This is a genomic window from Erwinia sp. S38, from assembly GCF_016624545.1.
Classification (GTDB): Bacteria; Pseudomonadota; Gammaproteobacteria; order Enterobacterales; family Enterobacteriaceae; genus Erwinia; species Erwinia coffeiphila.
On the sequence record NZ_JACVTS010000004.1, the window covers coordinates 56,627 to 114,297 of the forward strand.

Consider the following 57,671-nt stretch of genomic DNA (forward strand, 5'->3'; position numbering starts at 1 on the left):
GAGAGTAATAACGCCACGGTGCTGTCGGGGGATTGTAAGGCCAGCAGCCCCTTTTCAATTCCCGTCAGAAATACCAGCCCCTGTAGCTTTGCGTAAAGCCATGACGTGCCGACCAGAACCGTACCGATCCAGAAGCTTATCCAGCAAAGCGCTGAAGTAAAACTAACCGCTGTTTGTCGCATTAACATCCTCTCCCTCCCTTTTTAGCTATTTTACAACAGGATGCTGTGACAGTGCTCCGGGTACTTCAGTATTTGAGAAAACCCTCAGGCGAATGCTGGCGGTTTGAAGTCCCGCCTGAAACAACGTCAGGCTGAACGGGATCTCCGGTTAATTAATTCAGGTTCGGGGCAAAAAAAAGCGCGCCGTGGCGCGCTTGATTATCATGCCATATCGTTATTTTTTCTCAGGTAAGGCATAGGCCAGAACATAGTCGCCTGCGGGGGTTTCCATAAAGTGATGCCCCGCGGCAACGATGACCAGATACTCACGCCCGTTCTGGGTATAGATCATTGGATTCGCCTGTCCTCCCGCCGGTAACGGCGTGCTCCAGACTGTTTTACCCGTTGTAATATCGATAGCACGGATTAGATCATCGGTCGCCGCAGCCACAAAGATCAGACCGCTCGACGTGACGACTGAACCGCCGTTATTCGGGGTTCCGATGTTGATGGGTAAACCGGTCGGCAGGCCAAATGGACCATTGCGGCGGGCCGTTCCCAGAGGCCGATCCCAAATCGTACGGCCATCGCGCACGTCAATCGCCCGGATACCGCCGTAAGGAGGTTCTTTACACAGCATACCGGTGAACGGCAGACGCCAGCCCGCGTTAACATTCACCGCATACGGTACGCCGATTTGCGGGTCGCCGGCGCCTTCGGCATGGCCGGTATCGTGTGGATTGTGCGGGATCTGATCCCGGGGTTTCCAGCCAAGCTCATCGGCCTTCTTGCGGGGCACTAAAATATTCAGGTTCGGCATATCATTGTAGTTGGCGATGATAATGCCACGGCCGGGATCGAATGAAACGCTGCCCCAGTCTGAACCCCCGTTGTAGCCCGGATACTCAATGGTATGACGATCGGCCTCTGGCGGCGTGTACTGTCCCTGATAGCCCGCTTTCTGGAACTGAATGCGGCACACCATCTGATCGAACGGCGTGAGTCCCCACATATCCTGAGGGGTCAGGTCCGGCTTGCTCAGATGGTGGAACAGAGAATACGGTTGCGTCGGGGAGCGATCTTTTGGCTCAACGCCACCCCCCGGCACCGGACGCTCCTCAACGCCAAACAGGGACTGACCCGTGCGGCGATCGAGAACATAAATTTCTCCCTGCTTGGTGGGGACAATAATGGCAGGTATTTTCTGACCGTTTTTATCCGGGTAGTCAATCAGTGTTGGCTGTGAACCCTGATCGTAGTCCCAGACGTCTTTGTGCGCGGTCTGGAACGACCACACCGGAAGACCGGTTTCCACGTTGATGGCGGTCAGTGAAACCGCGTATTTGTTCTCCGCGGCGGTACGGGAACTGCTCCAGTAATCTCCTGAGGAGTTGGCGACGGGAAGATAGACCAGGCCCAGCTTATCGTCACCGGTAAATGAGGTCCAGACGTCGGGCGAACCCCGCTTGTAGGCATCGGGACCGGTTTTAGGCGTGCTGGTTTCCGGCGCGGCAGCATCCCACGCCCATTTCAGCTTCCCGGTAAGGACATCGTAGGCTTTGATAACGCCCGGCGGGCCGAAAGCGCGCTGGCCATCGATAGTCTGGTGAGCCACGACCAGCGTGTTACGGATCACCACCGGTGCGGAGTTAATCGCCACGTAGCCTTCGTAAATTTCGCCCATATCCTCAGCTAAATTCACGGTACCGCCGTTGCCGAAATCTTTACAGACTTCACCCGTTTTCGCATTCAGCTGGATAATGCGGGCATCGAGCGTGCCCAGGATGATGCGCTGGTCACAGTCATTATCTCCGCCTGAACCGGCGGGAACGGCAGCGACAGCATTATCCGCAGCGGTGACATGGCTGTTGGTCGTGGCATCGTACCAGGTCAGTCCGCGGCACGCCGCGGTGTAAGGGATAGACTTGTCGCTCACTTTCGGATCGAAGTGCCACTTTTCTTTGCCGGTAGCGGCATCCAGAGCAAACACCTGGTTGTGTGGCGTACAGGTATAGAGCGTATCTCCGACCTTAATCGGGGTGTTTTCTGCGCCCCAGCGCGTTTTCGGCAGGTCTCCGGTTCTGAATTGCCAGGCCAGCTTGAGGTCTTTTACATTCTCAGGGGTGATTTCGGTTGATTCCGCAAAGCGCTGTGAGGCGAGCGATCCGCCATAGGTATACCAGTCGCCAGAAGAGGGCGATGACGCCTTACCGGAGCCGGTATCGGTCGCGAAAGTATCCTTACCCGCAGCAGGCACATCGGATGCCGGCGTCACGTTCAGGGCAGTAAACGGAATAATCACCGCCGCGATAAACCCGACAGCAAATATCCCCGTCAGGGTCAGCGACAGTTTTTTGCTAAATCCGGGAGCCAGGGACGGCAGTTGAAAAGCAAACACGATCCCCAGTATCAGCATCAGGTCAAAACGAGGTACCCAGCCCCAGTAGTCCAGCCCTGACTCATAAATCGTCCAGAACAGGGTGCCGATAAACACCAGAGCAAACCAGTACACCGCACTGGATCGGCGCATGAAAATCAGGACGGCAGAAATAACCGATCCTATCCCTGCTAACAGGTAATACCAGGTTCCGCCTGCAGCAACCAACCAGCCTCCGCCATAAACCATGCCCGCGCCAAATAACAGCAGGGCGATAGCGAAAAGCTTATTCCAGACGGAAAGTCTGGGTAAACGCTTTGAAATTTTCAAAATGTTTTCCTTTGCCAATAAATATAAAGAAGGGCGTTTACACGCCTTTACAATGGTAGCACAAGGGGTGAAGTCCGTGATTTGGCTACGGATTTTAGGGGGTTAGAGTGGGTTAAATGCGTTATCCATGATAAATAAAGGGATTTATAAGGCGCTGTTCAGACACCGGAAACAGTCTCTGAAATAATGAAATTTAATTTCCGCAGGTCATGGGAATTTTTATTTCCTGTTTAAATCGGACCGTAAAACGCCTTGATTACGGGCGATGAAATTTATTTCAGCTTTTCTACTGCTGTCCACGCAAGGGTACCCGGCGCGATGGCATAGCCCTTAAACTGAAGGCCCGGGTGACAGGCATTTTCGCCTTCCATGAAAACACGGGCAACGACTGTATTCGCTGCTCCGTTATGGTGCGAAAGGCTGCACCCTGCACACTTTCATGACAATTGACGGCGCGTTAGTGGTGTTTTATGTGCAAAGTGCCCACTTTGCTATGTAGTCTCTGCCCGGAAAATTTTGGCATATCTCTTGCTGTTACTGGCATAGCCATTCAGACAGCCACTCAGGGGTTCACTATGTCAAACAGCAATGATTTTCCGCTCGTCGAAGCGCCCGCCTCGGGGCGCAAGGGTGTATTTTCGATTTCCATGGTCCTGTTCAGCTTCACGTTCTTTACCGGCACGATGTTCGCGGGAGGAAAACTGGGCGTCTCGTTTTCCATTGTTAACCTGCTGTGGATTGCCGTGATTGGTAACCTGCTGCTGGCGCTCTATGCCGCGTCGCTCGGCTGGATCGCGGCCCGCAGCGGGTTGAATACCGTGCTGATGGGGCGTTTCTGCTTCGGAGAAATCGGCAGCAAGCTGGCGGATTTTATCCTGGGCTTCGCTGAACTGGGCTGGTACGCCTGGGGGACGGCGACCGTGGCTATTTCACTGGTCAAAATCCTCGGCATACCCGAGGTGATGACCGTTCCGCTGATGATCCTGTTCGGTATTCTGTTTTGCGTCACCGCGCTGGTGGGCTACAAGGGGCTGGATGCGCTGTCCCGCGTGTCTGTGCCGCTGATGTTTATTCTGCTGGTGATATCGATGTACATCGCTGCTCATCACGCCGGTGGCTGGCAGGCGATGACGCTGATCGAGCCTAACGCCAGCCAAACCATGACCTGGTCGGCGGCAATTACCATGGTATTCGGCACCTTCGCCAGCGGCGCGACCCAGGCGACAAACTGGACGCGCCTGGCCCGCTCCAGCCGTACCGCCATCGTGGCCAGTATGAGCAGCTTCCTGATTGGTAACGGGCTGATGATTGTGGCCGGAGCCTGGTGTGCGATCGTTTACCAGCAGGCCGATATTGTCGAGGTACTGATTTTGCAGGGGCTGTCCGCCGCTGCGGTGGTGATGCTGTGCCTGAACCTGCTGACGATCCAGGGGCCGACGATTTATAACGTCTCGGCGGCCGCCTGCCATCTGCTGCGCAGCGAACGCCGCCGTACGCTGACGGTTGTTTCCGCCGGGGTCGGTATTCTGCTGGCGATTGGCGGTATGTATGAAATGCTGATCCCATTCCTGGTTCTGTTGGGCAGCATTATCCCGCCGATCGGCGGCGTTATCCTCGCCGACTACTGGTTCTATCGCGGTGGCCGCTATCCTTTACTGCACACGGCCCGCTTACCGCGCTTTAACTGGTCGGGGCTTTGCGCCTACGCGGTGGGGGCGGTGGTGGCTTATCTGTCGCCGTGGATCGCACCGCTGGTGGGGATTACTGTTTCCGCGCTGGTCTATATTGCCCTGACCCGCCTCGGCAAACGCCAGCCCGCCGCCGATTCGGTCGCGGAGCAGTAACCATGAGCCTGACGCTGAGCGATATCCTTGCTCTGGACGGGCTTTCCGCCCTGCGGCTGCGCGCGGGCGGGCAGGGGTTGCAGCTGGCGGTGCGCTGGTACTATGTGGCGGAAAACGAAACTATCGCGGACTGGATCATGGGGGGTGAGCTGGTGTTTATCACCGGCATCAATCATCCCCGCGATGAGGACAATCTGATCCAACTGCTGATGGAGGGCAAACAGCGCGGGATCGCCGGCATGGTGATCCTCACCGGTGACGCCTATATTCAGTCAATCCCGCCGCGCCTTATCGCACTGGCCGACGAGCTGGGTATCCCGCTGATCGAGCAGCCCTATTTGCTGAAGATGGTGATCGTGACCGAACGGATTGGAACCGCCCTGGTGCGCAGTGAAAATGCCCTGCAGTCGCAGCGCGATATTCTGATGCAGCTGTTAACCGGCGATTATCCCGATTTGCAGATGCTACAGCAGCGCGCAATCCATCAGCAGCTGGATTTCACCCGCCCGCTGCGGGTGGCCGCACTGCGCCTGGAGGGGATACAAAACCTGTTTCGCCAGTTTCCCCCCGAGCACGCCGAAGCCTGGCTACAGCAGGCGCGCCGTACTCTACGCCAGCGCCTGCAGCAGCAGCTGAACCAGCAGGGCAACAGCTTTCCGCTGGTCGAGCGCGGCAATATGTTTATCTTCCTGCTGCCGGACGAGCAAGATGATTTTTATCAGCAGAAAACGTGGTTGCAGCAGTGGCTGCGTGAACTGGCGGAAGGCAATGAGGGGCTGTCGCTGCTGTGCGGCCTGTCGGCGAAGGTGCAGCAGCTGCAGGACTATCAGCGCGCGCTGTCGCAGGCGCGTCAGGCGCTGGATCTGAGTGAGAATCTGCGCCCGGCGCAGCGCATCAGCGACTATCAGCAGCTGGGGTTTATTAAGCTGCTCTCTGCCATCAACGACCCGGCGCTGCTGAGTGATTTTATGCATGACCACCTCGGCTGCCTGATAGAGCGCGACCGCAAAAGCCCCTGGCTGCTGATGGAGACGCTGGAAACGCTGTTCCAGGAGAACGGCAACGTGGTCAGGGCCGCCGAGCGGTTGGGCATCCACCGCAACACCCTGCATCAACGCATTCAACGTATTGAAAAGCTGACCGGCTATGCGATCGGTCATCCACAGTTCCATCTCAACGCCTCGGTCGCGCTGACGATCTGGCGTATGTCACAAAACCATTTACGGGAACATCTATGAAACTGATCAACGCGCGCCTGCGCCATAAAGCATCACTCTATACCCTTGAATTAATTGACGGCGTGATTAACCGCATCACCGAGCAGTCCTCTGTGCAGGTGGCCGGGACCGACGATCTCGACGCGCAGCAAAAGCTGGTTATCCCGCCGTTTGTTGAGCCACACATCCATCTTGATGCCACGCTGACGGCGGGCGAACCGGAGTGGAACCGGAGCGGCACGCTGTTCGAAGGGATCGCCCGCTGGAGCCAGCGCAAACAGACCGTTACGATTGAAGACACGCGCCAGCGCGCGCTGAAAACCATTGGTATGCTGCGCGATAATGGCGTGCAGCACGTTCGTACGCATATTGATGTTACCGACCCCTCCCTGACGGCGCTTGAGGCGATGCTGGCCGTGAAAAAAGAGGCGGCTCATCTTATTGACCTGCAAATCGTGGCGTTCCCGCAGGAGGGCATCGAATCCTTCCCCGACGGCCGCGCGCTGATGACCCGCGCCATTGAGATGGGTGCTGACGTGGTGGGCGGCATTCCGCACTACGAATTCACCCGCGAGAAAGGCATCAGTTCGCTGGCTTTCCTGATGGACCTGGCCGAGCGCCACAACTGCCTGGTGGATGTACACTGCGATGAAATCGACGATCCGCAGTCGCGCTTCCTGGAAGTGCTGGCGGAAGAAGCGCGGGTACGCGGGATAGGGGCGAAGGTAACCGCCAGCCATACCTGCGCTATGGGATCTTACGACAACGCTTACTGTTCCAAGCTGTTCCGCTTGCTCAAGGCGTCGGGCATTAACTTTATCTCCTGCCCAACGGAGAGCATTCATTTACAGGGCCGCTTCGACACCTGGCCGAAACGTCGCGGCGTCACGCGCGTGGCGGAGCTGGACCGGGCCGGGATCAACGTCTGCTTTGCGCAGGACTCCATCCAGGACCCGTGGTATCCGCTGGGGAACGGCAACATCATGCGCATCCTTGATGCCGGTCTGCATATCTGCCACATGCTGGGGTATGACGATTTGCAGCGCTGCCTCGACCTGATTACCGATAACAGCGCGCGGGCGATGTGCCTCGGGGATAACTACGGCATTGCCGAAGGACGCCCGGCGAACTTGCTGATCCTGGATGCCGAAAATGACTACGATGCGCTGTGCCGTCAGGCCCGGGTGCTGACCTCGATTCGACACGGTAAAATCATTATGCAGCGCCAGCCGGAACGGATTGGCTATCCCGAGTAACCGATAAGTTCGCCCGGCGGTTAGCTGCCGGGCGAAAGACACCGCTAAACATACAGAACTGAGTTAATGGCAAGCCGATCGTCGCAGGCAGTTCGGCTCTCTCCGCGATTCTCCGGGCGTGCGGATAGCGAATCTGGTCGTACGCCCACAATTGCTGATTAAGATCCCTTTATAACCCGTAGCTAAGTGAGAAATCATTAATGAGTCTTTTTGCATCATTTTGTGAAAAAACCAATGGCTGGCATAAGTTGATGTCCGGCCAGCTTTATTTTTGCACTTATTCAGACTGTATGATTCATTTTTAAGCATTTCTGAAATAAAAATTCGATTTGCGTCTCATTTCTGATCTTCTTTCATTGTCTCAATTGTCTCTTTAGATCTACTTTGTGTCTAATTTGACTCTTTATGTGTCAATAAGAGGCGATTTAAATATCGATTTATGCCTCACAGATAACAATGGCAAGTAAGCGGAAGAAGACAAAATGACAAAATCTGTTTGGCTACTGGGCGCTATCGGTGCACTGGTGATTATCCTGGGGGCAGCACTGGCGGCAGGCGGTGCGTATCTCGCGGTATTAGGGGGAGTCTGGTTCTATTTGTTCGCAGGGGTTCTGTTGTGCATCACCGGCTACGGGCTACTGCGCAGGCGTTTCTTCGCCTGGCCGGTAGCTCTCGGGCTGGCGCTGTACAGCGTGATCTGGGCCTGCTGGGAAATTGGCGATGATTTCTGGCAGTTCCTGCCGCGCGTAACGGTGTTCCTCGGTATCGGTATGCTGGCATCGCTGTGCGCGCCGTGGCTGACCCGGAAAAATGGTCTGCCGGCCCCCGGCAAAAAGTCGGCGTTTACCACGGCCGGTGCCTTCTTTATTGCCCTGGTCGCGCTGGTTAGCGGCATTTTCGTTCCCCATGCGGAAGTCACCGCATCGGGTGAAGCCGCACCGGTGATTAATCCTCAGGCCGGTCACGAAGGCGGCAACGACTGGTCGGCCTGGGGGCGTAACACCCTCGGTGAAAAATACGTCCAGTTTGACCAGATTAACAAAAGCAACGTCAAGGATCTGAAGGTCGCCTGGACCTATCGCACCGGAGACATGGCGGTGGACGGTGCCGAATATCAGGTTACCCCGCTGAAAGTCGCCGACACCGTTTATCTGTGTACGCCGCTGAGCAAGGTGATTGCGGTTGACGCGACAACCGGTAAAGAGAAGTGGCGTTTCGACCCGCAGCCGAAGATCTTCGAAAGCAACCAGGGCTGGAAGCGATGCCGCGGGGTGGGCTATGCCGATCTCGACGCGTTGTCGGCGACCAGCCCGACCACCGGCGAGGTTACCGAAGCGGGAGCTTCCGCTGCTGCCACCTGCCGCAAACGCATCATTGAAACGACCATCGATGCCCGCATTGTGGCGCTGGATGCCGAAACGGGAAAACCGTGTGAAGATTTTGGCAACGGCGGCTACGTCGATCTGACCGTGGGCCTGCCCGCTGACGCCAAAGGGGGCCAGCAGGGCAGTTATAACGTGACCTCCGCGCCGCTGGTGGCCGACGGGGTGATCATGGTGGGGGGCCGTCTGAACGATAACCTGACCGTTGGCGAGCCCGGCGGCGTGGTGCGTGGCTATGATGTGGCAAGCGGCAAGATCCTGTGGGCCTGGGATGCGAAACGCGGTGCCAGCGACAGCAGCCCGCTGCCGGCCGGGCAGACCTACCCGATTGAAACACCGAACTTCTGGGGAACCGCCGCCTACGATCCTAAGCTGGGTCTGGCCTATTTCCCGACGGGCAACCAGACGCCTGACTTCTGGACCGGCGATCGTCATCCGTATTCGAACGAATATAACGATGCCATCGTGGCCGTCGACCTGAAAACCGGCAAGGAGCGCTGGCATTTCCGCACCGCCAACATTGACCAGTTTGACTACGACGTCTCCACTCAGCCGATTCTGTACGATATGCCGCAGAAGGATGGCACCACCATTCCGGTGATTATCCAGGGCACTAAACGCAGCCAGATCTTTGTGCTGGATCGCCGTACCGGCAAGCCGGTCTACCCGGTGGAGCAGCGTAAAGTACCGACCGATGTCATGCCGGGGATGCAGGTTGCTGACACCCAGCCTTACTCCGCGCTCTCCGTGGGCGTCGACCGGCTGAAAGAGTCTGATATGTGGGGAGCCACGATTTTCGATCAGCTCTACTGCCGCGTTCAGTTCAAGAAGCTGCGCTACGAAGGGGAGTGGACGCCGCTGTCGGATAAGCAGGACACGCTGATCTGGCCGGGTTATTACGGCGGCCAGAACTGGGGCAGCATGGCGATCAACCCGGCGACCGGTGTGCTCTACGTCAATGACATTCGCATGGCGATGGTGGGGCGCTTCCTGTCTCGTGAAGAGGCCGCGAAGGGCGGGCTGAAACCGTCAACCGAAGGCGAATATTCCGAGCAGAAGGGCACGCCGTGGGGCGTGGAACGCGGGATGTTCCTGTCACCGCTGGGTACGCCGTGCTTCAAACCGCCGTTCGGCTCGCTGACCGCCATCGATCTGGCGAACAATCAGGTGAAGTGGCAGGTGCCGCTTGGCGGCATCCAGGATGCACCGATCCACAACAGCTTCCTGCCGAAGGAGGGCATTGTGCCAAACCTGTATATTCCGCTGGGCATGCCAAATCTGGGTGGCCCACTGGTGACGGCGGGTGGACTGAGCTTCTTCCACGGCACGCTGGACTACTACCTGCGCGCGTTCGACAACGATACCGGTAAGGAAGTCTGGCGCACCCGTCTGCCGGTCGGCGGTCAGGGCACGCCAATGAGCTATATCGGCAAGGACGGCAAGCAGTACATCGTGGTGGTGGACGGCGGCGCGACCCGCACCGGCACCAATAAAAATCGCGGCGATTACGTGATTGCCTACGCCTTACCCTGATTCAATTTTACCCTGAATAGTCTGTTAAACGGCGCTCTGCATAATCAGAGCGCCTGCCGGGCGGCGCGATTAAAAAATCGGTTGCCGGAATAACGATCTTATTATCTGCATATTAAGGTGATTATAATGCTGACCTCATTACATGGTATTTCGACCAGCCACGGGAATTTAATAACGGATGTGCGCCTTGCGAAAGAGGCGGGTTTCGACGCGCTGGAAATATTTTACCCTAAACTGGTGCGCTATTTAGACAATGGCGGAACCACGCAGGAAATTAAACAGGTAATTGCCGATGCGGGGCTTTCGGTTTCATTTCTCAGCGCGCTCGACAGAATTGAACGACATGAGGGAAGCGAGAAGCAGCAGCTGCTGACCGAAGCGGAAAAAATCACCCGTGAGGCCGTTGAGCTGGGTACCGAAACCGTCATGATATTACCGCGTACCGGCATCGACCATTATGCCGACGACAAGATCATGGACATCATGAGCGAAAATATTTCTGCTATCGCCGCCATCGGTGAACAGCACGGCATTCGCTATATGATCGAGCTGCCGGCCTTCACCAAATTCCGCACGCTAAGCCAGGCGCAGGAGGTGATCCGCCGGATTGATAAGAAGAATGTCGGTGTGGTGGTCGACTTCTGGCACTTCTACGCCTCCGGCGCCACGCCGCAGGATGTCGCTACGATGGATAAAGAGATGATTTTTGGCGTGCACTTCGGTGACGGCCGCGTGCCGCACAGCCCGCAGGAACCCTGGGATGAAACGGTATTACGCGACTGCATACCGGGAGAAGGGGAAATCGATCTCCGCGCCTGGTCCGAAGCCGTTAAATCCACCGGCTATAACGGAGCCTGGTCAATTGAATTAATCAGCCCGCGCCTGTGGGAACGCGATCCTGCTTTATTAACAAAGGAGCTGTTGGCCTCCATTAAAAAATACGCGAATTAATTTAACCATTATCGAACTTCCGGTGTTGACGATCTTTATTAATAAATGAATTCGATCGTTATCACCTTAATCCCTCCCTGTATTAATGCGTGACGTAGAGAATAATATGAAAACAAATAATGCTCCCCGTTTACCGGTGAGAGTGGCAATCAGTCCGCTCTCCTGGGCCAATGAAGTCATAGAAGAGTTTGGTCAGGATGCCACGGCAGAATTATGCCTGACGGGCGCGCAGGCAGCGGGTTATGAAGGCGTTGAGATGAGCCGCTTATTTCCCCGCCATCCTGACGAACTGAATACGCTGCTGTCCGGTTATCGCCTTTCACTGGCATCCGGCTGGCACAGCGGTTTTCTCGCCGAGCGCAGCGTGGATGAGGAACTGAACGCGGTTGATGAGTTTGCCACGCTGCTGCAAAAAACCGGGGCGCGGGTGATGGTGTACGGCGAGTGTGCCGCGATGGCGGAGAACGCGCTGGATGTGCCCATGTCCCGCCGTAAGAAGTTAACCCCGGCGCAGATGGCGGCGTATGGCGCGCGGCTGACCGAGTTCGCCAGGGCGCTGGCGGAACGCTACGGTCTGGCAATGGCGTATCACCACCACCTGATGATGGTGGTGGAAACGCGGGATGAAGTTCGCCAGCTGATGGCGGCAACTGGCGATGAAGTCGGCCTGCTGCTGGACACCGGACATGCGCTGACGGGCGGGTTCAGCTACGTCGATCTGATTTCGGAGTTTGGCCCACGCATTAAGCATATTCACCTGAAAGACGTGCGTCCGCAGGTACTGGAAACCGTGCACAGCGGCGATCTCTCGTTCAACGATGCGGTGCGGGCCGGTATGTTTACCATCCCCGGTGACGGCGCGATCGATTTCCAGCCGCTGTTCGAGTTTATCCGCCGTTCTGGTTATGAGGGCTGGGTGGTGGTTGAAGCCGAGCAGGACCCTTCGCTGGAGTGCCCGGACATCACCGTTGCCAGAGCGCGTAACTGGCTCAGCACCATCCTGCCTGCCCAGGCATAACGGAGAGCAACGACATGTCTTATCAACACAGGTTTAATGCCCGTTACGTGTATATGCTCTGCCTGGCGGCTTCCGCCGGTGGATTTATGTTTGGTTATTCCGAAGGGGTGATCGCCGCCACGCTGGAGTCGATCCAGCACACCTTCGGCCTGAATTCGGTTCAAACCGGCTGGGCGGTTTCCAGCGTGATCTTTGGCGGCGTGATCGGTGCGCTGACCGCCGGGAAAATGGCGAATAAAACCGGCCGCAAACCGGTGATGCTGCTCAGCGCCATCCTGTTTGTGATTACCTCTTATTTTTCGGCCGTCGCGGACTCGTTTACGCTGTTTACCGGCTCGCGGCTGATCTGCGGTATCGCCGTTGGGCTGGCGGCAACGGTGGCCCCGATGTATATCTCTGAAATGTCGCCTGCCAAAATGCGCGGTAAAGCCACCGGTACTTACGATCTGTCGATGGTGGTCGGCGTGCTGGCGGTGTTTACCGTCAACTACCTGATTGCACGCGGCATGCCGCAGGCCTGGATGGTGGAAACCGGCTGGCGGATTATGATGGCCGTGCAGCTGGTGCCGTCGCTGGCGATGCTGGTGTTGATCATTTGCTTACCGGAGTCGCCGCACTGGTGCATTCGGCATAACCGCAGCGAGCAGGCGATTAAAGTGCTGTCGCGTATCTATCCGGAGCTTAATCAGGAAGAGGCCCGTCAGCTGTTTCAGCTACCATCGTCACCCGCCAGAAGCTCAAACACGGCGAGCAAAGGCGCGTTGGCGGACAACCCGGCGCTGCGCTATATCCTGGTGGTCGGGGTGGCGATTGCGGTTCTGCAGCAGTTCACCGGCATCAACGTCATCAACTACTACACCCCGATGATGCTGGAAGGCACCACCAGTGATAAAGACATCATCTTCTTCGAAACGATTTTTGTCGCCCTGCTCAATGGTATTGGCGCATTTATCGGCATGCACCTGTTCGACCACTACGGCCGTCTGCCGATCATGAAGATTGGCACCGTCGGTGCCATCGTCGGGCTGCTGATCGCCTCCTGGGGTCTGTACACCAATGATGTCGGCTATATCGCCATCAGCGGCATCCTGATCTTCACGCTGTTCTTTGGTATGGGCTGGGGTGCGGGTGCCTGGGTGATGATCTCGGAAATCTTCCCGGACAGAATCCGTGAATTCAGTATGGGACTGGCCGTGGGCCTGATGTGGATCAGCAATTTCCTGATCACCCTGGTGTTCCCGATCGTCAACGACAATGCCTGGCTACAGGAGCAGTTCCACGGCGCGTTCTCCATGTGGATCTTCGTGGTGTTTAACGTCGTCTGTTACTGGTTCCTGTCGCGTTACGTTCCGGAAACCCGAGGCGTGGCGCTGGAAGATATCGAAAAGGTTGCGGCAGCGAAGATGCTGAAAAATTCGCTGTCTGTGCAGACGGAGAAAGGCTGATTTTTCTGCTGCTGAAGGTAATAATCCGTCAGCGTGTTTCCCGGCACATAAAGGAAAGCGGGCCAGATGACAGGCCCGTTTGACCGTGCAGCCCCGTTCAAATCATCTGCAGGGTGCGACGTTTTTCCGTTTGTACCAGCGCCTGCGGCAGCAGCGCCAGCACCCGCCGGTTCTCTTCTGGCGTGCCAATGGTGACGCGTAGCCAACCCGGCAGGCCGAATCCTTCGCCCGCACGAATCAATATTCCCTGTTGGTAATAGACGTCGACCACCGGCTGGCTGTTCGGCAGCCCGGTATGAAATAGCACGAAATTGCCGTGTGAGCGGATGTAGCGCAGCCCCAGCGTGTCCAGCGTCCGGTAGTACAGTTCCCGTCCCGCCTTAACGCCATCGACGACCCGCTGGTAATAGTCCCGATCCGCCAGACTTGCGGCGGCGGCGAGCTGCGACGGGGTGCTGATGTTGACCGGCAGGTGCAGGCGGCTCATCAGGTCGATCAGTTCCGGGCGGGCGATGCCGTAGCCGATGCGGAACGACGCCAGCCCGTAGGCCTTGGAGAAGGTGCGCAGGATGACCAGATTGCCGAACTCGCGCAGCAGGCGCGGGCTGTCCGGGAAATCCGGGTCGTCGACAAAATCCACATAGGCCTCATCCAGCACCACCACGATATCGCGTGGGATCGACTGAAGAAACTGGCGCAGAGTCGGCTCGGTCACGATGCCGCCCGCCGGGTTGTTGGGGTTGCACAGCCAGATGACGCGGGTCTTGTCGTTAATTGCCTGTTTGAGCGGCTCCAGATCGATGGTGAAATCGCGCAGCGGCACGGAAACGAAACGGGCTTCCATCTGACGGGTGGCGTTGTAGTAGTAGGGGAAGGACGGCGTCAGCGCGATAGCTTCATCACCCGGCGACAGAAACGTCTGGGCGACCAGCTCAATCAACTGGAAAGAGCCGGTGCCGAAAATCAACTGTTCGGGCGGCAGTTGATGATAGTCGGCCACTTGCCGCCGCAGCGCGGCGGCGGTGGAGTCCGGGTAGTAGCTGAGATCGTTCCAGTGGTCGAGCAGCGCCTGCTTCACCCGCGGCGACAGGCCGAAGGTGTTCTCGTTAGCCGACAGATTGAGGATCTGCTGCGTGCCCAGCTCCTGCCGGGTGGCTTCCAACGTTCTCGCCGGTATGAACGGGCTGAGATCGTCAAGGATTTTACGATGGGTCGGGATCATTTAAGGCTCCTGTCAGGCGGCGGTGTGATGGGGAACGGCGGCACGGATCTGCCGCACCCAGCGGTCGGTCTGGCGGATGGCGGTTTCAATCTGCTGCGGGCCGGAGGCGAAGGGCAGGCGCGTCAGGCGTTGCAGCTCGCTGAAGGTTTCCTGCGCCAGCAGGGCGATATCGGCGTCGATGTCGTCGCTGATGCCGATCTCTTCCAGCGTCAGTGCCAGGTTGAACTGTTCGAACAGCTGCACGCGATCGCGGAAGCTGTCGTAGTCGATGCCGCTGATGACGAACTGCGTCAGTAGCCCCAGCGCCACCTTGTCGCCGTGCAGGCGGTAGCGGGTATGGGCCAGTCGGGTGGAGGCCTGATAATACGGGTGGGCGAAGCCGCCGAAGTGCCGACCGTCGTGCAGGGTGCCGACCTGTCCGGCCAGATAGATGATGGCGTCGACCGTGTCCAGCCCGGCCTGCGTCACCACGCCGCGTTGCCCCTCTTCAATGGCCTGCCTTGCCTGACGCGAAAGCACGTCGAACGCCAGGCGCGCGGTGTGGATCATTTGCGGCAGAGTGAGCGAATGGACGTCCGGCGTATGGTTCGGCTCCGTTTCGTACCATTTGGCAAGCGTGTCGAGCACCCCTGCGTGGGTGTAGTTCGCCGGGGCGGCCAGAATCACCCTGGTGTCGGCCAGCACCAGCACCGGGGAACGGCGGTTGAGGTGTACGGCGTCGAAGTCGCCCTCTTCGTCGTAGAGGATCGACACCGCCGCCCAGGCGGCGCAGGTGGCGGCGATAGTGGGCACGGCCACTACCGGCAGGCCGAGCCGATCGCCCACCACTTTGGCGGTGTCGCACACCCGGCCGCCGCCAATGGCGATAATCACGTCGGCGGTAAAGTCTTTAGCCTGCTGGCTGAACCGCTCGATGACGCGCCGCGTCGGGTAGCCGGTGAGCGTCACCGTCTGGTGGGCGATACGCTGCTCGTCCAGACTGGCGGTCAGCGTGCCGCCGACCTGTTCGAACGCGGTCTGCCCGGTGATGATAAAGGCGCGTTTGCCGTAGCGCGAGATGTGCTCGCCCGCCTGCGACAGCAGATCGGGCTGGTTGAGATACTGTTCCGGTGCCTTGATAGTGAGCATGATGATTCCTCTCAGATGGTGAATTCTGCCTGTGGGCTCTGATGTTCCGGCAGGTGCAGGATCTTGCTGAGGATCAGTTTCTTGTAGTGCAACTGGTCCTCTTCGGCGGTATGTGGACGGCTGAGTTCGATACGGACATCCAACGCGATGTGCTGGTGCGCCATAACGATCACCCGGTCCGCCAGCCGCACGGCTTCGTCCACGTCATGGGTAACCAAAATGCCGGTGAAGCGCTGCTCCAGCCAGACATTCTCGATCAGCGCCTGCATGTCGAGGCGGGTGAGCGCGTCCAGCGCACCGAGCGGTTCGTCCAGCAGCAGCACGCGCGGTTCGGCCACCAGTGCGCGCGCCAGTGCCACTCTCTGCTTCTGCCCGCCGGACAGCACGCCCGGCCAGCTGCGCTGCTTATCGGCCAGCCCGACTTTGGCCAGCACGCTTCGCGCTACGTCGTCGTCCCGGTTCGGAGAGCCGGAACGCACGTTGTCCAGCACGCTGCGCCAGGGCAGCAGACGCGCTTCCTGAAACAGCACGCGGACGTGCGGATTGACACCGTCGATCGGCTGACGGTCGATGGTGATGGTGCCGCTGGTAGGCTGTTCCAGCCCGGCGATCATGCGCAGCAGCGTGCTTTTGCCGCAGCCGCTGTGGCCGACGATGGCGACGAACTCGCCGGGTGCCAGCGTCAGGCTAACGTTGTTGAGAATTGACACGTCGCCGAAACGCTTGCTGACGTTGTCGAGGGTAATGCCGTAGCCGTTGGGGGACGTCATGATGGAGTTCCTGTTAGTTGCGCCAGCGCAGCACACGGCGCATCAGCGACGAAGCGATGACGTCGGACAGTTTGCCGAGCAGCGCATAGATGATGATGCTGAGTACCACTTTGTCCATTTGCATCAGCTCGCGGCCGGTGATGGCCATGTAGCCGATACCGGCGTCGGAGGCGATGGTTTCAGCGGCTATCAGCACCAGCCACATGATGCTCAGCGACAGCCGCACACCGACCAGAATCGAAGGCAGCGCGCCGGGGAAGATGATGTCGCGGAACATTTGCAGCGGCGTGAAGCCATAGACCTTGCCCATTTCCAGCAGACCGCGATCGATGTTCCTGATACCGTGGAAGGTATTGACGTACACCGGGAAAAACACGCCGAACGCCACCATGGCGATTTTCACTTCCTCACCGATGCCAAACCAGACGATAAACAGCGAGATCACCGCCAGCACCGGGATGTTGTGCACCATGTTGATCGTGGTGCTGAGGGTAATTTCAGCCCGCCGCGACACGCCGTTGAGCAGGCCGAGCACGAAGCCGATGCTGCCGCCGAGCAGGAAACCGGCGATGGCTCGCCGGGCGCTGACGTACATGCTTTCGGCCAGATCGCCGTTCTCCAGACTGGTGATGGCGCGCGTTACTACCTCAAGCGGCGACGGCAGAATGGAGCGGCTGGCTTCGTTCAGGCTGGAAAGGTGCCAGACAATCAGCAGGGCAATGGGCAGCAGCCAGGGAGCGAGCAGCCGCAGCAGCCGCGCCAGCGCAGGTTTGAAGCGCGGCGGCGAGATGACGCGCGGCGGCTGAATCACCGACTCGGCGGCGAGTGAAACGGGATGATTTTTCTGCATGGCGGTCATTCCGTGAAGTTATCGGGGAAGGTATTTGGCAAGGGCCTGATTGATAGGAACGTCCAGCGTCGAGTCGTAGAACGTGGCGACATCGGCCGGTTTTTCCAGCAGCCCGGTGGCGTACAGCGTGTCGGCTACGTCCTGCTGGGACTTGAGCGCTTCAGGTGAAACCACGAGGTAGCGGGATGGGCCCTGGACGTACTCTGCTTTGATGTCTGCCAGCGCGACGTCGTAGGGGCGGCCGGTCGGATCGGCGGAGACTTTAGCCCATTCTTCCGGGTGCGTTTCGGCATAGTGGTAAGCGGCGTTCAGGCGGCCGATATAGTCGGCGAAGGCGGCGCGTTTGCCGGGGTCTTGCAGCGAAATTTCAGACGCCGCGATCGGGAAATTACCGGACAGAATATTTTCGGCACTGGCCAACTGGGTAGCGCCGCGCAGTTCGGCGGCTTTAATCGAATTGCCGTAGCTGGCGAAGGCGTCGATACCGCCGCTGAATAGCGCAGTGACGCCGTCGGCGGTGGTAATTTCTACACGCTGAATATCGTCCCATTTCAGACCGGCGTTTTTCAGCATCTGATACAGGAAATAATGGGCGGTGGTGGATTTAATATAGCCGACGCGTTTGCCTTTTAATTCCGCCACGCTTTTTATCGGCGAATTGGGCGGAACGATCAATTCCTGATGCAGGGTGGAGCTGTTTTTAATCGCGATAATTTTGAAATTACCTTTATTTGCTGCCAGCGACGCAAATACCGGCGGAATTTCGCTGGTGACGGCGAAATCCACTTTGTTGGCCGCCATCGCCTCCAGTCCCAGCGCGCCGCCCTGGAAGGCCTGATATGTAACGCGATAGGGTGTATCGTCCAGTTTCGCCAGTTTTAACACCGCCTGTTCGACTTTCCAGCCGGTGCTGGCCACGCTCAAGGTGGTCTTGCTCAGGTCGGGGTCGGCGATGGCGCTTTGTGCTGCCAACGTCAGCAAGGTAAATACCCATCCCAAAGATCTTATTCTCATGTCGTGTTTCCTGTTGTATTGGTATTGTTAATTGATGCTATTGCAATGTTATTCGTGGTCGAGAATAAGATAATCTTTGTGATATATGTACGTTTTCGTCATGCTTTTTATAGGATTGCTTATGCGGAAGTTTATAAGGATCTCAAAATAACTAGTTCAATAGAAATGTCCGTATATTCGAGGCGGATATGACTAAGTTGCGCCAATAATACATGTTTACCCGAAGTTGAAATATCATCCTCAGTTCCCAAGTTAAAATGAAAGGTGGCAAATGCGCCGTAACTGGGTGACATAATAAACTAGCTAAAAAGTGACATTATCAGGTTGATATTTAACATAATTAACATCTGAATTTGGTGCGCATAATACTAATTATGTTAAATTAACTATCTCCGCTAAAGTGTTATCGGTGGAACCTGCCGCCGTGTTCCTCAATAGTTAATTGACGACAGCAACTTAATATCTGGCGTTATGGAAATCAGTGCCCTGAATCCAATATGAGGCATGCCTTCCCCTTTAGCGGGCGGAAGGCAACTTTATACTATGACAACAATCAGAACTGCGATTTATTGCTTTATAGCGTTACCTGAGGACTCCAGCCCAACACGCTGTCCGTAAGAAAGTTCCAACGTATTGCCGTCTGGGTCAGCGAAGAAAACGTAATAACCCACTGGATCGCCTGCATCTACAGGTTCTTTCCGCAAAACATTTTCAGCACGTGCCAAACTAATTTTTTCATCAATTTCCTGGCGGCTGGCACAGGCAACGCCCAGATGACCGAAGTTCCCTAATGGGGTGTCCGTCACATTATCTGACTGTACCAAAACGAGGGCAAACGGGCGGGTTCGATCGCTCAGCCATGCCACTTTTCGCGCATCGGGAACATCAGGTTCGCGCTGGTGAACAACAGACATACCGGCATAGCGTTCATAAAACGCAATACTTCTATCCAGGTTTCTGACGACAAATGCAACATGCGTGAAACCAACATCTATTTCGTTCATATCCATAATTTGCCCATAGAAGTTAAGAGCAGACATTCTAAAACCTCATGTTAAGTTGAGGTCAAGGGCCGGTCTGAGCTGCTTTTACACCAGGAATGAGTCATATACTCTGGATTAACTTCCGAATGCAGTAGCCAGAACAAAATGATTGAATGCTTCACGCCGTCCTTTTGTGATGACCTTCATAAGACTCACCGGGCAGCGAGTTTCTCTATGTTGCCAGCGACATGCTTTATCTATCACCGACCAACTTCCTCTAATTTATCTGCCGAACGCTTAAAATAAGAGGCAGGATAAAAGTGGAAAAATTACTCTATGGTGTGGCTTACTACCGTGAATATATGCCTGAAGAACGGCTGGATGAAGATATACGGCTGATGAAGGCGGCAGGCATCAATGTGGTTCGTATTGCGGAAAGCACGTGGAGCAGCTACGAACGACAGGACGGTGATTTTAACTTTTCCAGCGTGCTGACCGTTCTGGACCGTATGCATGCTAACCACATCGCCGTTATCATCGGTACGCCAACCTATGCCATTCCTGCATGGCTTGCGAAAAAACACCCTTCGGTCATGGCCACCACCCCGCAGGGGGTGAATAAATATGGTCACCGCCAAAAGATGGATATCACCAGCCCTGTTTACCTGCGATATGCAGAGCGGATTATTCGCGAGTTGCTGACCGCCACCGCCAGTCACCCGGCCGTCATTGGGTATCAGATCGATAATGAGACTAAATACTACGATACCTGCGGAGCACCCGTTCAGAGGGGCTTTATTGAGCAGCTGAAGAAACAGTTTGATGGCAATCTCGACAAGCTGAATGCCGAGTACGGCCTTGATTACTGGAGTAACAGAATCGACGCCTGGGAGGATTTCCCGCCGCTGGAAAGTACCATCAACGCCAGTCTGGGTGCCGCTTTCCAGCGCTATCAGCGCGGCCTGGTGACAGACTTCCTGGCCTGGCAGGCAACGCTGGTCAGCGAGTATCGCCTGCCCGGTCAGTTCATCACCCATAACTTCGATTTCGAGTGGCGGACCTGGTCCTTTGGTGTGCGCGGAGAGGTCGATCATTTCACGGCATCGTCAGTGCTGGACATTACCGGCGTGGATATTTATCACCCGGGCCAGCATCAGCTTACCGGGGTAGAAATTGCCTTCTGCGGGGACATTGCGCGCACAACGAAGGACGCAAACTATCTGGTTCTGGAAACGCAGGCGCAGGCGTTTAAAAACTGGACCCCTTACCCCGGCCAGCTCCGCCTTCAGGCTTTTAGTCACATCGCTTCCGGCGCAGCGATGGTAAGCTACTGGCACTGGCATTCCCTGCATAACTCCTATGAAACATACTGGAAAGGACTGCTCAGTCACGATCTGGAGCCAAACCCTGTTTATGATGAGGCGAAAGATATCGGCCAGGCATTCGCCCGCCTTTCCCCGCATCTTGCGGGCCTGAAAAAACATAATCGCGTCGCCCTGCTCGTCAGTCACGACTCACTGACCGCCGTTGACTGGCATCCTTACAGCGGGCATCAGTTTGGTCGTAACAAGGAACATCAGTATAACGACACCGTTCGCGCTTATTATGATGCTCTTTACCGTCTCAACATTGAAGTAGACATTCTGACCGTTGACGATCCCCGTCTCTCACGTTATCAGCTACTGGTAGCCCCCCTGCTTTACGCCGTTTCTGAGTCATCTCTGCAACGCCTGAATCAGTTTACCGAACGGGGCGGGCATATCCTGTACGCCTTCAGGTCGGGCTTTGCTAATGAACACCTCAAAGTCAGAACGAACCGGCAGCCGGCCGTCATCAGAGAAGCGGTGGGTGCAAGCTATCAGCTATTTGTCGAGCCACACGAGGTGACCCTGCAGTCCGGGCTGCTGGACATTCCTGCCGGGAAAGCCGCTGTAGCTGACTGGATGGAGCTGCTGGAGGCCGATGCCGGTGCCGAGGTTTGGGCCAGTTATCAGCACCCCTACTGGAATAAATACGCAGCTATCGTTCATAACCGCTACGGTGCCGGAACGGCTACCTACGTGGGCTGCAGCATCAGTTCTGAGGCCGTGGAGGCGGTGCTGCTTCGATTGATTGAAAAAGCGGATCTGGACGTCGCAGCCCTATCGCCGGGTTACCCGGTCACGGTCAGGCGTGCGGTAAACCGTTCAGGCAATACCGTTCTTTTCTTCCTGAACTATTCCACCCAGCCTCAGACTCTGTCCTTCCCGTTTAAGGTCGGAGAGGAGTTACTGAGCGGGCAGCGTTACCGGCAGGGACAGACGCTTGAACTGGCTGACTGGGGCGTGGCGATTTTTGAAGTGGAGAAAGAATGATGAACTCTGACTCATCGAATCAGGATCTGCAGCGTATCGGCACCCGGGAACGCCTGGCCTTTGGCGTGGGCGATTATGGCACCAACTTAACCTACACGTTAATGGTGACTTTTCTGGCGTATTACTACACCGATGTGGTGGGCATCTCTGCTCTGCTGGTGGGATCGCTGATGTTCTTTGCCCGCGTGCTGGATGGCATTATCTGTATCTACGTCGGCATACGCATCGATAAGACGCGCTCCCGCCTGGGCAAAGCCCGGCCGTGGGTTCTGTGGACCGCCGTCCCGTTTGGCCTGTCGGCCTTTCTGATGTCGACCATTCCAGACGTCAGTTACACACTGAAAGTCGTCTACGTCTGCATTACCTATCTGCTGACCAATATCATGTTTACCGCGAACAACATCGCCTACGGCTCGCTCCTGGCGTTGATCACGCGTGATAATTATCAGCGCGGCATATTGAGTGTGTTCCGGAAAGGGTTCTCAACCTGTGGATCGCTTACCGTTGGGGTGTTAACCCTGCCGATGGTGGCATTTTTCGGCAACAGCAGTACGTCCTGGATTATCGTATTCGCTATATTTGGCTTGTTCACCGCCCTGTTCCTGCTTCTGACCGCGCTGGGTACCCGCGAGCGTGTAGAACCGGTGAGCAGCGACAACAGCCAGAGAATTAATGCCAGACAGGTTACGCGTTCAGTCATGGCAAATCGCTACTGGCTGATCATCTTCTTCTATCTGATGATTACCTTCACCAGCCTCACCGCGTTGTCGGCAGTCGGGGTGTATTACTCGAAATATGTTCTTTCGGATGTCTCTCTGATTGCCTACATCAGCATGGCCCAGTACATACCGGGCTTGCTTACGCTGATGATCATCCCGACGCTGCTTAAAAAGCTGGGCAAGCGGCGCCTGGCCATGCTCGGATTGATCGTTTGCTGTATTGCTTACCTGCTGCCGCTGTTCGACAAGCAGAATGCGCTGTTTGTGATTATGGCCACGGCAGTACGCAGCGTGGGATTCTGCGGCATTGGTGCCACCATGTTCGCCCTGCTGGCAGACACCATCGACTACGGTGAATGGCGAACCGGGCTGCGTATTGAAGGCATACTCTTCAGTGCCGGTACGCTGGGGCAGACGCTGGGGATGGGGCTCGGTACGGCAAGCGTAGGCTGGATACTGGGTGCGGCCGGGTTTGTCAGTGGTGGAAGCGCCCCTCAGTCTGAAACCGTCATCAGGACTATCGAATTTCTGTTTATCTTTTTCCCGCTCATCCTCGCGGCGCTAAACCTGGTACTGCTCTGGTTTTACAAGCTGGATGGGTTCTACCATCAGGTCGCGCAGGATCTGTCTGACGGTCGTTATCAGCAGGCCGATCGTACCGACGCTTCAGTCACCGGCGACAGTTTGCTAAATTTGAAGTGATCTCTACGACAAAATGAGAACATCCCCCCTTCAGCAATGGAGGGGGTTCCCTATAGTATCTGCAGCGTTGAAACAGGGACGGGAACCAATGGAAGAACTGAACGAAGCCGGTATGTTAAGCTTTTCTCCGCTCATGAGAAGCTTCTCCTTTAACGCATTCATGGTTTCCGGATTCACCCCAATCAGCCCCGGCAGCAAACTCGACTTTTTTATCCACCGTCCCAACGGAATGAAAGGCTACATGATTAACCTGACGCTGAAAGGTGAAGGGATCATTCATCATGCAGAGGGCGAGTTTCACTGTCAGCAGGATGAGATGCTGTTGTTCCCGCCCGGCGTGATTCATCACTACGGCAGGGCCAAAGAGAGCATTGCCTGGGACCATCTCTGGATCTATTTTATCCCCCGTCCGTACTGGATTGACTGGCTGCGCTGGGACAATAAACAGGGCGACATCGGCCGCATGTTGCTCGCTGATAAACTGCAAAGCCAGCAAATGGTTCAGCTCTTCAAAGAGGTGATATCCTGTAATGCGGTCGGGGCACTGCTCCAGGAAGCCATGGCCATGAATGCGCTTGAGCGCATCATTCTGAAGGCCTTCCAGCTTCAGCCGGCCAGCAATCGTCATAACCGTGACCCCCGTATTCAGACCGTCTGCGATTACATTAATGAGCACCTGTCCGAAGATACCCGAGTCGAAGAACTGGCGCGCATGACCTTCCTTTCCGCCTCACGCCTTACTCATATATTCAGGAAAGAAATGGGTAATACCATTTACGGCTGGCGTGAACAGCAGCGTATTTCACGTGCCTGTGATTTACTGCGCTATAAACAGCTGAATGTCACTCAGGTTGCCCGCGCCGTCGGCTATGAAGACCCGCTTTATTTTTCACGCGTGTTCAGTCAGCACAACCAGCTGAGTCCACGCGAGTACCGAAAGAAATTTGAGCAAGCCGCTTTATTTTGACCGTACAGAGCATATGGTATTAAAGCTAATGTTCGAACATCAGCTCAAATATCATTGACGCGCCATCAACATCGATTTATGACTCGTATATGAGTCATAAAACCCCTTTAAGACTCATATGGCATCCATTTAGTTTGTGAATCCAGGAATGAAATGGTACTTAGAGTTCTATATGATGCACTAAGATGGTTAACGACCTTTAAGGAGGTCAAAATGCCGCGTTCGATACAGAGGGTTTACTCACGCTACACCCTTGAAGCGATCAAATTGTTCGCTGAAATGATCCGTTTTGAACGTAAAAACCAAAAAATGACGGAGTCAGAACTGGCGGAACGCGCAGGGATATCGCGGAGTATGCTGCAGCGAATTGAAAAAGCCGATCCCAAGTGCGAGCTGGGCGTTGTATTCGAAGTTGCGGCACTCCTCGGAATTCCTCTCTTCGATGCGACAGCCGACGTCAACCGGCTGATAGCCTATCGCAGGCAAACCGAGGATAAGCTCAGCCTGATGCCACAAAGGATACGTAAACCAGCGAAGGAGACGTTTGATGACTTCTGAAAGCGTACTTCCCGCCTCATAGACCCGCGTAATACTTGAAGACAACTCGCCTTCCCCCCTACTGCAACCGACTGGCAATCTGCCGCAGCTGCGCGGCGATCTGCGCTAAATCCTGCGTACCCGACCCCAGCGCGGCGGTGGAATTGCGTACCACCAGGCGTGCGGGCAGGATCGAGGACGATCGACTGTGGTCGTCTTCGCTGGCCTGCAAAATGCGGCTCACCGCCTCTTTACCCTGTAAATCGAGGTCGAGGGAAACCGTGGTCAGCGCGGGGTGGAAGAAGGCGCTTTCATAGGTGTCATCGTAGCCCACCACCGAAACCTGCCCCGGAACCGCCATGCCGCGCTGGTGCAGTGCGCTCAGCACGCCGAGCGCCATCTGATCGTTGCCGACCAGCAGCGCGCTGAAGCGCGGGGTTTCGTGCAGCATCTGCAGGATGCCGTTAAAGCCGCTCTGCGCATCCCAGTTGCCGTGGATCACGCTGACCGGCTGTAGGCCGTAGCCTTCCAGCGTCTCCAGCCAGCTTTTCAGCCGCAGGCGGGCGGAAACCGAATGCTGCGGCCCTGCCAGCAGCGCGAACTCGCGGTGCCCCTGCTCAAAGAGGTATTTGACGCTGGCGCGGGTACCGTCCGCCGGGTTAAACGAAACGTTAAACACCGACGAGAACGGATCGACGTCCAGGAACAGGCACAGGATGTCGTCGTTCTCCTGCACGATGCGCTCTGCATCGGTGGTCTCCAGCGGCACGTTAATAATCACTTTATCGACGCGCTGCGACTTCAGCTCGTTGATGCAATCCTGCAGGCTTTGGTTGACGTTCTCATCAATCATCGCGATCAGCACCTGGTAATCCGCCGCGTTGGCATAGCGCTTTACCGCCGCCGCCACCTGTGAAGGGGCATGCAGCGCCAGCGAGGTGGTCACCAGCCCGAGCGTGGTGCTCTGCTTACCGACCAGCTGCTGTGCCAGGCGGTTAGGCACGTAGCGCAGCACCTCTATCGCTTTCTCAACCTTGCTGCGCGTCGCTTCGGAGACGTTGGCAGACTTATTAAGCACCCGGGAAACGGTCTGATAAGACACTCCGGCGTGACGGGCAACATCCTCTAAAGTGGAATTCTTCGATTTCATGGCTCGCTTCCCTGGTAGCAGATGCGGAAAGTGTAACACAGCCGAAACCCTGGCCGGGTTAACCCCGTCACACTGTCGAAAAAATCATAAAAAAGTCCGACGTTCACATTCATATTTCGGTGATCAATCTCACCAAACGTTACAATAAGCGCCTAAAAATTTGCAGTAAATCACACAATCTTGACATTTAAATTGCAGGGGATTCGTCACTGGGCGTTTACTGCTCTCACATTGTGAACGTATTACAAAAACGAGGGTGACATGAATACCAGACTACATGCAACCGCTGTGGCACTTGCTGCGGCACTGACTTCCCCGGCGTTATACGCAGCCATCGATAATATTGATTTCCACGGCTATCTGCGCGGCGGCGTGGGCGTGTCGCAGGACGGCGGCATTCAGGAGTGGCAGAAGAACAAGCTTGGTCGTCTCGGCAACGAAGGTGATACCTACGGCGAAGTGGAGCTGGGTAGCGAAGTCTATAAAAAGGACGATGTCAGCTTCTACGTCGACAGCATGGTCAGCATGGTCTCCGATGGGTCTAACGATAACGAAACCACCCTCGGCGACGATGCGCAGTTTGGTCTGCGTCAGCTGAATCTGCAAATTAAAGGCCTGGTCCCGGGCGATAAAAATGCGGTGATCTGGGGCGGTAAGCGCTACTACCAGCGCCACGATCTGCACATTATTGACACCAAATACTGGAATATTTCCGGCTCCGGTGCCGGTATTGAAAACTACACCGTCGGCCCGGGCGCGGTGTCATTCGCCTGGATACGCGGTGACGCGAACGACGTTGACTACCGTGAAGACGGTGATAACGACGTCAACATCAACTACCTCGACCTGCGTTACGCCGGCTGGAAGCCGTGGAGCGGTGCCTGGACCGAGTTCGGTATCGACTACGCCATGCCGAACACCACCAAAAAGCAGAAAGAGTACGGCGGGCTGTATGATGCCGACAACGGCGTGATGCTGACCGGTGAAATCAGCCAGGATATGTGGGGCGGCTACCAGAAGCTGGTGTTCCAGTATGCGAATAAAGGCCTTGCGCAGAACGTTATCTCGCAGGGCGGCGGCTGGTACGATATGTGGAATGACACCCGCGACGCCACCGGCTATCGCATCATTAACACCGGCCTGCTGCCGATCACCGACCGCCTGTCGCTGAACCAGGTGATTACATGGGGCTCTGCGCAGGATCTGACGGCGTACAGCGATAAGAGCACCCTGCTGTCGGTCGTGGGCCGTGCGCAGTACCAGTTCACTGACTATGTGCGCGGTATCGGCGAAGCGGGCAGCTTCTGGCAGAAAGATCAGTACAAGGACGGCAGCGACTACAAACAGGCCGGGCAGAAATACACCCTGGCGCTGGGTCTGGCGGCCGGTCCTGAGTTCATGTCACGCCCTGAACTGCGCGTGTTTGCCTCCTACCTGAATGACTCCGAGCAGGGCAACAGCTTCGATGATGGTACAGCCAGCGATACCTGGAACTTCGGCGTCCAGGTTGAGGCCTGGTGGTAATCTCCCCCGCTCGCTCCCCGATCACTGCTTGAACACTGGCTGTTTTATTGGATAACCGTTACCGGTTATCCTTTTTTTATTGTGACAACGTCACCCTGTCAACTCAGGCATTGCCAAAGAAACGCGCATCCAGCAGCTGACGCAGCCGGTCCGACTGCGTGCCGAAGATGGCATGCACCTCATGGCCAAGGATCACCACCCCGATGGCTCCCGCCTGCTGCAGCCCGGCAGAATCCACCGCAGACAGCGATTTAACCGTCACTCGCAGCCGGGTCAGACAGGCATCCACCTGCACGATATTGTCGCGGCCGCCGAAGCAGCTTAACAGCCGATCCAGCAGCGCGTTGTCGGCCGGGGCTTCTTCCGCAGGCAGCGCTTCGCGGCTGAAGTAGTGCTTAAACGATTTCAGACTCACCATATTTCTCTCCTTCTGGACATAAAAAAAGGCGGGCTTGCGCCCGCCTGTGTATTCGCCGTTACAGCGGCGCGCGCAGCACGCGGCAGCCCCACGGCGGCAGGACCAGCATCCCGGAGAGCGGCGAGCCGTCCGTCAGGTCACTGATCCCCGCTGGCAGCGTGACTCTGTGCTCTGCCGCGGTGTAGTTCTGCAGGAAGATAAACGACTGCTCGCCGTCGGTACGACGATGGGCCGTCACGCCCGGCGGCAAGGTCACATCGAGCGCGCGCGGCAGCGCCAGCTGTTTAATCAGCGCGCCGTAGAAGTCGCGGTGGAAGGTCAGATCGTTGCGCGAGGCGATGTACCACGCCTTACCGGCACCGACTTCGTTTACCGTGACCGCCGGCTGTCCGGCATAAAAATCGCTCTGATAGCGGGCCAGCGCGGTGGCGCCCTCAAGATGAATCAGCTCACACAGCTCGCGCGCCTGATACGGGCCGCTCAGCCCCAGCGCATTGCCTTTGATGCCCTGAATCCCGTTTGATTCCTCGTCGGTCAGGCTGTCGATCTCTTCCGCCCAGATACCCAGCAGCGGCCGCAGCGGGCCGGGGAAGCCGCCGAGATGGCAGAGGTCGGTTTCATTCACCACGCCGGTCCAGTAGCTGGCAACGAACTGGCCGCCGTTGTGCAGATGGCGCTCCACGCGTTCGGCAAAGCCGTCGCGCACCATATACAGCATCGGCGCAATCACCAGCGTGTAAGGTGTCAGGTCGGCGTCGGCGTTGATCACGTCAACGGCCACACCCTGCTCCCAGAATGTCCGGTAGTGTTCCACCACCGTGCGCTCGTAGTGCAGGCCGATATTGCGCGGGCCCTGTGCGTTATCCATCGCCCAGCGGCTTTCCCAGTCAAAGATAATCGCCACGCGCGCTTCCACGCGACTGCCGAGCACCGGGGTCATCGCGTCCAGCATCCGCCCTAGCTCACTGACCTCGCGGCCGATGCGCGTATCCAGATGACCCACGTGGTCGATCACCGCGCCGTGGAACTTCTCCACCGAGCCGCGGCTTTTGCGCCACTGGAAGTACTGCACCGCATCCGCGCCGTGCGCCACGGCCTGTAGCGAGGAAAGAATATGCATGCCCGGCTTTTTGAGCTTGCTGGTTGGCTGCCAGTTGGTGGCCCCCGGCGTGGACTCCATCAGCACGAACGGTTTGCCCTGCTTGAGGGTGCGCATCAGGTCATGGAACATCGCGGTGTAGCAGGCCAGCGTGGTGTCATCCTTCTCGTTGTGCCACGTTGGATAGCTGTCCCAGGAGATAAAGTCCAGCGCCTGCGACAGCTTCCAGTAGTCGTAGTCGTAGAAATATTCCATAAAGTTGGTGGTGGCCGGCAGTTCCGGGTTAACCGCCTTCAGCGGCTTGATCTCCTGGGTGCAGAAATCGGTCACCTGGTCGGTCATAAAGCGCCGCCAGTCCAGATTCAGACCGTGGATCGACATCTCGCCCTGCGGCGAAGGCGAAGCAATCTGCGACCAGTCGGTATAGGTATGGCTCCAGAAATCACTCCACCAGGCGTGGTTCAACTGTTCCAGCGTCTGATAGCGGCGCTGTAGCCATTCGCGGAACGCCTGCTGGCAGCTGTCGCAGTGGCATTCGCCGCCGTACTCGTTGGAGATGTGCCAGCCAATTACCGCCGGGTGATGGCCGTAGCGCTCTGCCAGCCGACCGTTCATCGCCTGCACCTTCTGGCGGTACACCGCCGAAGTCATACAGTGGTTGTGCCGTCCGCCGTGCAGCGCCTTCACGCGATCGCGGCCCACACGCAGCACTTCAGGATATTTTTGCGACATCCAGGCCGGGCGCGCACCGCTAGGCGTGGCGAGGAACACGCGGATGTTCTGTGCATACAGCTTCTCCAGCACGTTATCCAGCCAGCTGAAGTCGTAGCGCCCTTCTTCCGGTTCCAGCTTGGCCCAGCTGAAGATGCCGACCGACATCACGTTGCAGTGGGCCTCCTTCATCATCGCCACATCTTCATCGATAATGCCCGGCGTGTGCGACCACTGCTCGGGGTTATAGTCCGCGCCGTGCAACAGGCGGGTGATCCCGGCCGCCAGCGGTGGGAATTTAGTCATACTTCTTCCTTAATCTGTCAGAGATACCGGCCCGCAGGCCGGTCAATTAATGAAAAGCCTGGATGGACGGCAGCACTTTGCCGCGGCAGTCAAACAGCGCCTGATTTTCACGGGCGTTGCCCTGCTTCCACTCGTCGTGGATGTACTTCATGCCTTCCGGCGTGGCCCAGGTATTGCCGCTGGCGGGTATCCAGGCCGGCTCCCAGTACACCACCCCTTTGCCGCGATGATTCGGCACCGCCAGCACCGCCGACATCAGGTCGTGCAGATAGGCCGCCTGGCCCGCCACGGTTGCCGGATAGCCGCCGTCTTTCTCTTCCTTCGCCTGGAAGCTGTTCTCGGCGCTGTCGCAGTTTTCCAGCGTGTAGCCGTAGGCGGCTTCCACCACCATCACGTCTTTCTGATAGCGCTGGCTGATGTCATCCATATTGGCTTTCAGCGCGGAGATCGGTCCGTTCCAGTAGGTGTACATCGACAGGCCGATCACATCGAACGGCACCTGGCGGCGGGTAATTTCATCGAACCACCAGCGGAACATGTCGTTTTTGGTGCCTTCCGCCAGGTGCAGCATGATCTTCACCTGCGACGGATCGCTGAGGTTCTCACGCAGACCGGCGATGGCCGATTTCAGCAGTCCCGCCAGGCGATCAAACTCGCCGCCGTTCTGCCCCCAGCTTTTGCCTTCCGGCCACAGCATGCCGCCGTTCAGTTCATTGCCGATCTGCACGATCTCCGGCAGCACGCCCTCCGCCTTAAAGCGGGCGATGGTGTCGCGGGTGTAGTCGTGAATGCGCGTTTCCAGCTGCGGGAAGGTCAGCTTCTCCCAGGCTTTCGGCTTGTACTGCTTGCCCGGATCGGTCCAGAAATCGCTGTAGTGGAAGTCGAGCAGCAGATGCATTCCCGCCGCTTTGGCACGTTTGGCCAGCGCCAGCGTGGTATTCAGATCGTTGGTGCCGCCGCCGTAGGCTTTGCCACTCGGGTCATACGGGTCAACCCACAGCCGCAGGCGAATGGTGTTGATGCCGTTAGCCTTCAGGATGGCGATCGGGTCCTGTAACTGGTTGTTGGCGTTGTAGAATTTCGCGCCCTGCTTTTCCAGCTCCGGCAGCGTGGAGATATCCGCGCCCTTAACAAAATCCGCAGGCACCTGGCCTATCGGGGTGATGACCGACGGCGTGGCGGCGAGCAGAGGGGTCGCCCAGGCCAGCGCCAGGGCGATTAACAGTGATTTACGCTTCATGGTTTATCCCTTTGTACTGCCTGATGTCAGGCCGGAAACGAAGTATTTTTGCAGCGCCAGATAAAGGATGGCGACCGGTACGGCGATCAGCACCGCCCCTGCGGCATAGGTGGTGTAGCTGGCCCCCATTTTCTGCGACACGAGGTTGTACAGTCCGATAGGCAGCGTGAACTGGTCCGGGCTGCGCAGAATGGTGCTGGAGAGGATGAAGTCCCCCAGCGGGCCGGTGAAGGAGAACAGCGCCACCACCGCCAGAATCGGCTTCGACAGCGGCATAATGATCTCAATGAAAATGCGGAAGTTCCCCGCGCCGTCCATACGTGCCGACTCGTCCAGATCTTTCGGAATGGCGTCGAGGTAGCCTTTCATCAGATAGGTGTTCATCGGGATCATGCCGCCAACGTAAATCAGCACCAGCGCCAGGTGGCTGTTGATTAAGCCCAGCAGCTGCGACAGCACGAAGATGGCAATCAGCGCCGAAAACTGCGGGATCATCTGCAACAGCAGAAACAGCATCAGACCGTTCTGCCGCCCTTTAAAGCGAAACCGCGAAAAGGCATAGGCGGTACAGCTGACGCTGATCAGAGTTAGCACCATGGTGAAGAAACTGATTTTCATCGAGTTCCAGTACCAGCTCAGGTACGGCACCGTGCCGTTAAACAGATTGCGGTAGTGCTGCAACGAGGCATTTTCCGGGATGATCGAGCTGCTGAGCAGGCTGTTGCCCGCGTTCAGCGAAGCGCCCACCGTCCACACCAGCGGATAGATAATGATGGTGGAAACCATCAGCACCACCAGCCAGGTCAGCGACAGGCGCACCCATTTTTCGCGTTTAATACTTACTGATTTCGCCATGACTGTGCCCTTACGCCATTTCATCTTGTTTGAACGATTTAGTGGCCCGGAACTGCCACAGCGCCACGCCGACCACAAAAATCGACAGCAGGATCGTAATGGTGGCGGCAATCGCATACTGCGAAGACGACATGGTCAGCTTGTAGATCCACGAAACCAGAATGTCGGTGCCACCGGCGTTAGACCCGGCCACCGCCGGGCCGCCGTTGTTAAACAGATAGATAATGTTGAAGTTATTAAAGTTAAAGGTGTACTGGGTGATGATGATCGGCGCGATGGCGTACATCACCAGCGGCAGCGTGATGGTTTTCAGCCGCGTCCAGGCGCTGGCCCCGTCCATCATCGCCGCTTCGTACAGATCGTCCGGAATGGCCTGTAGCACCCCGGTGGTCATGGCGAACACAAACGGGAAGCCGAGCCAGGTCTGCATCAAAATCAGTGCCGTTTTGGTCCAGAACGGATCGGTCATCCACGCCTTCGGCGCAATGCCGAAGAAGTCGAGAATCGAATTGTTGATCACGCCAAAGGTGTCGTTGAACATGCCCGCAAACACCAGGATGGTGACAAAGCCCGGCACCGCCCACGGCAGAATGAAAATGGTGCGGATCAGCGGCTTAAAGCGCAGATCTTTCTGGTTCACCAGAATGGCCAGCATCACGCCCACGCTGCACTGTAACGTCGTGGCCAGCAGCGTCCAGACCACCGTCCACTGCAGCACGTCGAAGAAGGTGGAGCGCCAGATGGATAAGGTGAAGATATTAATGAAGTTCTTCACCCCGACCCAGTCAACCAGCTTCGCGGGCGGCGTGTGGTACAGGTTGTAGTTGGTGAAGGCGATGGCGAATCCGAACAGAATTGGGAACACCACCACAAACACCAGCAGGATAAACCCCGGAGTGATCATCAGATAGGGGAAGCCCTCGCGCAGCAGGATCTGATACTGCTTGCGTACCCCGTGCAGCTGCTCGCCGTTATCGCGGCGCTGGCCGTTCAGCCACGCGTCACGGAACGACAGACCCCACAGCGTCAGGCCAAAGGCGATAATCAGCACGCTGATAATCCCCTCCGCCAGCAGGAAGATCGAGTTGTCGCGCGGCACCTCTTCCCCCAGCGTTACCAGTCCCCACAACCCCTGCTGCAGAAAATCATGGAACACACCGGCAAAGCTGGTGAGCAGGATTAAAAAACACAATCCCTTCGCCCACTGGCGATGATAGAACTGGCCGAAACCCGGCAGCAGCGCCAGCAGTACGCCAGTTACGGCGTGCTGCCGCGAGCGTTTGTTAAGCATCAGTTTTTCACTGGGGGAAATCATCACACCATTATCCTTCTTGCTTCCTGATTCGGGCCGCGATGCGACGCTGACTTACTGGTTACTGGCCTGCATCGCTTCAATCTGCATGGTGATTTGCTTCACCGCGCCGTCGAGCGCCGCTTTCGGTTCCTGCTTACCGGACACGCTCAGCTCCAGAGCGGCATTCGCCGGTCCCCACACTTCCTGCATTTCCGGTACGCCCGGCATGGCGGAGGCGCGTGCGGCCTGCACCGCAACGGCGTTGGCTTTCTCATCGTCTTTGATAATCGGGTCATTCATCAGCGCCAGCAGCGGTGGGATCTCCTGGGTTTTCTGATAGCGTTCTTTGACGTACTGCGGCTGGTTGATAAACTCGATAAATTGCTGCGCCAGCGCTTTATCCTTGCTCCAGGTGGACACTACATAGCCCTTCACGCCGAGGAATGAGCTCATCGGTTTGCCGTTTGGCAGCTCGGGCAGCGGCGCGACGCCGTAGTTGATGCCTGCCGCTTCATAGGGCTGGAACGCCCACGGGCCGTTAATCACCGCCGCCGCTTTTTTCTCGGTAAACAGCGAATCGATGGCGTTCAGTCCGTTATCCCCGAGGATGCCGCCCGGCAGCAGGCCCTGGGTGAAGAAGCTTTTCAGGTAGGTCACGGCCTCGATGCTGCCCGGGGTGTTCAGGCCGATGTCGTGGGTGTTCAGCCCACCTTTGCCGTCCTTGCCGAAGATGTAGCCGCCCATCGGCGCAATCACGCCCCAGCTGTAGTAAACCTGGTCGAACTTCGCCAGCAGGCCGTACTGTTTGGCTTCGCGCTGCTTCTGCGAGAAGGTGCGGTACTCGTCGAGGGTTTTCAGCGGCGACGGCAGCAGATCCTTGTTGTAAATCAGCACCAGGGTTTCAATCGCTTTCGGAATGCCGTACACCACGTTGTTCTGAATAAACGCGGCCATTGCCGACGGGGTATACGCCGCCTGATGTGCTGCATCCACGGTGATTGGCGACAGCAGACCCTGCACCACGGCGCTGCCCAACTGGTCGTTCGGGATCACCAGCACATCGGGGCCGATACCGGCCGGGCCATCCAGGCGCAGCTTCTCAATCTGCTGAGCGAAAGGCATCTCCTGCACTTTAACTTCAACGTTATGCTGCTTCTGGAAATCGGCGATGGCGGTTTTAATACCGTCGGATTTCTTAATATCTTCCCAGACGGTGAGCTGCTGTGCGGCGTAGGTGGCCTGCGTGGCCATCAGAGCGGACAGTAACAGCGTGATGCTCGTTTTCAATTTCATTGCTGACCTCATGTGAAGGTATGACATTTTTATGTTTTATTGCTGAGTTCGCAGGTCGTTAGCCGGTGGAAGTCAGCCTGTAGAGCGAGAGGAACTACAACGTGTTGATGTCATACGCTACGCAAGAGCACCCGATCTCACCAGCCCATATTTATCAATGTGTGATCGACGTTACAGAAATCAAAATACCCGGTAGGGGGCTTACCATCAGGGGGTTATAGTCAACCCGCTTCCCACAACGGTTGAAGCGCTGAAGTGAAGATTTGTAATACGTAATACATTTAACCCTGAAAAACATTCCCGATGAGGATTCGCATGTCCAGCATCAGACTGAGAAGCGTGAGTAAGAAGTTCGGCGCAACCGAAACGCTGAAAAATATTCAACTGGATATCGAAGCAGGCGAATTTGCCGTATTCGTTGGCCCTTCCGGCTGCGGCAAATCCACCCTGCTGCGGCTGATTGCCGGGCTGGAGGAAGTCAGCGGCGGCGAGATCCTGATTGGCGATGAGATGGTCAACGACGTTGCCCCCGCCCATCGCGGTGTGGCGATGGTGTTTCAGTCCTACGCGCTTTATCCGCATATGACCGTGGCGGAAAACATGGGCTACGGCCTGAAGGTCAATCGCGTACCGAAAGAACAGATCCGCCACCAGGTGGAGATGGTGTCCAAAACGCTGCAGCTTTCCCACCTGCTGGACCGCAAACCGAAGCAGCTTTCCGGCGGGCAGCGCCAGCGCGTGGCCATTGGCCGTGCGATTGTGCGTAATCCGAAGGTGTTTATGTTCGATGAGCCGCTGTCAAACCTTGACGCCGAGCTGCGCGTGGAGATGCGCCTGCACATCGCCAAGCTGCATCAGGAACTGAAGACCACCATGGTCTATGTCACCCACGATCAGGTTGAGGCAATGACGCTGGCCGATAAGATTGTGGTGATGAACTACGGCAAGGTTGAACAGGTCGGCTCGCCGATGGCACTCTACTACAATCCGGTTAACCGCTTTGTGGCGAGCTTTATCGGCTCACCGAAGATGAATTTCCTGCCCGCCCAGGTCGTGGAGTGCAGCGCCAGCGGGCTGCTGGTCAGCATTAACGAAGGGCAAAACACCCTGGCGCTGCCTGCCCCGCAGCGGCAGCTGCAACCGGGCGAGGCGCTGACGCTGGGCATTCGGCCTGAGCATTTGCGCATCAACAGCGACGCCCCGCTGCAGCTGGATTTCCACTGTGAAGTGGTGGAGCGGCTGGGCAACAATACCTATCTGTTTGGTCAAAGTTACGGCCACGACGGCTTTAAAATGCTGCTGCCTGGCGATGTTTCCTTCCGTCCTTATCAGTCGCTGCGCCCGTCCTTCTACCCGCATCAATGCATGGTCTTCGACAGCGAAGGGCTGCGCATCAGCGCGGATCTTGAGATCCCGCAGGATCAGGCGGCGTAATGCTGGCGGTTGTTTTCTCTACCCGCCTTATCCGTTGAGTCACTCCTGGCTGCGTGTTTGTTCACTCAGCCTGAAGGGATTTAGCGCCAATAAAAAACCAGACCATGAGGGCTTCGGCACTTCTGCCGGGGCGTCATGGACTGGTCGCCTGCTTTGATTTTGATGTCTCCCTGTGCCGTGAACCCGCCATCGCCGCGTCATAACAGGCCCTTCCTGTCTTTTACCGTCAGAGGGTGTTTGATGATGATTCAAGCCGTTCACGCAGCTATTATTTGCGTAACATCTCAGAAACAAATTAAAAACACATAAAAAACATAAAAACTCAGACCTCATCAAAATATAACCACGTGCTCATCTTTCGTTCTAAAACCGCCGATACACTCCAATTATCAACTGAGCCTCACCCTACTTTTTATAACGACCTATAAATAAATCAGGAGATAAAATGGCGATCGCGATCAAGGATATCAGCGTTAAAGATATTCGTTTCCCAACGTCCAGAAACCTCGATGGTTCTGATGCGATGAATGCAATATCTGATTATTCCGCAACGTATGTCACCCTGATAACCGATCGGGAAGATTTAAAAGGCTACGGACTGACGTTTACTATTGGCCGGGGAAACGATCTCTGCGTCAGCGCAGTTAAATCATTAGCCGAATTATTTGTGATTGGCCGCACGCTGGAGGAAATTACCGCTAATTTCGGCCAGTTCTGGCACGAGCTGGTTTCCGGTGATTGTCAGCTGCGCTGGGTCGGTCCGGAAAAAGGCGTTATTCATTTAGCCACCGCGGCAATTATTAATGCGCTCTGGGATTTATGGGCGCGTTCGGAAAATAAAACCGTGTGGAAGCTGCTGGTGGATATGAAGCCGGAAGAGGTGGTGAAGTGCATCGATTTCACCTACATCACCGACGTGTTAACCCCGGAAGAGGCGCTGACCCTGCTGCGCCGCGTCGAGAGCGGCAAAGCGCAGCGCGAGCAGGAGATGTTTGAATACGGCTTCCCTGGCTATACCACCGCCGCGGGCTGGCTGGGCTACTCGGAAGAGAAGATGCGCCAGCTGGCACGCCAGGCGGTTGCCGATGGCTGGACGCACCTGAAGCAAAAAGTCGGAGCCGATCTGGAGCAGGACATGCGGCGTGCGGCCATTCTGCGTGAGGAGCTGGGCTGGGACCGCAAGCTGATGATGGACGCCAACCAGATTTGGGGCGTAGACCAGGCCATTGCGGCCATGCGCAAGCTGGCGCAGTTCGACCCGCTGTGGATTGAGGAGCCAACCAGCCCGGACGATATTCTCGGCCATGCGGCGATTAAGGCGAGAATCGGTGATATCGGCATTGCCACCGGCGAGCACGCCCACAACCGCGTGATGTTCAAACAGTTCTTCCAGGCCGGCGCGATGGACTTTTGCCAGCTCGATCCCGCCCGCCTCGGTGGGCTGAACGAGGTGCTGGCCGTGGTGCTGATGGCGGCGAAATTTGGCGTGCCGGTTTGCCCGCACGGCGGCGGCGTCGGCCTGTGCCAGTATTCGCTCAATATCGTGCTGTTCGATTATATTGCCGTTTCCGCCTCGCTGGAAAACCGGGTGCTGGAATATGTTGACCACTTACATGAAAACTTTGAAGAGCCTTTAGTGATTAAACGCGGAAGATATTATCCGCTACAGCAACCGGGCTACGGCGTGAAAATGAAACCTCAGACCTTACTGGATTATTCATGGCCTGACGGCCGCGAATGGTTAAATTAAAAACCTCTCATTATTAATCCTGTCAATTTTCTGCTATCCCGCCATGAAATAATGGCGGGATAGTCAGAATGCCTTATGACGTTATTATCGAAGAGACCGACTGCATAACACTCAACGTGGAAGCACTCCTATGAGTCAGACTGAAGATGATAAAGTTGTTAATTCGGCAGTACGTAAATCTATTATCCGCCTGCTGCCGTTTCTGGCATTAATGTATGTAATGGCTTATTTAGACCGTGCCAATATTGGTTTTGCCAAAGAGGCATTCCAGGTGGATACCGGTTTAAGTAATGCCGCCTACGCGTTTGGTGCCGGGGTGTTTTTTATCGGCTATGCGCTGTTCGAGGTGCCCAGCAACATTCTGCTGTATAAAGTCGGTGCCCGGGTCTGGCTTTCCCGCATTATGGTGACCTGGGGGCTGATCTCTGCGGCGATGATGTTCGCCCACGACGAGAAAACCTTTATCATCCTGCGTTTCTTCCTCGGCGCATCGGAAGCCGGTTTTATGCCGGGCGTGATGCTCTATCTCACCTTCTGGTTCCCCCTGAACGTTCGCGCCAAGGTCGCCGGTTATTTCTGGTTTGGTCCGCCGATCGCCTTTATTCTCGGCGGCCCGGCATCCGGCGCGCTGTTAACCATCCACGGTATGTGGGGCTTGCACAACTGGCAGCTGATGTTCCTGGTTGAGGGATTACTGGCGGCGTTCGTTGGCGTGGTAGCTTATTTCTATCTGGACGATAAGCCTGCCGATCGGCGCTGTAAGTTCCTTAACGAAGAGGAGAAGCAGGCCCTCAGTCGGGTAATTGAAAAAGAAGAGAAGGCCAAGGTGAACCACGGCCCGCAGGGTATCCTGAAAGCCCTGTGCGATCCGCGCGTGCTCTATCTGTGCATGATCTGCTTTACCATCCAGGTGGGTTCCTACGGGATTGCGTTCTTCCTGCCTTCGCAGGTGGCGGCCCTTTCCGGCCAGAAAGTCGGCTTTATCGTCGGCGTGCTGTCCGGTATTCCCTGGCTTTGCGCTCTGTTTGCGGCCTGGTATATTCCGCACCTGTCGACGAAGCGCAAAGAAAGGCGCTGGATAGGCACCATTACCCTGCTGTGCGGCGGCCTTGGCGTGGCGCTGTCGGGGATGTTAGCGGCAACGCCGGTCTGGGCATTTATCGTGCTGTGCATCGGCTGCGCGGGCCTGCTGGCGGTGCAGCCGATCTACTGGACCTTCCCCACCAGCTATCTGGGCGGTGCGGCGGCGGCATCAGGAATTGCACTGATTAACTCGCTGGGCAATCTGGGTGGTTTCGTTGCGCCAAATATCCGCGTGTGGGCCGAAAACACCTTCAATTCTCCGGCGGCGGGGCTGTATCTGCTGGGTGCAATCGCCATTGTCGGTGCGCTGATGCTGTCCGGGGTGTTCCGCATCGGCATCCGCCGCGATCTGGACAGCCCGGCACCGGATATTCAGCGGAATGCGCCAGCGGAAAACAGTGCGACGCTGACTTCGGGCTCGCTGAAGTAACGGAGGCTTAATGATGTTAAAAACCACGCTATTAAATTATTAATATGCGTGGTTATTTTATTCTTGACCGCATAGGGATCTAATTGATCTGTGCCAACGTCAAACTCACTGTGCCAGAATAAAATGCAGAGTTTACCAGTCTATAAGGATATACAGATGCCAATCCCTGCTTACATGTGGCTTAAGGATGACGGTGGCGCGGACATAAAAGGTTCTGTTGATGTTCAGGCTCGTAATAGAAGCATTGAGATAATTGGATTATCGCATGGTTTGTCACTACCGGTTGATCCTGCAAACGGAAAAATTACGGGGCCTCGCCAGCATTCGTCCATGTTCGTTGAAAAGGAAATTGACAGCTCGTCGCCTTATCTGCAACGTGCCGTGGCGACTGGACAGACGTTGAAAAGTGCCGAAATTCGCTTTTATCAGATCAATTATGCCGGTCAGGAAGTTTGTTATTACATCATCATATTGGAAAATGTAAAAGTTACGGGGGTCAATACCTCTGTACCAAATGTTAAGACATCTAGCTCACAGCTAAATCATATTGAAAATGTCAGCCTTCAGTATGAGAAAATCACCTGGCGTTATGTTGATGGTAATGTGCAGTTTTCTGATGCCTGGAATGAACGGTCTACTGCTGGTTAAAAGGTGCAATGCGCCGCTTTTATGGGCGCATTTTTTTATCTAAATGCCGTTGTTTACAGATAGTTGAAAATGCTTTTGTTAAAAACAAATAAAGTGGTATTGTCAATGTCATCGTAAGTAAAAAGTTTAGATAAAAGTAAACATTATCAATATCTTCAGCGGAAGAGCTGTCGTTGATGAGAGCTGAAATCTTGTCAGCAGTTTTTAAGCTTACTATGTCATAGAAATATGGTGAGGATAACCGCCCAACAATTAATAGGGTAATTATAAAAATAGCAATTTTAACTATCCTGCGAAGCATGGTTTTCATCTATATCACCACTTCAATTTGCCCGTAGGCCTGCATATTTTTCATGCATGTCACGGGGATCTTACTGGTTCTCAATAGTGCATTTCTGAGCGTCGCATAATCACTATCATGACAAAGAGTTATACAACCGTTAGATATTCTACCAGGGTGTAATCTGAAGTTTCCTCTCCAGACATTATCAAGCCACCTTCCGTCATTAACGTTACCCCAGGAATCAGGAAACAGAGCAAACCACTCGCTGTGCTTAAAACTTGCACCATATAGATAGTGGTTGATCATATCTCGACTAACTTCATTCACCCGTGAGTAAGAAATAAGCCTTCCTTGTGGCCTGTCTACAATCCAATATCTTCCTGGCGGTACAGGTCTTTGAGAGGGTAGTTTTGAACAACTGACCTGGTTTATACAGGAGCCATTTCCTGAGAAAGCCATAAATACGCCAACGCCTGGGACTATCAGTGGGGCTATGTCTGCTCCATTAAGTATGAATTTTCCGTATAAAGACATTGAAACTCCTTGTGATTTTTAAATCTGTTCATATTAACGCCAATGACATTTCTATAGATTGAACCAGAGCAAGGAATTTTCCATTTCTTTTCTTTCGCTACAACCTCATACAGTTTAAAAACGGATTTTTATTTTACAGAAGCGTTGTAAAACTATATCCGCGCAATGCATGTTTTTTTGAGAATCAATAAATGGCTTATTGTGCCTGGATAGTGGACAGGAAAATACTCAGCATGTGTATCAGGTGGCCGAATAGCTGGGAGAAAACCATGAGAATCGTATCCATCTTTAAAAATGGCAACATCCGTACAATACGACTGCCGCGTGACCTTGATTTCGAGGGCGTCAGCGAGCTTGAAATTATCCGGGAAGGAGACAGCATCATTCTGCGCCCGATCGGACCCGGCTGGGGTTCTTTCGCTCAGCTCGAAAAGGCCGATGCTGATTTTTTGGCGGAGCGTGGTGAGGTTGTGGACGACGAAGGACGGTTTGATCTGTGAACAAGATTTACAGACTGGGAAACATAACCCGGATATGCGCTGCTCGGACGAAGATTGCCATTAAAATACCCCGCACGATGCGGGGTATTTTTTTAACCCGGCCGGAACACTTTCGATTTCCGCTCCGGCCAGGCAAAATAATCAGCGAGGCGTATGCTGAGGCACGCGCAACGCTGCTTCCGACCAGCACTGCTGCATTTTGTCCGTTGCCGCCTGGAAGCGCTGCGTCCACTGCTGCAAATATTCCGACCGCTCTTTTTGCTGACGCTCGCGGGTGGACGGATCGCTGCTGAAGGTGCCCCACTGGCTCTGCACTGCCTTACTCTCACTGGTCAGGCTGTCCGTTTCGGCACGGCACTGCGGAATAACGATGTTGTCAAAATCAGCCACCGACACACCGTAATCCCGGTAGATACTTAACATGCGATAGCGGTCATCGCTGCCGTCGGCATAATTTTTAGCGTCATTATACACTTTCATATCCAGCGCCGAGCTGCTGCGGAAATCCATCCCAATCGGCTCAAGCACCGCTGATGTCGCTGTTAAATGGTAAGTTTTCACCTCACCGGCGGCGGAAGGTGCTGCACTGGTCTGCGCATTCACCACCGGCTGTTGCTGGCTGGCGCTCGCCGCTACGCCGGTGCGGCAGTCATACAGATTGGCATCAAATCTTGGCTTCATGCTGCCTTTCACCGAGGTGAAGATAAAGCTGAGGAACCCGTTGGCCTCGCTTTTGCGGTAGAAGGAGGTGGTGCCGTCCTGCTCCTGCTTAACGTTCATAAACTCCTTGCCGCGCGGTGAAATAAATTCACTGTTCATATCACCCAGCCCGTAAAAACGATCGAAGTGGATGATAAAGCTGTCGCCGTTATCGGTGACGCGCAGCCGGTTTGGCTGGGTTTTCTGGTTGGTGATGTACTGATCGATTGCGTCTTTACTGTAGGTGACCTGCACCTGGCAGGAGCGTTCTACTGACGCCTGGCCCGAACTCGCTACGGGCGCTGGACGCTGAGCAACGGGTGCGGCCTGTGGTTCGGGCGCGACCGCTGCCGGTGCAGCAAACTGAGGCTGGCTGCCGGAAACCGCCGCCGACTGTGCGCTGCCGCCGACGATCGCATTCAGGTCGTTCACGCGGTTCACGTAGGCGTTTTGCAGCTCGGTGAATGACGTGGATTTATTGCGAACCTCTTTTAACCACGCCAGCTGCGATTTTCTGATGGCAGCTTTATTGTCCGGGTCCTGCTTAATGGCCTGGCCATATAAGCCGCTCACCTTATCGTCCAGCGCGGACAGCGCCGGGGTGGAACAGATGGTTTGTTCAACGTAGCCGCTGGCTTTATTACAGTCGAAACCGGCAGCGAAAGACGCTGAACTAGAAATAACACTCGTAACGGCTAATGCAGCGAGACTCAATTTCTTATTCATGTAAAGTCCGATTAATATTGTTGTGCTGGCGAAGCGTTATTTTCCAACAGATTCACCATCTGATTTGTTGGAAGACTTATTATTTATACTGACTGGTTTAATGCTGCCTTGCCTTTGGGGATGTGATTTATATCTTTTTAATTCTGTGACTTACGTGAAGATTGCGCTGCTGGACTCTACCATCAGAACACGCCCGCGATTGTATAGTATGCCCGCGTTGCCCCGCCAGATAATTTTACTGAAACGGGTTCTGATCCGGTTGGCGGTCTCACTTTAATAATAAATAGACTTAACGGTAATGACCGAAAACGTATCGGGTGAAAAGGTTTTAATGATTCACCATCACGCAGATAAATAATCAATGCGGGTAGCTAATCCCTTAAGTGGAATATCAATTGATGCAGTAGTTTCTGGTTTCGACCTGCGAGTGATTAATCCGACCAATCCTGGGCACTAAATTGTTAAACGATCAATCCGGAATGCTCATGTTCGCGCTGGGCTATGTCACCCGATCGGTCAGTCCCAGGTTTGGTTCCTGTACCGTCCATTCCCCTCCCCGGCATAATGACCCCGATCACAGAAATCATTTCTGCATTTTGTAATCGATTACTTTTGATCGTAGTTTGTAATCGATTACTTATTAATAACAGGATGAAAATTGATGAAAAATTTGATGGCAACGGTGGGGCTTTTGGCGGCTCTGGGCACGGCGTCGGGCTTTGTTTCAGCGGCGCAGGTGGATGATGAAATCGCGCTGCAAATGTATACGCTGCGCAATGTCGGCACGCCTGCTGAGCAGTTCGCGATGGCGCACAAGGCGGGATTTAAGCACGTGGAGCTGGTCGGCACGCACAATCTGAATGCCGCACAGCTGAAGGCGCTGCTGGAGAAAAACCAGCTGACGGTCACCTCTTCACACGTCCAGCTGAAGGCGCTGGAGCAGGACTATCAGCAAACCGTGGCCTTTAACAAAGCGGTAGGCAACAGCACCATCGTGGTGCCGTGGATTGAACCGCAGGATCGCCCTGACAGCACCCAGGGCTGGATCGACTATGCGCAAAGGCTGGATAAACTGGGCGCGAAGCTGCACAAGGACGGCATCCAGCTGGGCTACCACAACCATAATTTTGAAATGAAGAAGTACGACGGCGTCACCGCGCTGGACATCATCTTTAAGCACTCGCAGCCCGCCAACCTGAAGCTGGAAATGGACGCGGCGTGGGTATCACGCGGCGGTCAGGACCCCGCACGTATTCTGAAAGAGTATCCGGGCCGCGTGTTTGCTATTCACGCCAAGGATAATGCCTCGATCGGCATCCGCGATGACGAAATGAACTTTGCGCCGCTGGGCGAAGGTCTGCTGGACTGGAAAACGATTCTGCCCGCCGCGAAGGCCAGCGGCGTGAAGTGGTTTATCATCGAACATGATAAGCCGAAGGATGCCTGGAGCATCATCACCACCTCGCTGAAAAATCTGCGCGCCGCACTGGAAAGCCTGCCGAGATAACCGCAGCAGAGCGGCACCGGAAAGGGTGCCGCTCGCCGTAGGAACCCGGAGCTGCACCACAGCCTCGATTTTTGGGAATCAGACGCCTCACGGGCTGATGCCCAGCCCGTGAGCCCAACCCATCAGTCGGCGATGCGGATAACGATCTTGCCAAACGCACCGCGTGACAGGTGTTCAAAGGCCTTCACCGCATCACGAAAGTCGTAGACCTGCTCAATCACCGGCTTGATGTTGTGCTCGGTGAGGAAAGGGTTCATGCGGTCAAACGATGAACGCGGCGCTACCGCGATACCCCGGATCGTGGTCTGGCGGAAAATCACCGGCATCAGGTCCAGCTGCGATGTCTGCCCGGTCAGAAAGCCGACCTGAGCGATGGTCCCGGCAACCTTCGTGGCGGCCACCGACTGGTTAATCCCGTTCCCCCCGGCGACGTCGATAGTGATATCAACCCCTTTACCGTCGGTCAGCGCCAGCACGGCGTTATGCCAGTCCGGCGTGGTTTTATAGTTAATCCCTTCATCGGCACCCAGCCGTTTAATCCGATCCAGATTGGCATCACTGCTGGAGGTGGCGATAACGCGTGCGCCATACGCATGCGCAATCTGCGCTGCAAAAACGGAGACACCGCCGGTTCCCTGTACCAGCACCGTCTGGCCCGGTTGCAGGTTGCCGATATCTATCAGCGAATACCATGCTGTCAGTGCGGCAATCGGCAGCGTTGAGGCTTCCTCATCACTCATCGTGTCAGGGGCTTTCACCGCGCTATCCTGGTGAATAATCATATACTCGGCCAGGCCGCCCGGCAGCGGCATTCCAAGGCACCAGTCCGGCTCATCCGCCGCGGGTTTGCCGTCCAGCCAGCGCGAATAGAGGTGTGAATTAACCCGTTCGCCGACGGTGAAGCGGTTGACGCCCTCACCCACTGCCACGACGGTTCCCGAGGCGTCGGACACCGGGATCAGCGGTTTAGGAACCCGGTGTGGTTCATAGAATCCGTCCACGATCGCCTTATCCCGGAAGTTGAGGGAAACCGCCCCCACCTTCACCAGCAGTTCGCCCGGACCCGGCGTTGGCGTTGCCACCTCGGCGAGCTGTAAATTCTCAAGGCCAAAATCTTTCAGTAACCATGCTTTCATTGCTGTGTCTCCACGGTATGCGTTAAGTGGCGGCCATCATAAAAATTGCGCGCGGCGGGAAAAAGCCGTGGAAAAGCACTTCACTGTTATTGCAGGGGAAACAATCCGCCAGGGTATACTTCGCTGTATTGATACCCGGTGGGTGAACGATTTCAGTGGAGAAACCATGCGCGCTAACATGCTGGAACTGATGGCGATTTATGTTCAGGTTGTTGAACTGCGTAGCTTCACCCGTGCGGCGGATGCCCTGCAACTGCACCGCCCGGCGGTGAGTAAATCGGTACAACAGCTGGAAGACGATCTGGGGGTAAAGCTGCTGCATCGCACCACGCGCAGCCTGAGCATGACGGTAGAGGGTGAGGAAATTTATCAGCGTGCTAAAGGGCTGCTGGCCGACGTCGGCGAGATGATGGCCTCGGTGTCGACGGATAAACCGCCGCGCGGCCGTCTGCGGATTGATGCGCCGCTGGCGCTGACCCACGCCATCCTCGTTCCCGCACTGGACGAATTCCAGGCGCTGTACCCACAGATTGAAATCGTGCTGACGGCATCCGATCGCCTGACGGATTTTATTGCGGAAGGTATCGACTGCGTTATCCGGCTGGGCGAACTGAAAGACTCCAGCCTGGTCTCGCGCCACGTTGGCAGCGTAGCGATGGCGACCTGTGCCGCACCGTCGTATCTGGAAAAGTACGGAACACCGCAGACGCCCGACGATCTTGCCAGGCATAAAGCGGTAAATTTTTTCAGCGAGCACAGCCGGGAAATCATGGAGTGGAAGTTCACGGTCAACGGAGAAACGGTTTCACGACGCCCGGCCAGCAGCATGCTGGTTAACAATTCCGATGTGCTGCTGTCCTGCGGGCTGTCCGGCTTGGGGATGCTGCACGCATTACGCGCCGCGCTGGAACCGCATATTCAGGCCGGAAGGCTGACCGAGGTGCTGGCGGAGTACTCCACCGTTGCCAAGCCCGTCTCGGTTCTGTATCCCGATCGCCGCTATTTATCCCCGAAGGTTCGCGTCTTTATCGACTGGTTTAGCGCGATGTTCGCCCGCCAGCACCCGCGTTAACCGCGCACTCTTTTTCACTCACTCCCGCGTTATTTTTACGATATGATTGCCGCCGGTCGTTAAGAACGATAACTATTTTCATTCACATATTCCGTCTCTTTATCATCTCCGCAGAATATGCGGTTGTTGGGAAGCCACTTTGTCAGCGTTTGAGCGTTACTACACCGAACTGTTCCGCTTCCTGAGCGGCAAACTGCGGGACAAACACCTCGCGGAAGAGCTGACCCAGGAGACATTCAGCCGCGCGCTGGCCTCCCCGGAACAGGTTTCCTCGCACCGCGGCCTGCTTTACCATATCGCCAGAAACCTGCTGGTCGATCGCTATCGTCTGCATAAACAACATGAAGATGCGCCGGATGTGGACGCTGACGAACTGCCGGCACCGGGTCACGAGCAGCCCGAAAGCCTGCTGGAGAACCAGCAGTACATCGACCATATCGTTGCCGCCATTGAGCAACTGCCACCGCGCTGCCGCGAGGCGTTTATCCGTCATCGCATTGATGGCCAGTCGCAGAGTGAAGTCGCTGCCAGCATGGGTATTTCAATCAATATGGTGGAAAAACACATTATCCGCGCCATGCTGGCCTGCCGCGCCAGCCGTGAGAGCTGGCGGGATGAACCAACAGGGAAGCCACAATGATGACGCAGGATAAGCAGGCCATTGCCGAACAGGCGATCCGCTGGCTGCTTCGCCAGCAGGAGGGCATGACCCGGGCCGAGCAGGACGCCTTTCAGCGCTGGCTGCAAACCCCGGCACACCGGGCGGAGTATCAGGATCTCTCCGGACTGTGGCAGCAAACGGCGGCCATCCCCGCCGACGCGGTCAGTCATCTGCGCCCTGGGCCGGTTCGCCGCCGCGTCTGGCGGCCGCTGGCGTTCGGCTGTGCGCTGTTGATGCTGGCTGCGGTGCTGTGGCTGCCGCTGCGCGGTGAGTTCGCCGCCCCGGTTTACACTGCCAGCTGGCAGACCGGTCGCGGCGAGATGCGCACCGTCGATCTGCCCGACGGCAGTAAAGTTTCGCTGGATGCCGGAACGCAGCTGACCGTGCGCTATTACCCCGGCCGCCGGGAAGTGGAGATGCCGCAGGGGCAGGCCTTCTTCCAGGTGGAACATAACCCGCAGCAGCCCTTTGCGGTGTTCAGCGGCCCGTCACGGGTGACCGTGGTCGGCACCGAATTCAGCGTGCGCTACCTGCCGCACACCATGAGCGGTGACGGCACCGATGTGGCGGTCCGCAGCGGTGCGGTGCGCGTTGGCCCGCGCGGCCGCTGGCAAAATGGCTGGTGGCGAGCGATGCAGCATCTGCATTTGCCGCAGGCCAGCTCGCATCTGGCCGTGCTGCACGCTTCCGAACGTGCTACAGGTGATGCCGAAGGGCGACTGATCGCACGTACCACCCTGCCCGCCGACAGCATTGCCGCCTGGCGCGATGACCGCATCGTGCTGGACAATACGCGGCTGGATATGGCGCTGGCGGAATTTGCCCGCTATGGCGATGTGTCGATCAAACCGGGATCGTCCGACGTTGCCGCGCTGAGAGTAAGCGGAAGCTTTGATACCGACCGCGCCGAAAGCTTTGCGAAATCGCTGCCGCTGGTGCTGCCGGTGAAAATTAAAACCGTTAAAAATCAGATAACTATCGTTTCATCTGTCGCTGAACGAAAAAATAATTAAAAACGACGTCAGGATTTCGCATCGCGCTGCGTCTTCAGAAGAGAATGATTATTATTCTTCTTAAATCTGGGGATCATGAATGGCCGTTTTTTCTGCTTTACGCGCGTTTCGTACACAGCACCTCGCCGTGGTTATTGCCGCCGCGCTGCCGGTATCCGGCGCTTATGCGGCGGCAACCCTCGCCGTTTCGCTGCCTGCGCAGCCGCTGTCAACGTCACTGAACCAGCTGGCCAGGCAGGCTGGCGTGCAGCTTATCGCCGCACCAGCCTCTCTTGACGGGAAAACCGCTCCGGCGGTATCGGGCCCGATGAGCCTTGAACAGGCGCTGGGACAGCTGCTGGCCGGCAGCGGGCTGGAGTGGAAACTGATCGGCGGCACCGTTTCCGTCACCCCTTCCGCCTCAACCGACGGTACGCTGACCGTGACCGCCAGCCTCAGTAACGCTGCCGCCGTGCCGCAGCAGACTCTGACTGCCACCAAAACCGATACCCCGCTGATTGAAGTGCCGCAGTCGGTTTCAGTGATCACCCGCGAGCAGCTGGATCGCCAGAACGTGCAGACCGTCACCGAGGCACTGCGCTACGTGCCGGGCGTAAAAACCGAAACCTACGGCGTCGATCCCAAGGGCTACGACTGGATTTATATTCGTGGCTTTAACGCCCTGACCACCAATGACTATCGCGACGGCCTGCGCCAGCTGAACAACAGCTACAGCTATTTCCGCACCGAGCCGTACGCGCTGGAACGTATTGATATCGTCCGTGGCCCCTCTTCCACCCTGTTCGGACTGGGTGACGCGGGCGGGATCGTGAATCGCGTCAGCAAAATGCCGGACGCGCGCGGCGTGCATGAAGTGGAAGTGCAGCTGGGGAATTTCAACCGTCGCCAGGCGCAGTTTGATATGAGCGACAAGCTGGACGAGGACGGCGAGTGGCTGTACCGCTTGGTCGGCCTGGCTCGCGACAGCGACACCCAGTTCCAGTATCGCGACGGGCCACACGTGGAAGACAACCGCGTGTATCTGGCGCCCACTCTTAGCTGGATACCGTCGGCGGACACCAGCCTGACCCTGCGCGCCGACTATCTGCGCGACACATCCGGCGGCACCATTGCCGTACTCACCACGCCGGGCGGCAAAGCCACCGACACCCTGCTGGGTGACTACAGCTACAACCGCTTCCGCCAGGAGCAGTACAGCGTTGGCTACGAATTCAGCCAGCAGCTGGCTGAGAGCGTTAAGTTCCGCCAGAACCTGCGCTACGGCCAGACCGATACGATCTTAAACAACCTGCTGCCGGGCAGTCCTGACTTCACCACCAACACCCTGTCGCGCAACGCGATTCGTTTTGATGAGCACATGAAGGCCTTCAATGTCGATAACCAGCTGCAGATGGATTTCAACACCGCGTCCGTCGCGCACACGCTGCTGGCCGGCGTGGACTATAGCTGGCTGGACGGCAACGCCAAGCGTTTTGGTGCCGTTGCCCCGGCGCTGAGTCTCACCAATCCGGTGTACGGGCTGAATATTGCCGACCCGACCTATGCGCTCAACAATAACGATCAGACCACCGCACAGCTGGGCATGTATGTACAGGATCAGATCCACCTGACGGACCAGTGGCTGTTAACGCTGGGCGGTCGCCATGACGATATCAGCATGCGCACGCAGAATAACCTGACCGGCAACACCTCCTGGATCGATAAAGACGCCTGGACCGGCCGCGCGGGGCTGACGTATCTGGTCGGCAACGGCCTGGCACCGTACATCAGCTACGCCGAATCGTTTATCCCCAACAGCGGCACCGACAGCCAGAACCGCACCTTCGATCCCAGCAAAGCGCACCAGTACGAAGTGGGGGTGAAATACCAGCCGGACAGCAACCTGCTGATGACCCTGGCGGCGTTTGAAATCACCAAGTCCAACGTGCTGACCAATGAGCTGGTTGACGGAAGGGCTACCGGCTATCAGGTCGCCTCCGGCGAAGTGCGTTCCCGCGGTATTGAGTGGGAAACCCAGGCGAAGCTGACGGATAACCTTGATGCGCTGGCGTCATACAGCTGGACCGACACCGAAATCACCAAAAGCAACAACGGTGACGAAGGCAAGCAGCAGGCTAACGTGCCGAAAAACATGGCCTCCGCGTGGCTCAACTATGGCTTCCATCAGGGGTTGTTTGACGGGCTGATGCTGAGCACCGGGGTGCGCTACGTCGGCAGCATGTACGGCGATAACGCCAACACCATCCAGGTGAAAAATTTCACCCTGATGGATGCCGGTGCGAAATACCAGGTGAACAAAAATATCCAGGTTGGCGTGAACGTGCAGAACCTGTTCGACCGCCACTACGTGGGGACCTGCGACGGTGATACCAGCTGCTACCCGGGCCAGGAGCGTACCTTCATTGGCTCGCTGAAACTGAACTTCTGATGCCGGAGTTCAGCCGCCGTCACTGTCTGAAAATGCTGGTGATGCTGCCGCTGGCGGCGCGTGCGGGTCTGCCGACGGTGGACCCGCAGCGTATCGTGGCGATTAACTGGGCGGCGGCGGAAACGCTGCTCAGTATCGGCATCACGCCGCTGGCGATTTCCGATACCGGCTATTTTCGACGCCGCATCCCGCAGCCTGTGCTGCCTGCCGGCGTACAGGACATCGGGCCGTTCTGGGAACCGAATATGGAACTGCTCGATGCCCTGCGCCCTTCGCTGATTATCAGCGATGTGCTTTCTGCACCGGTGATGGCAAAAATGGCGGCTATCGCGCCGCTGGAAACGGTATCGGGCTGGTATGCCTCGGGCGATCTGTGGCAGGCGCTGCACAGCTGGACGCAACAAACCGGGCGGCGGCTGGGCGCGGATGCTGCGGCCGCGCGCTGGCTGCAGCAGGTGCAGGTAACCATGCGCGAACTGTACCTGCGGCTTGAGTCACGCCGTTCGGCACGGGTACTGGTAATGGTGCTGGATCAGGACGGTAAGCACGCCACAGTCTACGGCAGCGGCAGCCTGGCGGATGCGGTTATCCGCCAGCTTGGCCTGCGTAACGCCTGGCAAAAAGCGGTCAACGCCGCCCGTATTGCCCGCGTACGCATTGAGGAACTGGCGGATCTGCCCTGCGATCGGCTGTTCTATACCGAATTACCCACCGCGATGACGCGGCTGATTCGAAGCAGGCAGCCCGACGGCCTGTGGCAGCAGTTACCCTTGTTTAAAAGTGACCGCGTCACGCATCTGGAGAGTTTTTTCCCGTTCGGCGGCCTCGCCACCGGGCTGGCGCTGGCCGGAGTGATAACCCGGGCGCTGGAGGCGGAGCAATGAAATCGACGACCGCCGCCGTTATTCTGCTTCTCTGTTTCACCGCCGCGCTGGCCTGCGTGGCAATGAACTATTTCGCGCTGGTGGCACGCTATCCGACAACGCTTGCTGCCCTGTTACTGGACCAGAGCTTCCTGCCGCGCGTTGCGGTCAGCCTGCTGTGCGGCGCGGGCCTGGCGCTGGCCGGACTGCTGTTTCAGCAGGTGCTGCAAAACCCGCTGGCGGAACCGGGTACGCTCGGCGTGGCCGCCGGGGCAAATCTGGCGATGTCGGCCGCGCTGGTCTTCGCGCCCGGCCTGCTGGCGCTGGGCCTGCCCGTTCTGGCGCTGTGCGGCTCGGCGCTCGCCGTTTTGCTGCTGATCAAGCTCACCTCCGGCCGCCGTTTTGCCCCGCTCAGCGTGATTCTGGTGGGGATGGTGCTGAGCCTGTACGGCAATGCGCTCAATACCCTGCTGGTGCTGTTTAATCATGATTATCTGAGCGACCTGTTCAGCTGGCAGGCCGGTGCGTTAACCCAGAGCGGCTGGCGCAGCGGCATCCTGCTGGCGATCGCACTGTGCGCTGCCCTGCTAATCAGCCTGCTGCTGGTCAGGCCGCTGGCCGTGCTCAGCCTGTCGGAACAGCAGGCCAGCGCGCTGGGGATCTCGGTGGTGAAGGTGCGCATTGCGGCGCTGAGCGTGGCGGTGGCGATCGGCGCCATTATCACCAGCCAGGTGGGGATTATCGGTTTTATCGGCCTGGCCGCCCCGGCCATCGTCAGGGCCAGCGGCATCCGCCGTTTTCTGCCTCAGCTGATCGTCACGGTGCTGACCGGTGCGGTGATGCTGACGCTGGTCGATCAGCTGGCCCTGCGCTTTTCCCCCGCCGCCGGGGATATTCCGGCGGGGGCGGTCACCGCGCTGCTCAGTACGCCGCTGCTGCTGGTGCTGCTGTTACGCCAGCGGGTGACGGGTTCACCGACTGTGCAGCCTGCCGCCCCGGCGGTCGCCGGTTTTAAAACCCGCCAGCTGGGCATTCTGCTGCTGCTGTTAGCGCTGGCGCTGCCCGCCTCGCTGTGGCTGAACCGGGAACCGCCGGGCGCGCTGAGCTCACATCTGCTGGCCTGGCGCTGGCCGAGAATGACCGGCGCGCTCTGTGCCGGCATGATGCTGGCCTGTGCGGGCGTACTGATCCAGCGGCTCACGGGCAATGTGATGGCCAGCCCCGAGCTGACCGGCATCAGCAGCGGTGCCGCGCTGGCGGTATTACTGACCGTGCTGTTCACGCCGTTGCCGATGACCTTTATGCTGCCCTCGGCAATCGTGGGCAGCCTGCTGGCGATGCTGCTGCTGTTCCTGTTTGGGGCTCGCAGCCGGTTTAATCCGCAGAAGGTGGTGCTGATCGGCCTGAGCCTGACCAGTCTGGCCGGGGCGCTGAATACGATCCTGATGCTGAGCGGCGATCCGCGTGCGCTGATGCTGCTGAACTGGAGCACCGGTTCAACCGCCGGGATTAATGCGGACATGGCCGTTGAAGCCCTGATCGCCGCCGCCGTGCTGTGCCCGCTGGCGCTGGTGATGCAGCGCTGGCTCCAGCTGTTAGGCCTGGGGCAGCTCACCGCACAGTCGCTGGGTATCCATTTACCGCGCACCAACCTGCTGGTGCTGTTGCTGATATCCCTGCTCACCGCCGCCGGAACGCTGCTGGTGGGGCCGTTAAGTTTTATCGGCCTGCTGGCTCCGCAGTGCGCCAGATCGCTGGGGGCGCGGGCTCTGCGCCATCAGCTTTGCGCCGCTGCGCTGATTGGCGGAACGCTGATGGTGCTGGCCGACTGGCTGGGGCGCAATATTGCCTGGCCCTGGCCGGTTTCCGCCGGGCTGCTCACTGCGTTTATCGGCGCGCCCTGGTTTTTATGGCAGTTTTCCAGGAAGTCCAGCCGCTAGGCTTTTTTGAAATAGTGATCGGTGAGGATTTCCGCGCCGTCATCGATCGCTTTCAGAATCAGCTTCTCACAGGTTTCAGCATCACCCGCCTCTAACGCTTCCAGCAAATGGTCGTAGTTGTGGTGCCCCTGCGCCATCTCCGTTGACTGCGGGTAGAGATAGTTAAAGCAGGGACCAATCTGTACCCACAGCTGCTCGATGATCGCTTCCAGCGCTGGCATCTTCGCATAGCCGTAAAGCGTAAAACGAAATGCACGGTTGGCTTCCAGCGCCATTTCAACGTCACCGCTCAGTTTGGCCTGCATAAAGCGCGCACAGAGTTTTTTTAGCGCCGTCAGCTGTTTTTTCGTCACGGCCGTCGCGGCAGACCTCACCGCTAAACCTTCAAGCTGCTTACGGATCAGCGTGATCTCCTGATAGCGTTGCAGCGTGATTTCCGGCACCAGAAACGCCGCCGCGGGCGTGGCGTCCAGCGCGCCCGCAGAAACCAGACGCAGCAGCGCTTCGCGCACCGGCGTGATGCTGGTACCCAGCTGTGCCGCCAGATCGCGGGTCACCAGCCTGGCACCCGGCTTGAGTTTCCCCACAATCAGTGCGCTGCGCAGCGTGGATTCCACCTGCGCGGTGAGACTCAGTCGCTGCGCTTTTTCCATCTCAATCATGCTTTTTAGTCCTTTCCCGGATATCGCAAATGGTTATTTAATTTTAATGTTTTATTGCTATTCAGCCTGACTATAGGATATATCATGTATTACAAAAACACAGCATTGTCCTCACAGTATTCACTCTTTTCACTACCTTGCCGATGGCAATTTGGGAAAACGTTATGAGACTACCTGCAGTGAAGTTTGCCACTACCGCATTGCTTATTGCTCTGCTGCCTGCCGGCGTGCAGGCGACGGAGATTACCATTGGCCAGGCGGCCTCCGCCACGGCAATGGACCCCGGCTTTCTGAAAGAATCCGCCACCCTCGTGGATAATATTTTCGATACTCTGGTGCGCCGCGGTGACGATATGTCGCTACAGCCGGGCCTGGCTACCGAATGGAAAGCGGTGGACGCCACCACGTGGCTGTTTACCCTGCGCCCGGGCGTGAAGTTTACCGACGGCGAGCCGGTGAATGCCGAAGCGGTAAAATTCTCCATCGACCGTATTCTCGACCCGGCAAACCACGCCCCGACCATCTCCTACATCCGCACGATTAAATCCGTTGAGACGGTCGGCGACAATCAGGTTCGCATCATCACCAACGGCCCGGACCCGCTGCTGCCAACGCGGATGAGCCGCTATCCGGCCTATATCGTCCCGCCTGCCTACGTGAAAAAAGTGGGTGCCAGCGAGTTTGCCCGCAAGCCCGTTGGCAGCGGTGCCTACAAGCTGGAAAGCTTTATCCCGGATGAAAAAGTGGTGATGGTCGCCAATGACGCCTACTGGCGCGGCAAGCCGGCTATCGATCAGGTCACCTGGCGTCCAATCCCGGAAGCCACCGCGCGCCTGACTGCGCTGCTGACCAGCGAAGTTCAGCTGATTGAGAACGTGCCTGCCGACCTGGTTCCGGCGCTGAAAAACCGCCCGAACGTGCAGCTGGAGCAGGTGAAAGGCGGCGGCCTGACCATCTATCTGGGCCTGAAAGATGAGGAAAAACCGCTTAACGACGTGCGCGTTCGCCAGGCACTGTCGCTGGCGCTGAACCGCCAGGCCTATACCCAGCAGTTGCTGCACGGATTTGGCACACCGACCGGCACCACCGCCGGTGCCAATGACTTTGGCTATCTGCCGGTTCCTGCCACCGTACAGGACGTGGCGAAAGCCAGGTCCCTGCTGGCGGAAGCGGGTTACCCGAACGGCTTCACTCTGCGCTTCCAGGCACCGCGGCGCTATATCGCCAGCGCCGATGTTGCCCAGGCCATCGTGCAGGATCTGGCGGCCATCGGCGTGAAAGCCCAGCTGGAAGTGCCGGAATGGTCGGTCTACACCCAGCAGGTCGCGGCGCAGAAACAGGCGCCGGTTTATATGCTGGCCTGGGGTTCAACCCAGACCCTGGATGCCGACGCCGCGCTGTTCCCGATCCTGCGCAGCGGCGAGCCGTACTCCACCGTGCATGATGCCGAACTCGACAAACTGCTGGACCAGAGCCGTCAGATTGTTGATCCCGCTGCGCGCAAAAAGGTGCTGGAGCAGATCCAGCAGCGCGTCGCCGAACAGCAGCCGCTGCTGCCGCTGTATCGGGAAGACACCCTTTACGCCCACAGCGATTCGCTGGTGTTTAAAGGCCGCGTGGATGCCCGCATCCCCCTGTATGACCTGAGGCTGAAATGATCGCACCGACCGCCGTGCTGCGCCGTCGCCCGAGGCGACTGATCTATGGTGATGCCGTGATTGGCGCGACCCTGCTGATCGCGGTTATCGCCGCAGCACTGCTGTCGCCGTGGCTGCCCCTGCCCGATGCGTTAAGTAATAATCTGCTGGAAATCTTCCTGCCGCCGGGTAGCCCCGGCGCGCAGGGCACCCACTGGCTGGGCACCGACCAGCTGGGCCGCGATCTGCTGTCGCGCATACTTTCCGGTACGCGGCTGTCGCTGCTGGTGGTGGTGCTGGCGGCGCTGATCGGGGCGGTGATTGGCACCACGCTGGGGATGATTGCCGGCTACCTCGGCGGCTGGGTCGATGCGCTGCTGATGCGGCTGATCGACATCCAGCTGGCCATTCCGTTTATTCTGCTGATTCTGCTGGTGATCGCGCTGATGGGGGCGTCGCTGACCAATATTATTGTGATTATGGGCTGCACCAGCTGGGCGATTTATGCCCGCGTGGCCCGTGCCAAAACGCTGGAAATCCGCGAACTGGAATATATTCAGGCGGTGCGGGCGATGGACTTCTCGACCCTGCGCATCCTGTTCCGCCACATTCTGCCGAATCTGTTTACTCCGCTGATCGTCCTGCTGACGCTGGATATCCCACGCCTGATCGTGCTGGAAGCCTCGGTCGGTTTTCTCGGCATGGGTATTCAGCCGCCGACGCCGACGCTGGGCAATCTGATTGGCGAAGGGCGCTCTTATATGCTGCTGTCTCAGTGGCTGGTGCTCTATCCGGGGCTGGTGATTGCCGCCCTGGTAATCGGCTGCAATCTGCTGGGCGATGCCCTGCTGCGCCGCACGCATACGAGGCTGGATTAAGATGCTGAACCTGCTGCTCAACCGCGTCGGCCAGTCGCTGCTGGTGATGTTTGGCGTCTCGCTGCTGATTTTCTTCAGCCTGCATATTACCGGCGATCCCGCTGCGCTGATGATGCCGCCCGGCTCCAGCCAGCAGGAAATTGATACGTTTCGCCACAGCATGGGCTTCGATCGCCCGCTGCTGTGGCAGTACGGCCACTACCTTAACGGCGTGCTTCACGGTGATTTTGGCGAGTCGCTGCGCTACAGCCAGCCGGTGCTGGCGCTGATTGGCGAACGGCTTCCGGCCACCGCTTTGCTGGCGGTCAGCGCGCTGGCCTGGAGCTCCGTGCTCGGGCTGCTGCTGGGTATCGTCAGCGCCCTGCGTCCGCACAGCTGGCTGGATTTGCTGTGCCGTCTGGTGGCATTCAGCGGCCAGGCCATCCCGGTATTCTGGCTCGGCCTGTTGATGATCCTGCTGTTCAGCCTGCAATTACAGTGGCTGCCCTCCAGCGGCTACGGCACCTTTGCCGCGCTGGTGATGCCGGCGATCAGTCTCGGCGCGTTTTACATGAGTGCGGTTGCGCGTCTGTCGCGCGCCAGCCTGCTGGACGTGCTGCAAACGGACTATATTCGCACCGCCCGTGCCAAAGGGCTGAGCGCCTGGCGCATTGTGGTACGTCACGGCCTGCGCAATGCGCTGATCCCGGTGATTACCGTACAGGGGATGTATTTTGCCTCGCTGCTCGGCGGCGCGCTGGTGACGGAAATCATCTTCGCCTGGCCGGGTATTGGTCGCCTGGCGATTCAGGCGATACAAAACCGCGACTTCCCGCTGGTGCAGGCCATCGTGCTGCTGGCCGCACTGGTGTTTGTGGTGATTAATCTGCTGATCGATCTGCTGTATCTGGCGCTGAACCCGAGGATACGCCTGTGAGCCGCCTCGATGCCACATTAGAACTGCTGAGTGAACTGACCCGCTGGCGCAGCGTAGCGGGTGAGAAGGACGCCCAGCGCGGACTGGCTGCCTGGCTTGAGCAGTGGATGGTCGAGCGGCTGGATGCTGCCGTGGTGCTGCCGGTGGCCGTTCAGTCTCACGACACGCCGCCGCTGGTGCACGTACGCATTGATAACGGCTTTGAGCGCACCGTGGTGCTC

The 57,671-nt window shown here is 57.0% G+C and carries 48 protein-coding genes (2 of these 48 running past the window's edge); 28 read left to right on the forward strand and 20 right to left on the reverse strand.

Features of this window, described 5'->3' with window-relative positions; genetic code table 11:
* Positions 1-182, reverse strand: partial view of a hypothetical protein gene (locus IBT46_RS06135; RefSeq protein WP_200544876.1) — the 5' portion only. Its footprint begins 112 nt before the window's first position; the window shows 182 of its 294 coding nt (coding positions 1-182); the start codon lies at positions 180-182; the stop codon falls past the left edge of the window.
* Positions 183-396: 214 nt separating this feature from the next.
* Positions 397-2,868, reverse strand: a complete 2,472-nt coding sequence (locus tag IBT46_RS06140; RefSeq protein WP_234479994.1) for a membrane-bound PQQ-dependent dehydrogenase, glucose/quinate/shikimate family — start codon at positions 2,866-2,868, stop codon at positions 397-399.
* Between the two features lie 575 nt (positions 2,869-3,443).
* Between IBT46_RS06140 and codB the strand changes: the two genes are divergently transcribed.
* From codB to IBT46_RS06175, 7 genes are all read left to right on the forward strand, one after another.
* Entirely contained in the window at positions 3,444-4,712 is a 1,269-nt protein-coding gene (codB, locus tag IBT46_RS06145) for a cytosine permease (protein WP_200544877.1), read from the forward strand.
* Between the two features lie 2 nt (positions 4,713-4,714).
* Positions 4,715-5,950, forward strand: a complete 1,236-nt coding sequence (locus IBT46_RS06150) for a PucR family transcriptional regulator (protein WP_200544878.1) — start codon at positions 4,715-4,717, stop codon at positions 5,948-5,950.
* The gene (gene codA, locus IBT46_RS06155) at positions 5,947-7,185 is read left to right on the forward strand and encodes a cytosine deaminase (protein WP_200544879.1); all 1,239 of its coding nucleotides are present in this window, start codon (positions 5,947-5,949) and stop codon (positions 7,183-7,185) included. The genes IBT46_RS06150 and codA overlap by 4 nt, the downstream gene beginning before the upstream one ends.
* 482 nt (positions 7,186-7,667) lie before the next feature.
* Entirely contained in the window at positions 7,668-10,100 is a 2,433-nt protein-coding gene (locus IBT46_RS06160) for a membrane-bound PQQ-dependent dehydrogenase, glucose/quinate/shikimate family (protein WP_200544880.1), read from the forward strand.
* 126 nt (positions 10,101-10,226) lie between these two features.
* On the forward strand, positions 10,227-11,051 hold the full coding sequence (locus IBT46_RS06165) for a sugar phosphate isomerase/epimerase (RefSeq protein WP_200544881.1): 825 nt from the start codon (positions 10,227-10,229) through the stop codon (positions 11,049-11,051).
* A 106-nt stretch (positions 11,052-11,157) separates the two neighbouring features.
* Complete coding sequence (iolE, locus tag IBT46_RS06170; protein ID WP_200544882.1) at positions 11,158-12,069, forward strand: myo-inosose-2 dehydratase; 912 nt, start codon at positions 11,158-11,160, stop codon at positions 12,067-12,069.
* 14 nt (positions 12,070-12,083) lie between these two features.
* Entirely contained in the window at positions 12,084-13,514 is a 1,431-nt protein-coding gene (locus tag IBT46_RS06175; protein WP_200544883.1) for a sugar porter family MFS transporter, read from the forward strand.
* Positions 13,515-13,611: 97 nt separating this feature from the next.
* Here the strand turns inward: IBT46_RS06175 and hisC are convergent, their stop codons facing one another.
* The 6 genes from hisC to IBT46_RS06205 all read right to left on the reverse strand — a co-directional run bounded on the left by hisC (position 13,612) and on the right by IBT46_RS06205 (position 19,502).
* On the reverse strand, positions 13,612-14,736 hold the full coding sequence (gene hisC / locus IBT46_RS06180) for a histidinol-phosphate transaminase (protein WP_200544884.1): 1,125 nt from the start codon (positions 14,734-14,736) through the stop codon (positions 13,612-13,614).
* A 12-nt stretch (positions 14,737-14,748) separates the two neighbouring features.
* Positions 14,749-15,864 carry an iron-containing alcohol dehydrogenase family protein gene (locus IBT46_RS06185; protein ID WP_200544885.1) on the reverse strand — a complete coding sequence of 372 codons (1,116 nt, stop codon included), beginning with the start codon at positions 15,862-15,864 and terminating at the stop codon, positions 14,749-14,751.
* Between the two features lie 11 nt (positions 15,865-15,875).
* The gene (locus tag IBT46_RS06190) at positions 15,876-16,634 is read right to left on the reverse strand and encodes an ABC transporter ATP-binding protein (protein ID WP_200544886.1); all 759 of its coding nucleotides are present in this window, start codon (positions 16,632-16,634) and stop codon (positions 15,876-15,878) included.
* 13 nt (positions 16,635-16,647) lie between these two features.
* Complete coding sequence (locus IBT46_RS06195; protein WP_200544887.1) at positions 16,648-17,484, reverse strand: ABC transporter permease subunit; 837 nt, start codon at positions 17,482-17,484, stop codon at positions 16,648-16,650.
* A gap of 18 nt (positions 17,485-17,502) precedes the next feature.
* Positions 17,503-18,498: an ABC transporter substrate-binding protein gene (locus IBT46_RS06200; RefSeq protein ID WP_200544888.1), complete on the reverse strand. Its 996-nt coding sequence runs from the start codon at positions 18,496-18,498 to the stop codon at positions 17,503-17,505.
* 566 nt (positions 18,499-19,064) lie between these two features.
* Positions 19,065-19,502: a VOC family protein gene (locus IBT46_RS06205; protein WP_200545062.1), complete on the reverse strand. Its 438-nt coding sequence runs from the start codon at positions 19,500-19,502 to the stop codon at positions 19,065-19,067.
* Positions 19,503-19,801: 299 nt separating this feature from the next.
* Here IBT46_RS06205 and IBT46_RS06210 point away from each other — a divergent pair, with 299 nt between their 5' ends.
* The 4 genes from IBT46_RS06210 to IBT46_RS06225 all read left to right on the forward strand — a co-directional run bounded on the left by IBT46_RS06210 (position 19,802) and on the right by IBT46_RS06225 (position 24,781).
* Positions 19,802-21,835: a beta-galactosidase gene (locus IBT46_RS06210; RefSeq protein WP_200544889.1), complete on the forward strand. Its 2,034-nt coding sequence runs from the start codon at positions 19,802-19,804 to the stop codon at positions 21,833-21,835.
* Positions 21,832-23,256: an MFS transporter gene (locus IBT46_RS06215; protein WP_200544890.1), complete on the forward strand. Its 1,425-nt coding sequence runs from the start codon at positions 21,832-21,834 to the stop codon at positions 23,254-23,256. Before IBT46_RS06210 ends, IBT46_RS06215 begins: the two co-directional genes overlap by 4 nt.
* A gap of 88 nt (positions 23,257-23,344) precedes the next feature.
* Positions 23,345-24,223 carry an arabinose operon transcriptional regulator AraC gene (gene araC / locus IBT46_RS06220; protein WP_200544891.1) on the forward strand — a complete coding sequence of 293 codons (879 nt, stop codon included), beginning with the start codon at positions 23,345-23,347 and terminating at the stop codon, positions 24,221-24,223.
* Between the two features lie 213 nt (positions 24,224-24,436).
* Positions 24,437-24,781, forward strand: coding sequence for a helix-turn-helix domain-containing protein (locus IBT46_RS06225; RefSeq protein ID WP_123333512.1), 345 nt, complete (start codon positions 24,437-24,439; stop codon positions 24,779-24,781).
* Positions 24,782-24,839: 58 nt separating this feature from the next.
* Here the strand turns inward: IBT46_RS06225 and IBT46_RS06230 are convergent, their stop codons facing one another.
* The gene (locus IBT46_RS06230; protein ID WP_200544892.1) at positions 24,840-25,910 is read right to left on the reverse strand and encodes a LacI family DNA-binding transcriptional regulator; all 1,071 of its coding nucleotides are present in this window, start codon (positions 25,908-25,910) and stop codon (positions 24,840-24,842) included.
* Between the two features lie 261 nt (positions 25,911-26,171).
* Here IBT46_RS06230 and IBT46_RS06235 point away from each other — a divergent pair, with 261 nt between their 5' ends.
* Positions 26,172-27,434 (forward strand): maltoporin, encoded by a 1,263-nt coding sequence (locus tag IBT46_RS06235; protein WP_200544893.1) that lies wholly within the window; start codon positions 26,172-26,174, stop codon positions 27,432-27,434.
* Positions 27,435-27,537: 103 nt separating this feature from the next.
* Here the strand turns inward: IBT46_RS06235 and IBT46_RS06240 are convergent, their stop codons facing one another.
* The 6 genes from IBT46_RS06240 to IBT46_RS06265 are packed head-to-tail and all read right to left on the reverse strand — an operon-like array spanning position 27,538 to position 34,650.
* Positions 27,538-27,852 carry a glucose PTS transporter subunit EIIB gene (locus IBT46_RS06240; RefSeq protein WP_200544894.1) on the reverse strand — a complete coding sequence of 105 codons (315 nt, stop codon included), beginning with the start codon at positions 27,850-27,852 and terminating at the stop codon, positions 27,538-27,540.
* Positions 27,853-27,910: 58 nt separating this feature from the next.
* Positions 27,911-29,968, reverse strand: coding sequence for a beta-galactosidase (locus IBT46_RS06245; RefSeq protein WP_200544895.1), 2,058 nt, complete (start codon positions 29,966-29,968; stop codon positions 27,911-27,913).
* A gap of 46 nt (positions 29,969-30,014) precedes the next feature.
* A complete protein-coding gene (locus tag IBT46_RS06250) occupies positions 30,015-31,208 on the reverse strand; it encodes a glycosyl hydrolase 53 family protein (protein WP_105591801.1) in 1,194 nt (397 codons plus the stop codon).
* Between the two features lie 3 nt (positions 31,209-31,211).
* Positions 31,212-32,063 carry a sugar ABC transporter permease gene (locus IBT46_RS06255; protein WP_105591800.1) on the reverse strand — a complete coding sequence of 284 codons (852 nt, stop codon included), beginning with the start codon at positions 32,061-32,063 and terminating at the stop codon, positions 31,212-31,214.
* A 10-nt stretch (positions 32,064-32,073) separates the two neighbouring features.
* Positions 32,074-33,378: a carbohydrate ABC transporter permease gene (locus IBT46_RS06260; protein WP_105591799.1), complete on the reverse strand. Its 1,305-nt coding sequence runs from the start codon at positions 33,376-33,378 to the stop codon at positions 32,074-32,076.
* A 51-nt stretch (positions 33,379-33,429) separates the two neighbouring features.
* Positions 33,430-34,650, reverse strand: coding sequence for an extracellular solute-binding protein (locus IBT46_RS06265; RefSeq protein WP_200544896.1), 1,221 nt, complete (start codon positions 34,648-34,650; stop codon positions 33,430-33,432).
* A gap of 315 nt (positions 34,651-34,965) precedes the next feature.
* Between IBT46_RS06265 and IBT46_RS06270 the strand changes: the two genes are divergently transcribed.
* The 4 genes from IBT46_RS06270 (at position 34,966) to IBT46_RS06285 (ending at position 39,995) form a co-directional block, all read left to right on the forward strand.
* Positions 34,966-36,084, forward strand: a complete 1,119-nt coding sequence (locus tag IBT46_RS06270; protein ID WP_200544897.1) for an ABC transporter ATP-binding protein — start codon at positions 34,966-34,968, stop codon at positions 36,082-36,084.
* 445 nt (positions 36,085-36,529) lie between these two features.
* Positions 36,530-37,834, forward strand: coding sequence for an enolase C-terminal domain-like protein (locus tag IBT46_RS06275; protein WP_200544898.1), 1,305 nt, complete (start codon positions 36,530-36,532; stop codon positions 37,832-37,834).
* Between the two features lie 130 nt (positions 37,835-37,964).
* Positions 37,965-39,347, forward strand: coding sequence for an MFS transporter (locus tag IBT46_RS06280; protein WP_200544899.1), 1,383 nt, complete (start codon positions 37,965-37,967; stop codon positions 39,345-39,347).
* Positions 39,348-39,503: 156 nt separating this feature from the next.
* Positions 39,504-39,995 (forward strand): type VI secretion system tube protein TssD, encoded by a 492-nt coding sequence (locus IBT46_RS06285; protein ID WP_200544900.1) that lies wholly within the window; start codon positions 39,504-39,506, stop codon positions 39,993-39,995.
* Between the two features lie 19 nt (positions 39,996-40,014).
* Here IBT46_RS06285 and IBT46_RS06290 read toward each other — a convergent pair whose 3' ends face one another.
* Complete coding sequence (locus IBT46_RS06290; protein ID WP_200544901.1) at positions 40,015-40,305, reverse strand: hypothetical protein; 291 nt, start codon at positions 40,303-40,305, stop codon at positions 40,015-40,017.
* The gene (locus IBT46_RS06295) at positions 40,306-40,812 is read right to left on the reverse strand and encodes a DUF2778 domain-containing protein (protein WP_200544902.1); all 507 of its coding nucleotides are present in this window, start codon (positions 40,810-40,812) and stop codon (positions 40,306-40,308) included.
* A 269-nt stretch (positions 40,813-41,081) separates the two neighbouring features.
* Here IBT46_RS06295 and vapB point away from each other — a divergent pair, with 269 nt between their 5' ends.
* The gene (gene vapB, locus IBT46_RS06300) at positions 41,082-41,312 is read left to right on the forward strand and encodes a type II toxin-antitoxin system VapB family antitoxin (RefSeq protein WP_200544903.1); all 231 of its coding nucleotides are present in this window, start codon (positions 41,082-41,084) and stop codon (positions 41,310-41,312) included.
* A 141-nt stretch (positions 41,313-41,453) separates the two neighbouring features.
* Here the strand turns inward: vapB and IBT46_RS06305 are convergent, their stop codons facing one another.
* Positions 41,454-42,737 (reverse strand): lysozyme inhibitor LprI family protein, encoded by a 1,284-nt coding sequence (locus IBT46_RS06305; RefSeq protein ID WP_200544904.1) that lies wholly within the window; start codon positions 42,735-42,737, stop codon positions 41,454-41,456.
* Positions 42,738-43,398: 661 nt separating this feature from the next.
* Between IBT46_RS06305 and IBT46_RS06310 the strand changes: the two genes are divergently transcribed.
* Positions 43,399-44,244, forward strand: a complete 846-nt coding sequence (locus tag IBT46_RS06310) for a sugar phosphate isomerase/epimerase (RefSeq protein WP_200544905.1) — start codon at positions 43,399-43,401, stop codon at positions 44,242-44,244.
* Positions 44,245-44,366: 122 nt separating this feature from the next.
* Here the strand turns inward: IBT46_RS06310 and IBT46_RS06315 are convergent, their stop codons facing one another.
* Positions 44,367-45,380 (reverse strand): NAD(P)-dependent alcohol dehydrogenase, encoded by a 1,014-nt coding sequence (locus tag IBT46_RS06315; protein ID WP_200544906.1) that lies wholly within the window; start codon positions 45,378-45,380, stop codon positions 44,367-44,369.
* A gap of 166 nt (positions 45,381-45,546) precedes the next feature.
* Between IBT46_RS06315 and IBT46_RS06320 the strand changes: the two genes are divergently transcribed.
* The 6 genes from IBT46_RS06320 (at position 45,547) to fhuB (ending at position 53,357) form a co-directional block, all read left to right on the forward strand.
* Entirely contained in the window at positions 45,547-46,452 is a 906-nt protein-coding gene (locus IBT46_RS06320; protein WP_200544907.1) for a LysR family transcriptional regulator, read from the forward strand.
* A gap of 139 nt (positions 46,453-46,591) precedes the next feature.
* Positions 46,592-47,092, forward strand: coding sequence for an RNA polymerase sigma factor (locus IBT46_RS06325; RefSeq protein ID WP_200544908.1), 501 nt, complete (start codon positions 46,592-46,594; stop codon positions 47,090-47,092).
* Positions 47,089-48,126, forward strand: coding sequence for a FecR domain-containing protein (locus tag IBT46_RS06330; RefSeq protein WP_234479996.1), 1,038 nt, complete (start codon positions 47,089-47,091; stop codon positions 48,124-48,126). The genes IBT46_RS06325 and IBT46_RS06330 overlap by 4 nt, the downstream gene beginning before the upstream one ends.
* A gap of 79 nt (positions 48,127-48,205) precedes the next feature.
* Positions 48,206-50,554: a TonB-dependent siderophore receptor gene (locus IBT46_RS06335; RefSeq protein ID WP_200544909.1), complete on the forward strand. Its 2,349-nt coding sequence runs from the start codon at positions 48,206-48,208 to the stop codon at positions 50,552-50,554.
* A complete protein-coding gene (locus IBT46_RS06340; RefSeq protein WP_200544910.1) occupies positions 50,554-51,438 on the forward strand; it encodes an ABC transporter substrate-binding protein in 885 nt (294 codons plus the stop codon). The genes IBT46_RS06335 and IBT46_RS06340 overlap by 1 nt, the downstream gene beginning before the upstream one ends.
* Positions 51,435-53,357, forward strand: coding sequence for a Fe(3+)-hydroxamate ABC transporter permease FhuB (gene fhuB, locus IBT46_RS06345; RefSeq protein WP_200544911.1), 1,923 nt, complete (start codon positions 51,435-51,437; stop codon positions 53,355-53,357). The genes IBT46_RS06340 and fhuB overlap by 4 nt, the downstream gene beginning before the upstream one ends.
* Here fhuB and IBT46_RS06350 read toward each other — a convergent pair.
* Positions 53,354-54,019, reverse strand: a complete 666-nt coding sequence (locus IBT46_RS06350) for a GntR family transcriptional regulator (RefSeq protein ID WP_200544912.1) — start codon at positions 54,017-54,019, stop codon at positions 53,354-53,356. The two genes, fhuB and IBT46_RS06350, sit on opposite strands and share 4 nt — an antisense overlap.
* A gap of 164 nt (positions 54,020-54,183) precedes the next feature.
* Here IBT46_RS06350 and IBT46_RS06355 point away from each other — a divergent pair, with 164 nt between their 5' ends.
* The 4 genes in view from IBT46_RS06355 to IBT46_RS06370 are tightly spaced (at most 1 nt apart) and all read left to right on the forward strand, a layout consistent with a single transcriptional unit that may run on beyond the window.
* On the forward strand, positions 54,184-55,677 hold the full coding sequence (locus tag IBT46_RS06355) for an ABC transporter substrate-binding protein (RefSeq protein WP_200544913.1): 1,494 nt from the start codon (positions 54,184-54,186) through the stop codon (positions 55,675-55,677).
* Positions 55,674-56,534: an ABC transporter permease gene (locus IBT46_RS06360; RefSeq protein WP_105591785.1), complete on the forward strand. Its 861-nt coding sequence runs from the start codon at positions 55,674-55,676 to the stop codon at positions 56,532-56,534. Before IBT46_RS06355 ends, IBT46_RS06360 begins: the two co-directional genes overlap by 4 nt.
* A 1-nt stretch (position 56,535) precedes the next feature.
* Positions 56,536-57,450: an ABC transporter permease gene (locus tag IBT46_RS06365; protein ID WP_105591784.1), complete on the forward strand. Its 915-nt coding sequence runs from the start codon at positions 56,536-56,538 to the stop codon at positions 57,448-57,450.
* Positions 57,447-57,671 carry the 5' portion of a M20/M25/M40 family metallo-hydrolase gene (locus IBT46_RS06370; RefSeq protein WP_200544914.1) on the forward strand. It continues 1,182 nt past the right edge of the window, so the window shows 225 of its 1,407 coding nt (coding positions 1-225); the start codon lies at positions 57,447-57,449; the stop codon falls past the right edge of the window. The genes IBT46_RS06365 and IBT46_RS06370 overlap by 4 nt, the downstream gene beginning before the upstream one ends.

Bases quoted from the DNA above. Each gene is read 5' to 3' on its own strand.
- IBT46_RS06260 (WP_105591799.1), bottom strand. From the start codon at position 33,378: ATGATTTCCCCCAGTGAAAAACTGATGCTTAACAAACGCTCGCGGCAG.
- IBT46_RS06305 (WP_200544904.1), bottom strand. From the start codon at position 42,737: ATGAATAAGAAATTGAGTCTCGCTGCATTAGCCGTTACGAGTGTTATT.
- vapB (WP_200544903.1), top strand. From the start codon at position 41,082: ATGAGAATCGTATCCATCTTTAAAAATGGCAACATCCGTACAATACGA.
- IBT46_RS06270 (WP_200544897.1), top strand. From the start codon at position 34,966: ATGTCCAGCATCAGACTGAGAAGCGTGAGTAAGAAGTTCGGCGCAACC.
- IBT46_RS06360 (WP_105591785.1), top strand. From the start codon at position 55,674: ATGATCGCACCGACCGCCGTGCTGCGCCGTCGCCCGAGGCGACTGATC.
- hisC (WP_200544884.1), bottom strand. From the start codon at position 14,736: ATGATCCCGACCCATCGTAAAATCCTTGACGATCTCAGCCCGTTCATA.
- IBT46_RS06275 (WP_200544898.1), top strand. From the start codon at position 36,530: ATGGCGATCGCGATCAAGGATATCAGCGTTAAAGATATTCGTTTCCCA.
- IBT46_RS06165 (WP_200544881.1), top strand. From the start codon at position 10,227: ATGCTGACCTCATTACATGGTATTTCGACCAGCCACGGGAATTTAATA.
- IBT46_RS06190 (WP_200544886.1), bottom strand. From the start codon at position 16,634: ATGACGTCCCCCAACGGCTACGGCATTACCCTCGACAACGTCAGCAAG.
- IBT46_RS06235 (WP_200544893.1), top strand. From the start codon at position 26,172: ATGAATACCAGACTACATGCAACCGCTGTGGCACTTGCTGCGGCACTG.
- IBT46_RS06160 (WP_200544880.1), top strand. From the start codon at position 7,668: ATGACAAAATCTGTTTGGCTACTGGGCGCTATCGGTGCACTGGTGATT.
- IBT46_RS06255 (WP_105591800.1), bottom strand. From the start codon at position 32,063: ATGGCGAAATCAGTAAGTATTAAACGCGAAAAATGGGTGCGCCTGTCG.
- IBT46_RS06265 (WP_200544896.1), bottom strand. From the start codon at position 34,650: ATGAAATTGAAAACGAGCATCACGCTGTTACTGTCCGCTCTGATGGCC.
- IBT46_RS06185 (WP_200544885.1), bottom strand. From the start codon at position 15,864: ATGCTCACTATCAAGGCACCGGAACAGTATCTCAACCAGCCCGATCTG.
- codB (WP_200544877.1), top strand. From the start codon at position 3,444: ATGTCAAACAGCAATGATTTTCCGCTCGTCGAAGCGCCCGCCTCGGGG.
- IBT46_RS06315 (WP_200544906.1), bottom strand. From the start codon at position 45,380: ATGAAAGCATGGTTACTGAAAGATTTTGGCCTTGAGAATTTACAGCTC.
- IBT46_RS06175 (WP_200544883.1), top strand. From the start codon at position 12,084: ATGTCTTATCAACACAGGTTTAATGCCCGTTACGTGTATATGCTCTGC.
- IBT46_RS06335 (WP_200544909.1), top strand. From the start codon at position 48,206: ATGGCCGTTTTTTCTGCTTTACGCGCGTTTCGTACACAGCACCTCGCC.
- IBT46_RS06195 (WP_200544887.1), bottom strand. From the start codon at position 17,484: ATGCAGAAAAATCATCCCGTTTCACTCGCCGCCGAGTCGGTGATTCAG.
- araC (WP_200544891.1), top strand. From the start codon at position 23,345: ATGGAAGAACTGAACGAAGCCGGTATGTTAAGCTTTTCTCCGCTCATG.
- IBT46_RS06330 (WP_234479996.1), top strand. From the start codon at position 47,089: ATGATGACGCAGGATAAGCAGGCCATTGCCGAACAGGCGATCCGCTGG.
- IBT46_RS06320 (WP_200544907.1), top strand. From the start codon at position 45,547: ATGCGCGCTAACATGCTGGAACTGATGGCGATTTATGTTCAGGTTGTT.
- IBT46_RS06200 (WP_200544888.1), bottom strand. From the start codon at position 18,498: ATGAGAATAAGATCTTTGGGATGGGTATTTACCTTGCTGACGTTGGCA.
- IBT46_RS06225 (WP_123333512.1), top strand. From the start codon at position 24,437: ATGCCGCGTTCGATACAGAGGGTTTACTCACGCTACACCCTTGAAGCG.
- IBT46_RS06350 (WP_200544912.1), bottom strand. From the start codon at position 54,019: ATGATTGAGATGGAAAAAGCGCAGCGACTGAGTCTCACCGCGCAGGTG.
- codA (WP_200544879.1), top strand. From the start codon at position 5,947: ATGAAACTGATCAACGCGCGCCTGCGCCATAAAGCATCACTCTATACC.
- IBT46_RS06285 (WP_200544900.1), top strand. From the start codon at position 39,504: ATGCCAATCCCTGCTTACATGTGGCTTAAGGATGACGGTGGCGCGGAC.
- IBT46_RS06295 (WP_200544902.1), bottom strand. From the start codon at position 40,812: ATGTCTTTATACGGAAAATTCATACTTAATGGAGCAGACATAGCCCCA.
- IBT46_RS06365 (WP_105591784.1), top strand. From the start codon at position 56,536: ATGCTGAACCTGCTGCTCAACCGCGTCGGCCAGTCGCTGCTGGTGATG.
- IBT46_RS06310 (WP_200544905.1), top strand. From the start codon at position 43,399: ATGAAAAATTTGATGGCAACGGTGGGGCTTTTGGCGGCTCTGGGCACG.
- IBT46_RS06250 (WP_105591801.1), bottom strand. From the start codon at position 31,208: ATGAAGCGTAAATCACTGTTAATCGCCCTGGCGCTGGCCTGGGCGACC.
- iolE (WP_200544882.1), top strand. From the start codon at position 11,158: ATGAAAACAAATAATGCTCCCCGTTTACCGGTGAGAGTGGCAATCAGT.
- fhuB (WP_200544911.1), top strand. From the start codon at position 51,435: ATGAAATCGACGACCGCCGCCGTTATTCTGCTTCTCTGTTTCACCGCC.
- IBT46_RS06230 (WP_200544892.1), bottom strand. From the start codon at position 25,910: ATGAAATCGAAGAATTCCACTTTAGAGGATGTTGCCCGTCACGCCGGA.
- IBT46_RS06340 (WP_200544910.1), top strand. From the start codon at position 50,554: ATGCCGGAGTTCAGCCGCCGTCACTGTCTGAAAATGCTGGTGATGCTG.
- IBT46_RS06215 (WP_200544890.1), top strand. From the start codon at position 21,832: ATGATGAACTCTGACTCATCGAATCAGGATCTGCAGCGTATCGGCACC.
- IBT46_RS06240 (WP_200544894.1), bottom strand. From the start codon at position 27,852: ATGGTGAGTCTGAAATCGTTTAAGCACTACTTCAGCCGCGAAGCGCTG.
- IBT46_RS06205 (WP_200545062.1), bottom strand. From the start codon at position 19,502: ATGAACGAAATAGATGTTGGTTTCACGCATGTTGCATTTGTCGTCAGA.
- IBT46_RS06150 (WP_200544878.1), top strand. From the start codon at position 4,715: ATGAGCCTGACGCTGAGCGATATCCTTGCTCTGGACGGGCTTTCCGCC.
- IBT46_RS06355 (WP_200544913.1), top strand. From the start codon at position 54,184: ATGAGACTACCTGCAGTGAAGTTTGCCACTACCGCATTGCTTATTGCT.
- IBT46_RS06290 (WP_200544901.1), bottom strand. From the start codon at position 40,305: ATGAAAACCATGCTTCGCAGGATAGTTAAAATTGCTATTTTTATAATT.
- IBT46_RS06280 (WP_200544899.1), top strand. From the start codon at position 37,965: ATGAGTCAGACTGAAGATGATAAAGTTGTTAATTCGGCAGTACGTAAA.
- IBT46_RS06245 (WP_200544895.1), bottom strand. From the start codon at position 29,968: ATGACTAAATTCCCACCGCTGGCGGCCGGGATCACCCGCCTGTTGCAC.